At 69.9% G+C, this 47,172-nt stretch carries 41 protein-coding genes and 1 pseudogene; 26 read left to right on the forward strand and 16 right to left on the reverse strand.

The genetic code is table 11. From position 1 onward, the window contains the following. Positions 1-140: 140 nt before the first annotated feature. A complete protein-coding gene (locus IPJ78_19155) occupies positions 141-2,435 on the forward strand; it encodes a TonB-dependent receptor (protein ID MBK7908648.1) in 2,295 nt (764 codons plus the stop codon). Further along, on the forward strand, positions 2,435-3,685 hold the full coding sequence (locus tag IPJ78_19160; GenBank protein ID MBK7908649.1) for an exo-alpha-sialidase: 1,251 nt from the start codon (positions 2,435-2,437) through the stop codon (positions 3,683-3,685). Before IPJ78_19155 ends, IPJ78_19160 begins: the two co-directional genes overlap by 1 nt. Before the next feature lie 186 nt (positions 3,686-3,871). Here IPJ78_19160 and IPJ78_19165 read toward each other — a convergent pair whose 3' ends face one another. Next, complete coding sequence (locus tag IPJ78_19165; protein ID MBK7908650.1) at positions 3,872-6,532, reverse strand: serine/threonine-protein kinase; 2,661 nt, start codon at positions 6,530-6,532, stop codon at positions 3,872-3,874. Between the two features lie 239 nt (positions 6,533-6,771). Between IPJ78_19165 and IPJ78_19170 the strand changes: the two genes are divergently transcribed. Next, positions 6,772-7,359 (forward strand): hypothetical protein, encoded by a 588-nt coding sequence (locus IPJ78_19170; GenBank protein MBK7908651.1) that lies wholly within the window; start codon positions 6,772-6,774, stop codon positions 7,357-7,359. Between the two features lie 175 nt (positions 7,360-7,534). On the opposite strand, the gene IPJ78_19175 is transcribed toward IPJ78_19170, so the two are convergent. Further along, positions 7,535-7,939, reverse strand: a complete 405-nt coding sequence (locus IPJ78_19175) for a PD40 domain-containing protein (GenBank protein MBK7908652.1) — start codon at positions 7,937-7,939, stop codon at positions 7,535-7,537. Between IPJ78_19175 and IPJ78_19180 the strand changes: the two genes are divergently transcribed. Further along, positions 7,938-8,312 carry a hypothetical protein gene (locus tag IPJ78_19180; protein MBK7908653.1) on the forward strand — a complete coding sequence of 125 codons (375 nt, stop codon included), beginning with the start codon at positions 7,938-7,940 and terminating at the stop codon, positions 8,310-8,312. The genes IPJ78_19175 and IPJ78_19180 overlap by 2 nt on opposite strands. 119 nt (positions 8,313-8,431) lie before the next feature. Here the strand turns inward: IPJ78_19180 and IPJ78_19185 are convergent, their stop codons facing one another. Beyond that, complete coding sequence (locus tag IPJ78_19185; GenBank protein ID MBK7908654.1) at positions 8,432-8,920, reverse strand: hypothetical protein; 489 nt, start codon at positions 8,918-8,920, stop codon at positions 8,432-8,434. A 753-nt stretch (positions 8,921-9,673) separates the two neighbouring features. On the opposite strand from IPJ78_19185, the gene IPJ78_19190 reads away from it, so the two are divergent. From IPJ78_19190 to IPJ78_19200, 3 genes and pseudogenes are all read left to right on the forward strand, one after another. Continuing rightward, complete coding sequence (locus IPJ78_19190; GenBank protein MBK7908655.1) at positions 9,674-10,009, forward strand: hypothetical protein; 336 nt, start codon at positions 9,674-9,676, stop codon at positions 10,007-10,009. Continuing rightward, positions 10,006-11,293 (forward strand): annotated as a pseudogene (locus IPJ78_19195) (sigma-70 family RNA polymerase sigma factor). Before IPJ78_19190 ends, IPJ78_19195 begins: the two are co-directional and overlap by 4 nt. A 52-nt stretch (positions 11,294-11,345) precedes the next feature. After that, positions 11,346-12,503, forward strand: coding sequence for a VCBS repeat-containing protein (locus IPJ78_19200; GenBank protein MBK7908656.1), 1,158 nt, complete (start codon positions 11,346-11,348; stop codon positions 12,501-12,503). On the opposite strand, the gene IPJ78_19205 is transcribed toward IPJ78_19200, so the two are convergent. Continuing rightward, positions 12,500-13,846, reverse strand: a complete 1,347-nt coding sequence (locus IPJ78_19205; protein MBK7908657.1) for an MBL fold metallo-hydrolase — start codon at positions 13,844-13,846, stop codon at positions 12,500-12,502. The genes IPJ78_19200 and IPJ78_19205 overlap by 4 nt on opposite strands. Before the next feature lie 159 nt (positions 13,847-14,005). Here IPJ78_19205 and IPJ78_19210 point away from each other — a divergent pair, with 159 nt between their 5' ends. Both IPJ78_19210 and IPJ78_19215 read left to right on the forward strand, forming a co-directional pair. After that, positions 14,006-19,411: a hypothetical protein gene (locus IPJ78_19210; GenBank protein MBK7908658.1), complete on the forward strand. Its 5,406-nt coding sequence runs from the start codon at positions 14,006-14,008 to the stop codon at positions 19,409-19,411. Continuing rightward, complete coding sequence (locus IPJ78_19215) at positions 19,408-20,046, forward strand: porin family protein (GenBank protein MBK7908659.1); 639 nt, start codon at positions 19,408-19,410, stop codon at positions 20,044-20,046. The genes IPJ78_19210 and IPJ78_19215 overlap by 4 nt, the downstream gene beginning before the upstream one ends. Positions 20,047-20,055: 9 nt before the next feature. On the opposite strand, the gene IPJ78_19220 is transcribed toward IPJ78_19215, so the two are convergent. After that, positions 20,056-22,908 (reverse strand): protein kinase, encoded by a 2,853-nt coding sequence (locus IPJ78_19220; protein MBK7908660.1) that lies wholly within the window; start codon positions 22,906-22,908, stop codon positions 20,056-20,058. A 135-nt stretch (positions 22,909-23,043) separates the two neighbouring features. On the opposite strand from IPJ78_19220, the gene IPJ78_19225 reads away from it, so the two are divergent. The 3 genes from IPJ78_19225 to IPJ78_19235 all read left to right on the forward strand — a co-directional run bounded on the left by IPJ78_19225 (position 23,044) and on the right by IPJ78_19235 (position 24,724). Beyond that, the gene (locus tag IPJ78_19225) at positions 23,044-23,280 is read left to right on the forward strand and encodes a hypothetical protein (GenBank protein MBK7908661.1); all 237 of its coding nucleotides are present in this window, start codon (positions 23,044-23,046) and stop codon (positions 23,278-23,280) included. A gap of 38 nt (positions 23,281-23,318) precedes the next feature. Then, a complete protein-coding gene (locus IPJ78_19230; GenBank protein ID MBK7908662.1) occupies positions 23,319-23,621 on the forward strand; it encodes a type II toxin-antitoxin system PemK/MazF family toxin in 303 nt (100 codons plus the stop codon). Positions 23,622-23,719: 98 nt separating this feature from the next. Then, positions 23,720-24,724: a hypothetical protein gene (locus tag IPJ78_19235; GenBank protein ID MBK7908663.1), complete on the forward strand. Its 1,005-nt coding sequence runs from the start codon at positions 23,720-23,722 to the stop codon at positions 24,722-24,724. On the opposite strand, the gene IPJ78_19240 is transcribed toward IPJ78_19235, so the two are convergent. Next, entirely contained in the window at positions 24,710-25,249 is a 540-nt protein-coding gene (locus IPJ78_19240; GenBank protein MBK7908664.1) for a nuclear transport factor 2 family protein, read from the reverse strand. The two genes, IPJ78_19235 and IPJ78_19240, sit on opposite strands and share 15 nt — an antisense overlap. An 11-nt stretch (positions 25,250-25,260) precedes the next feature. Next, complete coding sequence (locus IPJ78_19245; GenBank protein ID MBK7908665.1) at positions 25,261-27,729, reverse strand: ABC transporter permease; 2,469 nt, start codon at positions 27,727-27,729, stop codon at positions 25,261-25,263. Between the two features lie 188 nt (positions 27,730-27,917). On the opposite strand from IPJ78_19245, the gene IPJ78_19250 reads away from it, so the two are divergent. Beyond that, on the forward strand, positions 27,918-29,258 hold the full coding sequence (locus tag IPJ78_19250; protein ID MBK7908666.1) for a hypothetical protein: 1,341 nt from the start codon (positions 27,918-27,920) through the stop codon (positions 29,256-29,258). Beyond that, positions 29,255-29,866, forward strand: a complete 612-nt coding sequence (locus IPJ78_19255) for a hypothetical protein (GenBank protein ID MBK7908667.1) — start codon at positions 29,255-29,257, stop codon at positions 29,864-29,866. The genes IPJ78_19250 and IPJ78_19255 overlap by 4 nt, the downstream gene beginning before the upstream one ends. Before the next feature lie 92 nt (positions 29,867-29,958). Here the strand turns inward: IPJ78_19255 and IPJ78_19260 are convergent, their stop codons facing one another. Both IPJ78_19260 and IPJ78_19265 read right to left on the reverse strand, forming a co-directional pair. After that, the gene (locus tag IPJ78_19260) at positions 29,959-30,336 is read right to left on the reverse strand and encodes a PIN domain-containing protein (protein MBK7908668.1); all 378 of its coding nucleotides are present in this window, start codon (positions 30,334-30,336) and stop codon (positions 29,959-29,961) included. After that, positions 30,333-30,620, reverse strand: a complete 288-nt coding sequence (locus IPJ78_19265) for a type II toxin-antitoxin system Phd/YefM family antitoxin (protein MBK7908669.1) — start codon at positions 30,618-30,620, stop codon at positions 30,333-30,335. Before IPJ78_19265 ends, IPJ78_19260 begins: the two co-directional genes overlap by 4 nt. A gap of 234 nt (positions 30,621-30,854) precedes the next feature. Between IPJ78_19265 and IPJ78_19270 the strand changes: the two genes are divergently transcribed. Next, entirely contained in the window at positions 30,855-33,197 is a 2,343-nt protein-coding gene (locus IPJ78_19270) for an Ig-like domain-containing protein (protein MBK7908670.1), read from the forward strand. A 125-nt stretch (positions 33,198-33,322) separates the two neighbouring features. On the opposite strand, the gene IPJ78_19275 is transcribed toward IPJ78_19270, so the two are convergent. From IPJ78_19275 to IPJ78_19285, 3 genes are read right to left on the reverse strand one after another with little or no spacing between them, the layout of a single operon-like run. Then, positions 33,323-34,186: a hypothetical protein gene (locus tag IPJ78_19275; protein ID MBK7908671.1), complete on the reverse strand. Its 864-nt coding sequence runs from the start codon at positions 34,184-34,186 to the stop codon at positions 33,323-33,325. Further along, entirely contained in the window at positions 34,183-34,770 is a 588-nt protein-coding gene (locus tag IPJ78_19280) for an OmpA family protein (GenBank protein ID MBK7908672.1), read from the reverse strand. The genes IPJ78_19275 and IPJ78_19280 overlap by 4 nt, the downstream gene beginning before the upstream one ends. Next, positions 34,751-35,986, reverse strand: a complete 1,236-nt coding sequence (locus IPJ78_19285) for a hypothetical protein (GenBank protein ID MBK7908673.1) — start codon at positions 35,984-35,986, stop codon at positions 34,751-34,753. The genes IPJ78_19280 and IPJ78_19285 overlap by 20 nt, the downstream gene beginning before the upstream one ends. 672 nt (positions 35,987-36,658) lie before the next feature. Between IPJ78_19285 and IPJ78_19290 the strand changes: the two genes are divergently transcribed. From IPJ78_19290 to IPJ78_19300, 3 genes are all read left to right on the forward strand, one after another. Next, complete coding sequence (locus IPJ78_19290) at positions 36,659-36,871, forward strand: hypothetical protein (protein MBK7908674.1); 213 nt, start codon at positions 36,659-36,661, stop codon at positions 36,869-36,871. Between the two features lie 98 nt (positions 36,872-36,969). Next, a complete protein-coding gene (locus tag IPJ78_19295) occupies positions 36,970-37,431 on the forward strand; it encodes a hypothetical protein (protein ID MBK7908675.1) in 462 nt (153 codons plus the stop codon). A gap of 134 nt (positions 37,432-37,565) precedes the next feature. Next, positions 37,566-38,015 (forward strand): hypothetical protein, encoded by a 450-nt coding sequence (locus IPJ78_19300; protein ID MBK7908676.1) that lies wholly within the window; start codon positions 37,566-37,568, stop codon positions 38,013-38,015. A gap of 42 nt (positions 38,016-38,057) precedes the next feature. Here the strand turns inward: IPJ78_19300 and IPJ78_19305 are convergent, their stop codons facing one another. Then, complete coding sequence (locus IPJ78_19305; protein MBK7908677.1) at positions 38,058-39,362, reverse strand: M20/M25/M40 family metallo-hydrolase; 1,305 nt, start codon at positions 39,360-39,362, stop codon at positions 38,058-38,060. Between the two features lie 295 nt (positions 39,363-39,657). Between IPJ78_19305 and IPJ78_19310 the strand changes: the two genes are divergently transcribed. Genes IPJ78_19310 through IPJ78_19320 form a run of 3 tightly spaced genes read left to right on the forward strand, consistent with a single transcriptional unit; the run spans position 39,658 to position 41,511 of the window. After that, complete coding sequence (locus IPJ78_19310; protein MBK7908678.1) at positions 39,658-40,485, forward strand: NYN domain-containing protein; 828 nt, start codon at positions 39,658-39,660, stop codon at positions 40,483-40,485. A gap of 55 nt (positions 40,486-40,540) precedes the next feature. Continuing rightward, entirely contained in the window at positions 40,541-40,966 is a 426-nt protein-coding gene (locus IPJ78_19315) for a protein kinase (protein ID MBK7908679.1), read from the forward strand. Continuing rightward, entirely contained in the window at positions 40,963-41,511 is a 549-nt protein-coding gene (locus tag IPJ78_19320) for a hypothetical protein (protein ID MBK7908680.1), read from the forward strand. Before IPJ78_19315 ends, IPJ78_19320 begins: the two co-directional genes overlap by 4 nt. Positions 41,512-41,520: 9 nt before the next feature. Here the strand turns inward: IPJ78_19320 and IPJ78_19325 are convergent, their stop codons facing one another. From IPJ78_19325 to IPJ78_19335, 3 genes are read right to left on the reverse strand one after another with little or no spacing between them, the layout of a single operon-like run. After that, positions 41,521-42,081 (reverse strand): hypothetical protein, encoded by a 561-nt coding sequence (locus tag IPJ78_19325; protein MBK7908681.1) that lies wholly within the window; start codon positions 42,079-42,081, stop codon positions 41,521-41,523. 12 nt (positions 42,082-42,093) lie between these two features. After that, positions 42,094-42,999: a hypothetical protein gene (locus IPJ78_19330; protein MBK7908682.1), complete on the reverse strand. Its 906-nt coding sequence runs from the start codon at positions 42,997-42,999 to the stop codon at positions 42,094-42,096. Beyond that, the gene (locus IPJ78_19335) at positions 42,992-43,594 is read right to left on the reverse strand and encodes a hypothetical protein (GenBank protein MBK7908683.1); all 603 of its coding nucleotides are present in this window, start codon (positions 43,592-43,594) and stop codon (positions 42,992-42,994) included. Before IPJ78_19335 ends, IPJ78_19330 begins: the two co-directional genes overlap by 8 nt. A gap of 1,056 nt (positions 43,595-44,650) precedes the next feature. On the opposite strand from IPJ78_19335, the gene IPJ78_19340 reads away from it, so the two are divergent. From IPJ78_19340 to IPJ78_19360, 5 genes are all read left to right on the forward strand, one after another. Continuing rightward, positions 44,651-45,394: a hypothetical protein gene (locus IPJ78_19340; GenBank protein ID MBK7908684.1), complete on the forward strand. Its 744-nt coding sequence runs from the start codon at positions 44,651-44,653 to the stop codon at positions 45,392-45,394. Then, positions 45,391-45,624, forward strand: a complete 234-nt coding sequence (locus tag IPJ78_19345; GenBank protein MBK7908685.1) for a DUF2188 domain-containing protein — start codon at positions 45,391-45,393, stop codon at positions 45,622-45,624. The genes IPJ78_19340 and IPJ78_19345 overlap by 4 nt, the downstream gene beginning before the upstream one ends. Positions 45,625-45,674: 50 nt before the next feature. Then, positions 45,675-45,908 (forward strand): hypothetical protein, encoded by a 234-nt coding sequence (locus tag IPJ78_19350; protein MBK7908686.1) that lies wholly within the window; start codon positions 45,675-45,677, stop codon positions 45,906-45,908. 336 nt (positions 45,909-46,244) lie between these two features. Then, positions 46,245-46,466 (forward strand): hypothetical protein, encoded by a 222-nt coding sequence (locus tag IPJ78_19355; protein ID MBK7908687.1) that lies wholly within the window; start codon positions 46,245-46,247, stop codon positions 46,464-46,466. A gap of 92 nt (positions 46,467-46,558) precedes the next feature. Next, the gene (locus tag IPJ78_19360; protein ID MBK7908688.1) at positions 46,559-47,038 is read left to right on the forward strand and encodes a hypothetical protein; all 480 of its coding nucleotides are present in this window, start codon (positions 46,559-46,561) and stop codon (positions 47,036-47,038) included. Positions 47,039-47,172: the final 134 nt, after the last annotated feature.

A 47,172-nucleotide genomic window follows, 5' to 3' on the forward strand; every position in this document is an offset into this window, starting at 1 on the left:
CGCGCGTCGCGCCCGTCACCGCTTGGGAGCATCGGCAGCCGCTGGCGAGCGGACCGCCCACGAACGCACAGGCCTGATCGCGCTGTCGTCGTTCCGGTCGTCCATTTGGGCGGCCGGGTCCTCCTCCCGCTTCCCAATCCATGTCTCTCCGACGCCCTCTCGGGCGCGCGTCCGCGCGCGCCCTGTCGCTGCTCGCGCTCCTCGTCCTCCTCCTCCCACTGCACCTCGCGGCCCAGACCACCGGTGGCGTTCGCGGTACGGTCACAGCCTCCGACGGCCGGCCGGTCGCCGGCGCCTGGATCGCGCTCGACGGCGCTGATCCGGTCGCGCAGACCGGCGTCGATGGTCGCTACGCCGTCAACGGGATCGCCGTCGGCGCCCATCGCCTCGAAGTGCGCCGCAGTGGCTTCGTCAGTCGCACGGCGTCCGTCACCGTGACCGCCGGCCAGGAGACCGTCGTCGATGTCGCGATGGACGCGGCGTCCCTCTCCGCCGTGACCGTCATCGGCACGTCGAGTGATCTCGACGAGACCCGTGAGGCGTTGCGGCTCACGCCGGGCGCGACCGCGCTCGTCACCGCGCAGGAACTCCGGCGCACGCGCCAGGCGAACCTGAAGGACGTGCTCGGCTTCGTGCCGGGCGTCTACGTGCAGCCGCGCTTCGGCGCGGCCGACGAGTCGCAGATCTCCATCCGCGGGTCCGGCCTGCGCAACAACTTCCATGCGCGCGGCGTGAACCTGCTCGTGAACGGCATGCCCTATCGCAATGCCGACGGATTCACCGACTTCGAGTCGCTCGAACTCCTCACCACCGACGCGATCGCGGTGCACAAGGGCGCGAACGCGCTGCGGTTCGGCGGCTCCACCCTCGGTGGCGCGATCGACCTGCAGACCAAGACCGGTCACACCGCGCCGCGCACGGCCGCGTTCGCCGAGGGCGGATCGTTCGGGTACCTGAAGACGCAGGTCGAGGGCGGCGGCGCGAGCGACGGCAAGGACTTCTACGCGAGCTACGCGCGCACCGCGATCGGCGGATTCCGCGACTGGTCGGGGCAGTCGCGGGACCGGATCAACCTGCACGCCGGCCTCACGCCCTCGGAGCGGTCGAGCCTGCGCGCCTTCTACTTCTTCGCCCGAGTGGACGAGGAACTGCCCGGCAGCCTCACCGCCGCCGAGCTCGCCGCGACGCCGGATGTGGCGACCGCGGCGAACCGCACCGACCGGTGGGGCCGCGCCTATGACCTCCACCACGTGGGCGTGCAGTACCGGGTGCAGCTCACCCCGACGCAGCGGCTCGACATCGCACCCTACATGCAGTACCGCGACATCGACCACCCGATCTTCGAGGTGATCAACCAGCAGAGTCAGGACTTCGGCGCCGAGTTCCGATACGAGAACACCGCCGCGATGGGCGCGCGGGCGAACCGCTTCACGCTCGGCTTCCAGCCGGCGACGGAGTCGATGCGGAACCGCCAGTATGTGAACGTCGTGGGCGAACACGGCGCGCTCACGCGCGACGAGCAGGACAAGGCGACCAACCTCGCGGTGTACGCGGAGAACGCGCTCTCGGTGACGCCGCGCCTGACGCTCGTCGCCGGCGTGCGCATGGAGCGCGCGACCCGCACGGTGGAGGACGACTTCGTCTCGAACGGCGACCAGTCCGACGAACGCACCTTCACCCCCGTCTCGCCGCGCATCGGGGCGATCTACCGGCGCGACTCGGGCACGCAGTGGTACGCGAACGCGAGCCGCACGGTCGAACCGCCGATCTTCGTCGAGCTCACGAGCTTCGGTGGTGTGGGCGGGTTCCTGCCGCTCGACGCGCAGTCGGCGTGGCAGTACGAGATCGGCGTGCGCGGCCGTCGCGGTGCGCTCACGTGGGACGTGGCGGCGTACGACGTGGAGCTCACCGATGAGTTGGTGAACATCAACGTCCCGCCGTTCGTCGGCGCGCCCTTCACGGTCCCGTCGTACCGCAACGTCGATGCGACGCGGCATCGCGGCGTGGAGGCGGCGGTGCAGTGGCAGGTGGCCGATCGCAGCACGCTCCGCCTCGGCTACACCTGGTCGGACTTCACCTACGTGACCGATTCGGCGTTCGCGGGCAATCGCCTGCCGGGCGCGCCGGAGCACCATCTCGTCGCCGACCTGCGGATCCGGTTCGGTGCCGCCTTCAGCGTGACGCCGGCCGTGGAGTGGGTGCCGTCGTCGTACTTCGTGAACAGCGCGAACACCGTCGAGAACGACGCGTGGATGACCGTCGGGCTGCGCGCCGAGTACCTGGTGCCGTCGCTCGGGCTCACCGTGTTCGTGTCGGGGCAGAACCTCACCGACGAGATCTACTCCGCCGCGGTCACGGTGGATGACGGCAATGGGCGGTTCTTCCAGCCGGCCGACCGTCGCGCGATCTACGCTGGCCTGCGCTGGACCCGCTGATGAGATGCCTCCGTTCGTTCCGCGCGGCCGCCCTCGTCGGCCTGCTCTGCTCGTGTGAGTCCGCCGCGGATGTCGCGTGGGAAGGGGCGGAGGCGCTCACGGCCACGGCGGACATCGGGGCAGCCCCGATGTTCGCCGTCGCCGCCGACGGTCGCGAGGCCGTCGCGTGGGTGGTGGACGATTCGACCTCGGGCCGCGGTGGCCTCTTCGTGCGCGTGGACAGCGCGCCCCCCACGCGGGTGGTGGACCCGCTCGGCCCGATCACGCCGCACGGCGAGGCGCCGCCCAAGCTCGCGTGGGCGACCGACGGCGCGCTGCACGTGCTCTATGTGCTGCAACGCGAGCTCCCCGGCGCCGAGTGGCCGGTGGCCGCGCTGCGCGAAGCCCGTTCCACCGATGGCGGCCGCACCTGGGACGCACCGGTGACGGTGACCGACGATACGCTCGTGTTCGGGTCGCACAACTTCCATGCGTTCCACGCGAGCGCCGACGGCGCGCTCATCGCCGCCTGGCTCGACGGCCGCAGCGGCACCTCGGCGGCGTATCTCGCGCGCTCGCTCGATGGCGGGACGCGCTGGCTGCGCAACCTCGCGCTCAGCCCGCGCGAAGCCTGTCCCTGCTGCCGCACGGCGATCGCCTCGCGTCCGTCGGGCCGGGTGTGGATCGCGTGGCGCGAGGTGCTGCCGGGGAACGTGCGCGACGTGGTCGTCGCGCGCTCGACCGACGGCGGCGCGACCTTCTCGCCGCCGGAGCGGGTGCACGCGGACGACTGGGTGTTCGACGCCTGTCCGCACGCCGGCCCGGCGCTGGTCGCCGATGCGGGTGATCGCGTGCATGTGGCGTGGTGGACCGGCAAGGAGGGCCGCGCTGGCGTGTGGTATGCGCGTTCGGACGACGGCGCGCGCTTCGGTCCCCCGGTGTCGCTCGACGACGAGGCGGGCACGCGCGCGTCGCACGTGCAGCTCGCGGTCGATGGCGAGATCGTGGTGGCGACGTGGGACCGGACGGAGGGCGGCGTGCCCGCCGTGCTGATGCGGGTTTCGCGCGATGGCGGGCGCCGGTTCGGCGCGGTGCAGCGCGTGAGCACGGCCGCGCGCTCGGCGGGATTCCCGACGGTCGCGCTGGCGAACGGGAGCGTGTCGGTCGCGTGGACCGAGAGCGCTGGAGCGGACGCGGCGCATGGGGAGCATGGGGCGCCGGCGGTGGCGGTGCCGTCGGTCGTGATGCTGAGGCGAGGACGGATCGACTGAGCGGGGGGTCGTGCGAAGGAGCGAGGAGCGAGGGGAAGGAGCGAGGACTCTAGGGGAAGGGGGAGGGCCGAGGGGAAGGGTCGAGCGGAAGGAGCCCTTCCGCTCGCACTTTCACTTGCGCCCTCCCCCTTTCCCTCGCCCCTCGATATTTCCCCTCGCTCCTCGCTCCTTCGCCCGGACCGACGGTCAGCGCACCCTGGCCCTGATCTCCGCCGTGAAGTGCTGCACGATCACGATCCGTTCCTGCGCCGCGACTCCAGCCCCCGACCCCACGAAGCGCGTGAACAGGAATCGCTGCCCGTCCGCGCTCACGTCGAAGAACGCGGTGGTGGTCGGAAAGTACGGTACGATCGAGAAGAGCTTCTTGGGTGTGCCGGTCGTGAAGGCGGTCCCGGGGACCACATCCACGGCCCAGAGCCACGGCAAGTCATTCTCGTCCCGTTGGAAATAGAACAGCTCACGCCCCGATCGCGACCAGCGCGGCGTATATGCCAGATTCGTCGACACCTGCCGCTTGGCCACCTTGGTGTCCGGGAACGGGCGCACGTACACCTGATACGTCCCGGTCTCGTCCGAGGCGTACGCCAGCCAACGACCGTCGGGGGAGAGCGCGTCGACCTGCTGCGTGCCGGGATCCTGCACGAGCGGCACCTCCGCGGTGTCGCCCGAGGTGCGCCGGCCGAAGATGTCGCCGTTCCGGCCGTAGATCACCCATTGGCCATCGGGCGAGAGCTGCGGCGACGCGCCTCGGCCCGGGATGCTCGACGGGAGCACGCTCCCATCGGCAGGGACCGTCTGCAGTGGCCCGCCGCCGGGCGTGCCGAACAGCAGGGATCTCCCATCGGGTGTCCATGACGGCGTGACACCGAGATTCGCCACTCGTGTCGCCGGGCCGCGGTCGAGCTGCTTCACCCAGATCTGCGCGCCCGACGCCCCACCGACGGTCACGGCCGCCGCGCGCTCGTCAGGCGAGAGCACGGGGCGTCCCGTCATCACACCAGACCACGAGGAGTCCACGGCGCGAGCGACGCCGTCGCGGCTGACCCATACCAGCTCCCGATTCGCGTTCTGCGCCGAGCCCGCGACGTAGGCCAGCGAACCATCGCGTGACGCGGAGATGGTGATCTTGTCGGAGCTGCCGACGGCGACGCCGTCGCCGACAAGCACGGCCTCGCCGGAGAGGCGAAGTCCGCGGAGGTCGAACGGCGCCGCCATCAGCATCCCCTCCTGCGTGACGTAGAGCAGGTGACCGCTCTCCATGTAGGTCGCACTCACGCCGGGGACGACGATGGTGTGGGTCCCCGTGCGGGTGTCCAGCACCGCGATCTCCCACAGGAGTCCCGTCGCGACCGCCTTCCGGCTGCGTATCAGCACACCACGGCCACCCGGAAGCGCACTCGGCATGTTGTGGAAGGTCTCGCCGCGGCTCGAGTCGGGTCGTGACGCGATCTCGGGTGATCCCCCGGTCTCCTTGATCCGCGCGATGCCGTCGCCCTCGAGGTGACCGTCGTAATAGATGTAGCCGTCGGTCCCCCATGAGACGCCGCCGTTGTCCACCAGGGAGTCCGTGAGGGTGAGGACCGGCCCTCCCGCGAGCGGCACGACCTTGAGGGCGCGCGGGCTCGACGCCGTGAGGAAGGCGATGCGTGTGCCGTCGGGCGACACCGACGGATTGACCGCACTCTCGGTGCCGGCCAGCGGCGTGGCGTCGAGCCGATCGAGCGGGCGCACCCAGAGGCGCCGCTCCGCGTTCTCGCCGGCGACGTAGACGAGCGTACGGCCATCCGGCGTCAGAGTGGCCAACGTGCCGTTCGCGCCCCTGGTCAGCGCTTGGCTTTCGGGCAGGAGCAGCGGGAAACGCGTCACGCGCGGCTCGGGTGCCGGACGCATCAGCGCCCAGCCCGCGATCGCGGTAGCCAGGACCGCGACGGCCCCCAGCGCGATGAGCGCGCGCGGGCTCGCACCACGCACCCCCGCCGCCGGCGCGCCCGCCTCGATCATCGCCGTGCTGGTGAACCCGCGCTGGGCCAGTGCGTCGGCGAACGCCTTGGCGCTCTCGAACCGGTCGGCCGGCAGCTTCTCGAGCGCCTGCGCGACGGCGGCCGCGACGTTGGGCGGCACGTTCTTGCGCACCTTCGTCACCGGCGCCGCGGGCTCGGTGATGATCCGCATGATGATCTGCTGCGCGGTGGAGCCGGTGTGCGGCGGATCGCCGGTGAGCATCTCGTAGAGCACCGACGCCAGCGAGTAGATGTCCGCGCGCCCGGTGATGTCCTTGTCGGCGGTGGCCTGCTCGGGGCTCATGTAGTGCGGCGTGCCGAGGCTCAATCCCGTCTCGGTCATCCGCCCGCCGGCCGCCGCGCTCACGGCGAGCGCGATGCCGAAGTCGGCCACCATGGGGCGGCCGTCGTGCATGAGGATGTTCTCGGGCTTGATGTCGCGATGGATCACGCCGTGGCGATGCGCATAGTCGAGCGCGTCGGCCACCTGCGTGGTGATCCGCACCGCCTCCTCCACGCCGAGCTGCTTCTCGCGGTCGAGCGTCGCGCGGAGCGTCTCGCCCTCGATGAAGGGCATCACGTAGTAGAGGAACCCGTCGGCGGTGCCGCTGTCGAAGAGCGGCAGGATGTGCGGGTGCTGCAGCGCGGCGGTGGTCTTGATCTCGACCACGAACCGGTCGGCGCCGAGGACGGCGGCGAGCTCGGGCTTGAGGACCTTGATCGCGACGCGGCGGTCGTGCTTGAGGTCGGCGGCGAGGTAGACGGTGGCCATGCCGCCCTGGCCGAGTTCGCGCTCGAGGCGATAGCGGTCGGCGAGGGCCGCGGCGAGGCGGGGCGGGAATGACATGGGCGGAAGTTGCCTCCGCAGCGCCGGGGATGCCGGCGAAGGAGCGAGGAGCGAGGGGAAGGAGCGAGGACTTGAGGGGAAGGGGGAGGGCCGAGGGGAAGGGTCGAGCGGAAGCGAACCTTTCCTCTCTCACTTTCGGTTCAGCCCTCCCCCTTTCCCTCGCCCCTCGATATTTCCCCTCGCTCCTCGCTCCTTCGCCCGGCCCGCCGCCGGCCGCGCGACGTGTATCTTAGAGCCGCATGTCACCCCCGATCCCCGCGCGGCGCGTACCCGCCATCTGGATGCCGATCCTCGGCGTGCTCGTTGGGCTCCTGCTCCTCGGCCGCGCCTGGTCGATCGACCGCGATCTCGGGCGGATGCCGATGCGCGTGTCGTCGTTGCCGCTGCTCGAGCGGCCCTTCGACACGAGCCTCGTGATGCCACGGAGCGGGCGCTTCCAGCTCGTGCACGACTTCGCGATCCCGCCGGGCAACGTGCGTGGGCCGTTGCGCGAGGGCGGGCCGTTCCTCGAGTTCGACGGCACGATCGGGGGACGCCGGTGGTCCACGACGGAGCCCGGATCCACGGGGGACTACGCCAGCAGCGGTGCGTCGGCGGGGTTCATCCTCGGCACGATGGAGGCGAAGCGTGGCGACACGCTGCGGTTGACCGTGCGCGCGTTGCCGACGCTCGCCGCGTGGGCGACGTACTCGCCGCGGCTCGAGCTGCGGCGCGACCATCTGGAGACGATGTACGCGCCGTTGTGGCGTGATCTCGGCGTGCTGGCGGGGCTGGTGTTGATCGCGCTGAGCGTATGGAGGGTGAGGCGGCGACCTGGAGTGGACTGACGAAGGAGCGAGGAGCGAGGGGAAGGAGCGAGGACTTGAGGGGAAGGGGGAGGGCCGAGGGGAAGGGTCGAGCGGAAGGAGCCCTTCCTCTCGCACTTTCACTTGAGCTCTCCCCCTTTGCCTCGCCCCTCGATATTTCCCCTCGCTCCTCGCTCCTTCGCACCGCCCCGGCGCGCTAGCGTGGCTCGGCCAGCCTCCGCCGCACTTCCCGCGCCCAGTTGCTCACCAGCACGCCCCGCGCATCGCCGCTCGTCGGCCGCAGGATCACGAACTGCTTCCCGTCCGGCGTCACGTCATACGACGGATGCGTGGGATCGGCGACCTGCAGGTCGGCCAAGGCCACGCGGCGCGAGGTGACGCGCACGTCGGGGTCGAAGGTGAGCGACGCGGCGACGATGCCGCCCGGGCCGCGATAGTAGAGCGTGCGGCCGCTGGCGTCGAAGAGCGGCTCGCTGCCGCCCGCGTCGCTCACCTGCACGCGCGGGCCGTCGCCGGGGAAGGGGCGGAGGTAGATCTCGGCGCGGCCGCTCACGTCGGACTGGTAGGCGAGCCACTTCCCGTCGCGCGAGAGGCGCGGCATGATCTCCGAGCTCGGGCCCACCGCCATGGGGCGAAAGGTGCGGTCGCCGGCAGACTTCCTCGCGCAGTTCGCGAATGCGCGCGCGGCGCTGCAGCAGGTGACGACGGAGCGGACGGTGCAGCGCGGGGCGCACAAGTCGGCGCGGGCGATCATGCCGGTGCAGCTGGTGCGCGGGCGTCGCGCGGTGGAGCGGATGGACGCGATCGTGCGGGCGAGCTACGCCCGCGAACCGGGGGTGCTGGCGGCCTGGCGCAGCGCGAAGCGGGTGCAGCGTGCGCCGGGGGGTGCGAGGCCTCGCGCGGAGCAGGGGGCGCCGGTGCCCGAGCCGCAGGTGCAGCAGGAGGCGCAGCCGGTGACGCGGGCGGCGGCGTAGGACCAAGCTGAGGAAGTAGGCTGAAGGTGGGAAGATGAAAAGGGGGCCACCGGCGGACGCGTCGGTGGCCCCTCTTCGTTCCACGTTGAGTTCTGCGTCCATCCCGATCCCGCCTCGCTCTACCGGCCCTGGCTCGCCTCGAGGCGCAGTCGGAGTGCCCGTACCTGCTCGAGCAGCGGCTGCACCCCCGCGATCGAAGCGCCGTAGTCGAACGCCACGGTCTTCGCGCGACCTGACCCCACCATCGTCAGCGTCTCCGCGCCGCCGTCCGCGCAATCCGGGCAGCCCATCCTCTCGGGCAGCGTGTCGAACGCCGCCGCGGCCGCGGCCGCCGCCGTAGCGATCTCCTGCCATTCCTGCGCTGAGAGCGGCGTCGTGACGCGTTGGAGCGGAAGCTCAGTCCCTGCGCCGCGCCCGTACGACTCACGGATCAGGACGGCTTCCGTCGCGGTGATCACGAGCGTCGTCTTGCAGTACCCGACGCACATCCCGAACGAGGTCGTCGACGTGACTTTCGTCAGCGCGGACGGCTCCGTCGAGAGGCTCTGGCACGCCGCCAATAGCGACATGGCCAGGACGGCCGAGACGAGACGCGGGAGTGAGTGCACGCTGCGAGCTCCGAAGTGCGTTCGATTGGTGGTCATCCGTTCCGTCATGCGACCTCTGCAACAACTACCCCGCCAAGGCCGGCCAGCGCACACTGCGCCACCGCACGACAGTCGCTCGTGGGGGGCAGTCATCATCCAGCGCGGAGGCATGCTGCAGGAACGAGGAACGAGCGCGGCCGCTCGTGGCGCCTCACCAAGTGTTGCCGCAGTTGGTGCTGGCATGACCACACATCATCACCGCGCGCGAGACGCTGACGGCGGCGCCGAGCGAGCCGCCGCGAATGCGTGGTAAGCGGACGGTCCCGACTCGGCTTGGCGGGCTCCGCTGGTCGGCCGGGGGTGGGGCGAAGCGGAACGTGCGTCGGGACTTGCGGGCACGCCGTCCGGAGGGGCTATTGTTGGGCTCCACTCAGGAGCTGGCGGCGAGCAAGGCGCTGTGCAGCCCTGTCGAAGACTCGGTGTGCCGAACTCATCCTCTCGCGGAATGACTGACTCACTTGTTGTGCGTTCGGCCTGGAGGGGGCGGGGGGTCGGTGGCGGTCGACCGTGACCGCTTCAGCGTGGCTGGATGCGGGGCGACCGTCTGCTGTTTCGGTGCGGGCCGGGTTGGTGTCCGACAGCCGCGCTGGGGTATCGGTTGGGCGGCCGAGGATAGTTCGACCGAGGGAGTGGCCGAGGAGTGTCCAATTGCCGTCTGTCCGTTCGTCATCGCGGGTCGCTCGGATCCACCGACGGCACTCACAAGGAGAAGTCATGCCGAAGTATCTGTGCTTGCAGCGCAAGGTCGAGGGTGGAAACGCCGAGCGTCCGTCGCCGGCGAAGATGCAGGAGATGTACGCGCAGTTCGGCGCCTGGCAGCAGAAGTTCAAGCAGAACCTGGTGGACATGGGCGGGAGGCTCGGCGAAGGGAGACTCACCACTGCGGACCCGGCGCCGGACGGACCGTTCGTCGAGATCAAGGAGCTGGTCGGCGGCTACATGATCGTCTCGGCGGAGAGCCTGGATCAGGCGATCGAAGTGGCGCGAGAGTGCCCGGGGCTCGTGGGTCCGGGCTCCGGCGTTGAAGTCATCGAGATACGCACGCCTTGAGCGAACCACGCCAGCTGGCCGATCACTTCTTTCGTCACGAGTACGGCCGGCTGGTCGCCATGCTGACGCGCCGGACAGGCGCGCAGCACATCGAGGCAGTCGAGGACGCCGTTCAGGCGGCCTTGATGTCCGCTCTTGAATCGTGGACGGTGGCGGGTGTGCCGGACAACCCGACAGCGTGGCTCTATCGTGTCGCGCGCAACGGCCTCTGGGACGATCTGCGCCAGCGAACGCGCCACCGTCGCCTCATGGAGGAGAACGCGACCGAAGTGGTCGCCGCGCTGGAACAGGGGCCGGAGCCCCTGCTCGCCGACGATGTGCAGGACGACTTGCTCCGCATGCTGTTCGTCTGTTGCGACGATGCGATCCCGGCGGAATCGCAGATCGTCCTGGCCCTGAAGGTCCTGTGCGGCTTTGAAGTGCGGGAGATCGCGGCTCGGTTGTTCACCAGCGAAGCCAATGTCTACAAACGCCTCGGTCGAGCGCGCGAGCGCTTGCGAGCGCGGCCGCCGTCCACGGACGAGTTCACGAGTGAGCAGTACGCGTCGCGTCTCGCTGGCGTGCGCACGATACTCTATCTCATCTTCACGGAGGGCTACCTTTCCTCGCACGCGGACACGGCCATCCGTCGTGAGCTCTGCGCTGAAGCGATACGGCTGACCGACATCCTCGCGAATCACCCGATCGGCCAGTCTCCCGAGACGTCGGCGCTGCTTGCGCTGCTGCATCTTCATGCGGCTCGGCTCACGGCTCGCCAGGACGGCGCTGGTGGCCTGCTCCTGCTCGAGGAACAGGACCGGGCCCTCTGGGATGCCGGGGAGATCGAGGTCGGCCTTTCGTGGCTGGCCAAGTCCGCGTCGGGCGATGTCTTCACGCGGTACCATGCCGAGGCGGCGATCGCGGCGGAGCATTGCCTGGCCCCTGCTTTCCACGAGACGCGTTGGGACAAAGTGGTCGAGTACTACGAGCTCCTGGAGCAGGTCGCGCCGTCCGCACTCCATCGACTGAACCGCGCTGTAGCGGTCGCGGAACTGCACGGACCGGCGCGAGGACTCGCCGTGCTCGATGGCTTTCACCCTCCGACCTGGCTGGCGGGTTCGTACATGTGGATGGCGGTCCTCGCCGACCTGCATCGACGCATCCGGAGACGCCGATGCGGCGAGCGGGTACCGGGAGATGGCGTGCCAGTTGGCTCCGACCGCGGCAGTGAAGCAGGTCCTGGAGCGTCGACTCCGGATCGATCGTGAGGTGGCAGGTCAGCGCCGACCAGCAGGAGCTCCGTGATGACGCGTGCGAAGAGGGGCGATGCGGCCGCGCTGCCGCTAACTTGAGTCCCATGCGCTCCCACACTCGCAGCGTCCTCGTCGTCCTCGCTTTCGTGCCGGCCTCGCTCGTTGCCCAAGAGGCGCCGCGAGCGTTCGAGCGCGTCACGCTCCTCGAGCCCGCTGGCGCGACCTCGGCCGGCGTCAGCGTCGGCGACATCGATCGCGACGGCGATCCCGACCTCGTCCTCGCGAAGGGCCGACACTGGCCGCTGCAGGATCTCGTGCTGCGCAACGACGGACGCGGGAACTTCTCGGCGGCGCCACTGCGTGAGGAGGCCGACCGCACCTACTCCGCCGCGCTCGCGGACCTCGACGGCGACGGCGACCTCGACATCGTGTCGAGCAACGACCGGCCCGATCGCAAACTCGTCTACCTGAACGACGGCACCGGGCACTTCACCGTGGCGAGCGAGTTCGGCGCGCCGGAGTGGTCGACGCGCTACGTGACCGTGGCCGATCTCAACGGGGATGCGCGTCCGGACCTCATCGTCGCGAATCGCGGCGGGGCGGCGCCGCCGGGGCGGCCGAGCTTCGTCTGCATGAACGACGGGAGCGGCGCCTTCCCGTCGTGCGCGCCGCTCCCCACGAGCTCGGCGACGATCATCGTCGCGGCCGACCTCGATCGCGATGGCGCGGTGGACCTCTTCGTGCCGCATCGCGACCGCGGCCGGAGTCTCGTGCTCTGGAACGATGGCCGCGGCGGTTTCGGTGCGCCCGTCGTGATGGGGCCGGAGCACTCGAGCATCCGAGCTGCGACGGTCGGTGACGTCGACGGCGATGGCGTGACCGATCTCGTCGTCGGCGACATGGAGACCGGCGTCTTCGTGCACTTCGGGCTCGGCGGGCGTCGCTTCGGCGAGGCGGTCGCGATCGACGCGGGGCGCGTGGTGCCCGGTGCGGTGGCGGTCGCGGACCTCGATCGCGACGGGCGGGCGGACATCGTCATCGGCAACGACGAGCTGCCAGGGGTGGTGCTGTTCGGTCGCGGCGAGGGGCGGTCGCTGCGGTTCGCGCGCGCGTCGTGGAACGACGGACTGGGTTCGGTCTACGCCGTCGCGGTCGCGGATCTCGACGGCGACGGCTGGCCGGACATCGCGGCGGCGCGCTCCGACGCGCCCAACGCGATCTGGTTCAGCGGTCCCGCTGCGGCGGCGCCTTCGCGTCGCTAGTCGGGGACCACCGCGCTGCACTTGATCTCGACGCGCGCCGCGGGGCGTGGGAGCGCGGTCACAGCGAGGGTCGCGCGGGCGGGTGCGGCAGTGGGGAAGAACGCGATGTATGCGGCGTTCATCGCGGCGTAGTCCTTCATGTCGACGAGGAAGACGGTGCACTCGGTGACCTGCGCCATCGTCGCGCCGGCGGCGTGCAGCAGGGTGCGGATGTTCTCGAGCGTCTGCCGCGTCTGCGGTCCCACGCCGCCGTCGATGATCTCCTGCGTGCCGGGCCTGATGCCGGTCATGCCCGACACGAACACCTGACCGCCCGCGCGGATCGCCTCGGAGTACGCGGGCACCAGCGGTGCGATGCCGGCGACCGAGACGACGGTGTGCGGTGCAGCGGTGGCGCGCGACGGGATGACGATCGGCTCGAACCAGGTGGGCGTGATGAACTTGGTCGCGGGTGATGCGGTGGCGACCTCCTGCTGGAAGAGCCGGCGATCGGCGAGCGCTGCGGGAGAAGGATCGGGGTCGCCGTAGGCGTCGGCGTGGCTCGGGAGGACGACCGCGGGATTCCCGAGCGCGCGCATGAGGCGGCCGGTGTAGTCGTGGATCTCGAGCCGCTGGCTGTTGGAGCCGATGAGGGCGATGTCGGGGCGGAGTCCCTGCATCTCGCGCTCGATGTAGTTCATCGAGCCCATTATGAGCACCTCATGGCCGGCCATCCGCAGGATGTAGGCGAGGTTGCCGCCCTCCTGGTAGTCCACGCGACGGAGCGGCGCGCGCAGCCCGCGCGGAGCCTTGCCGGCGATGCCGCGCCCGTTGTTGTAGTAGCGCTTGTCGTCGAGGGCGCTGTGGATGTTGGGGACCACGCGCAGCGAGAAGTCGCCGAAGTCGTAGTCCTCGCCGCCGATCACGGTGATGAGCGACGAATCGGGGACATCATAGGCGCGCGCGAGGTTCGCCGCGGTCTCGTGTCCGACGATGACCGCGCCGGTGCGCCGCGCGATGTAGCCGGCGTCGAGGGCATGGTCGGAGTGGCCGTGCGTGATGAGGATGTAGTCGGCGCGGCTGACATGCGCGTTGATGAAGGCGGTGTCCGGCACGTAGAGCGCGCCGGGCGCGACGTCCGCACCGCCGGGGCGCCAACGACGGAACTGGGTGAGGAACGGATCGACGAGCACCACGCGGCGACCATCGGTGATCTCCCACCCGGCGTTGCCGAGGTAGGTGAGGCGGATCTCGCCGGGGCGGAGCGGCGCGGGGGCGGACTGCGCGGGGGCGGCGCTGGCGGCGGCGAGGAAGGCGATACCCGCCAGGGACGATGCGAGGGCGAGGCGTGTGCGGCGTGACATCGGGGCTCCGTTCGGGGACAGGGGAACCTACGCGTCGCGGGCGAACCGGTCATCTCCTGGGGGCGCGTCACGCGCCCGCAGCTTGACGCCTCCGGTTTCCCCTGACAGCGTTGGGGGCGCCGGATTCCCTCGGCGCGCCCGCCCCGAGGTCGCCCCCGCATGACGCCAGCATCCATAAGAGGGCCGTGGCAGCGCCGCGCACGCGCGGTGGCCACGCTGGCGGCCGCGGGATTGGCCTTCTCGTTCCTCGCCTGCGGAGGCGACGGGCCGACCGCGGTCCCCGAACTCGACCTCGCGCAGTCGACGCTCTTCGTCGCCGCGGGTCCCTACGTGGCGGGCCAGACCTACACGGCGACGCTCACGGCGCGCAACGCCAAGGGCGAGCCCTTCACCGACCCGATCTCGGCGACGCTCAGCCTCGTGAACGGCACGAGCGGCGGCACCTTCTCGGCGATCACGTCCAGCGGCACCGGGACGTACTCCTCGACGCTCACCGCGGTCACGGCGGGGACGCCGTCGCAGGTGCGCGCGGTGGTCGCGGGCGAAGGCGAGCTGACTTCGGCGCAGTCGATCACGATCGTGCCGGGGCCCGCGTCGGCGGCGGCGTCGCTGGTCGTCGCCTCGCTCACGTCGGTGCCGGTGGGTGGCGCCGCGACGGTCACGGTGACGGCGCGCGATGCGAACAACAACGTGCGCACGAGCGGCGGTGACGCGGTGGTGATGGGGCTGGGCGCGACGGCGCCCGGCGGCGGGCAGCTCGGCGACGGCACGCTCTCGGCGGTGACGGACCAGGGCAACGGCACCTACACGGCGACCTTCACCGGCACGCGCTGGGGCGTGCGGGCGATCACCGCGTCGATCAACGGCGCGGCGCTCACGGGATCGCTGCCCGCGATCACCGTGCAGATGCCGCCGCCCGCGACGGCGCAGTCCACGATCGTGCTCGGCCGCACGTCGCTCGCGGCGGGCGATACCACGACGGCGCTCCTCGAACTGCGCGACCCGCAGGGGAACCGCGTCACGTGGACCGGCGTGACGGTGACCTTCACGAAGGGCACGGGCACGAGCGACGGGACCTTCGGCGCGGTCGTCGATCGCGGCGACGGGACCTACGCCTCGCTCTTCACGGCGACGACGCCGGGGAGCGCGCGGGCGATCGGCGCGACGATCAGCGGCGCGGCGGTGACGTCGCCCTCGCCGTCGGTGACGGTGAGCCCCGGCGCGCTCTCGCTGCTGCGATCGGCGGTGACGGTCGGGGCGGACACGCTCGCGGCCGGTGCGCAGACGACGCTCACGCTCACGGCGCGCGACGGGCTCGGCAACTCGCTCGGCGCGGGCGGGCTCGTGGTGGTGTTCACGAAGGGCGCGGGCACGAGCGACGGCACGATCGGCGCGGTGACGGACCACGGGAACGGGACCTACTCGGCGTCGTTCACGGCGACGACGAGCGGGACGGCGCGGAGCATCGGCGCGACAGTCGGGGGCGCGCCCGTCACCAGCGCGTCACCGACCATCACGGTGCGGGCGGGGGCGCTGTCACTGGCGACCACGACGCTGACGGCAGGGGCGACGGCGCTCGTGTCGGGGGCGCAGACCACGCTCACGGTGACGGCGCGCGACTCGCTGGGGAACGCGATCACGACGGGCGGCGCGACGGTCGCGCTGGTGAAGGGCACCGGAACGAGTGACGGCACGCTGGACGCGGTGGCGGACCAGGGCGACGGCACCTACGTCGCGACCTTCACGGGGACGACGGCCGGCACCGCCCGCGCGATCTCGGCGACGGTCGGCGGTGCGGCGCTCACGTCGCCGACCATCACGATTACGGTGACGCCCGGCGAAGCGGCGGTCGCGACCTCCACGCTCTCGCTCTCGCGGTCCACGCTCCTCATCGGCGACACGGCGACGCTCGAGCTCACCGCTCGCGACGCGGCAGGGAATCTCGTGGGCGCAGGCGGCGCGGCCGTGGCGTTCACCAAGGGGGCGGGGACCTCCGACGGCACGATCGGCGCGGTCGCCGACCTCGGTGACGGACGCTACCGCGCGACCTTCACCGCGGTGACGGCGGGGAGCGCGCGCACGATCGGCGCGACGATCGGTGGCGTGGCGCTCGCGACGCCCTCGGTGTCGGTGACGGTGAGCAGCGTTCCGCCGTCGCTCGCGCTCTCGTCGGTGACGGTGGGCGCCCCGACGGTGACGTCCGGAGCGACGACGACGCTCACGCTCACGGTGCGGGACAGCGCCGGCGCGGTGATCCCGTCGGGCGGACGCACGGTGGCGTTCACGCTCGGTGACGGGACGAGCACCGGGACCATCGGCCCGGTGACGGACCAGGGCGACGGGACCTATTCCGCCACCTTCACGGGGGTGCTCGCCGGCTCGCCGCGGGCGATCGGGGCGACGATCGATGACGCCGCGGTGACGGCCATCGCTCCGACGATCACGGTGACGCCGGGCGCGGCCTCGGTCGTGACGTCCACGCTCGCGGTGGGGGCGGTGACGCTCGCGTCCGGCGCGGTGACGGAGGTGACGCTCACCACGCGCGACGCGGCCGGCAACGCGCTCACGAGCGGCGGACTCGCGGTGACGTTCACGCTCGGCGGCGGTTCCGCGGGCGGGACCTTCTCCGCGGTGACGGACCAGGGCGACGGGACCTACCGCGCGACCTTCACCGCGACGGTCGCGGGCAGTGCGCGCACGATCGGCGCGACGATCGGCGGTGTGGCGCTGACCTCCGCGCTGCCGACGATCACCGTGACCGCGGGTGCGGCATCGCTGACGCGGTCGCGCGTGCAGGTCGGGACCGACACGCTCGCGTCGGGGGATTCGACGACGCTCTCGCTCGTGCTGCGGGATGCCGCCGGCAATGCCCTCGGCGCCGGTGGACTCACCGTCGCCTTCGTGAAGGGTGACGGCACGAGCGACGGCGTGATCGGGGCGGTGACGGACGTAGGGGACGGAACGTACACGGCCTTCTTCCGCGCGACGACGGCGGGCACGGCGCGGGCGATCGGCGCGACGATCGGTGGCGAGGCGATCGCGCCGGACACCGTCGCGGGCGTCACGGTGCGCGCGGGTGCGATCTCGCCGGAGACGTCCACGCTCACGATTGGTTCCGACACGGTGATCGCGGGCGATACGACGTCGCTCGTGCTCACGGCGCGGGATGCGGCGGGAAATCTGCTCGGCGCGGGCGGGGCGACGGTGGTGTTCACGAAGGGGAGCGGAACGGCGGACGGCACGATCTCGGCGGTGACCGATGTTGGGGATGGGACGTATCGGGCGGTGTTCACCGCGTTGACGACCGGGGCTCCGCGGGCGATCGGCGTCACGATCGGTGGTGTGGCGGGGACGATGGCAGCGCCCACGCTGGTGGTGCGGCCGGGCCGGTTCTCGTTCGCGCGGTCGGAGATGGTTCCATTGCGCGACACCCTCCTCGCGGGCGATTCGCTCGTGGTCTCCTACGTGACGCGCGACAGCTTGGGGAATCGGCTCGAAGCCGGTGGCCTCGAGATCCGGTGGAACTTCCTTACTTCGCCGCCGACCCCGGATTCGCGTCAGTGCCTGTACGCGTGGCCGCGCCAGATGCTGGATCGGGGCGACGGGACGTACGGGCAGAACACGTTCGTTCCGCTCACGCTCTACGAGGCCAGTACCTATCGGTTGTACGTGTGGGTGGCTGGCGAGCCAGGGTTCGACGCCGAGTGCACGGCGCTCGATGCGCAACGAGCTGTGGTCGTCCTGCCGGGGCCCGCCGCGGCCGCCCAGTCGGCGATCGAGGCCGCGCCTGTGGCGATCGGCGTGGGTGCGACGTCGACGGTGACCGTTCTCGCCCGCGATGCCTATGGCAACCGGACGCGATCTGGTGGGGACACCGTGACGATAGTCGCGGACACCGGCACGTCGGCGGGGGTATTGTCACCGGTCACCGACCGAGGCGACGGGACCTACACCGCCGCTTTCACGGGGACCGTTGCCGGCACGCCCCGCTTCTTCCGCGCGAGCATCAACGGGAGTCCGCTCGAGAACTTCGCGGTGGCAAGCGTCGTCGTGCTGTCGCCGGACCCGGACATGGCGATCGCGACTGACAGCGTCGGTCTCCTCGCGCAGCTTGGTGGCGCGAGCCCCCCGGTGCTGGTGGCGGTCGCGAATGCGGGAACCGGCGCGATCACTGGTCTGACCACCTCACAGACGCACGTCTCGGGGCCGAACAGCTGCGCGACGCGCGCGTGGCTGAACACGCCGACGTTCGACAAGGGCGGCGTGGCCGACCCGGTGTCCGTCATGACGCTCGTGGCGAACGCGACGGGACTGGAGCTCGGCGTGTGCGTGCGACGCCTCATCGTATCGTCGAACTTGCCCGCGGTGCAGCCCGAGACGCTCCTCGTCTCGCTCGACGTGGGTCGTAATCCGGTCGCAACCGGCCTCGTGAACGTCGTCATGATGGGCAACGCCTCGTCCAACACGGTGCAAACGATCACGCCGACGCCGGTCCTGCGGATCGACAACGGCGGGCGCGGGACCGTGGGCAACCTGACGGCGACCATCGTCTCGCAGACAGGGGTCGCGGAGTGCACAGACTCCCTGATCCCGGCCACCTGTGTCCCTTGGCTCGCGCCCGGCGACCTCGTCTTCAGCTCACCGACGCTCCCGTCGACGCTCTCCATCGTGTCGCAGGTGCGGCCGTTCACCGCGGGCGCGCGCGTACGTGTGGCCGGAACAGGGATGCCTGCGCGCGACTTCGATATCAATGTCGTGTTCAACGTGCTCCCAGAGCTCGTGACGAACCCGCGCGCGGCGATGTTTCGCGTTCGCCGCGAGGCGACCGAGGGAGCGAACGGTACCTACATCCGGAGCTTCTCGGACACACTGCTCGCATTCAACCAGAACATCGCGCATCCCGGCCTTACGAACTACCGGCTGGATCCATCGAGACCGCTTCCATACGACTGGACCGTGAGCGTGACACCGTTCGGGAACTCGGCCCGGATCGTGATCACGGCGGACGCATACTTCCTTTCGTTCCCGAACGATACGGTGGTCACGAGCGCAGACGAGTGGAGCTACCGATGGTCCGACTCGTTGGGGACCGGATGTTGCCGAACCGCCACAGGAGGGATCAGGCTCCTCGCCGACTGTACCGACCCTGATGACTGCTTCGACTTCGGCGCTGACTCAGTCGTGCCGAAGTCGTTCGAGATCCCGTGGACCGTCAGCGTGTCTCGTGGCCTCGCGCTGCCCTACCGGACGCTCGAAGTCGCGGCGCGAGACACGTCACCGATCACCGTCGACGTGCCGATAACGAACCTCGGTGCGGGGGCGATCACAGGGCTCAACGCCTCCGGACTCGACAACGCGTCGGATTGGGTCAGCGGCGAGTTCCTCGGAGGCACGACCGCTGCCCCTGCGGTGTTGCGACTCACGATCCGCCCGGCGCTCGCGCCGCCCATCCCGACGTCCAGTCGGGAACTGGAGATAGGGGGCGTCTCGACCGTGTTCACCGGCCGGAACTCGAACTTGGAGTCCGTCCGCTTGTTGCTCATCCTCCACCGCCGATTCCCATGACGATGCGCTCACGCAGCGGTCTACTTCGATCACACGCGGGACTCGCGCTCCTCGCAATACTTTGGTTCGCGCCCGCCCCGCTCGCCGCCCAGGTGAAGCTCGAGGTGACCCCGCAGTTCGCCTCGTACTACGCCACCAACTACCTCACCTACGAGAGCGACAGCGACCTCGAGCGACAGGAAGCCGGCCCGGGCATCGGCGCCGCGCTGACGTGGCGATTCACGAACATCTGGGCGCTCGAGGGCCAGGCGACCTACGTGAAGAGCGGCGTCGTGGTGAAGTGCACCGGCTGCATCAACTTCGAGCCGCCCACCGACGGGAGCCTGCTCATGGTGAACGCGCGCGTGCTCTTCCAGCCGCGCCGCACCAACCTCTTCTTCGCGCTCGGCGCCGGCACCGCGCGGCGCGGGGGCGAGGCGTTCGACGTGCCTGGCATCGACGACAAGGTCGATGTGGCGGGGATCGTCGGCGTCGGGATCCGCACGCGCGTCACGCCGGAGTGGGGCTTCCGGCTCGGCGTGGAGATGCACGTCTACACGACCGACCCTGACGAGGGGAACGCCTACTACCAGAAACGCCAGCAGCGCGACGTGCTCGTCACCATCGGCGTGCCGTTCGCGATCATCGGGCGCTGAGCAGGCCGCTCAGGGTCCGCTGCGCGGTCCCACCTTGATCGCCGTCGGCACGAGCGTCATCGCCCCCGCGGTGCCGGCGGCGCCGGTCCCCACCTGGCCGCGGCTGTTGGCGCCCCAGCACATCACGACGTCGGTGCGGGTGATGCCGCAGGTGTGCGCCGCGCCGGTGGAGACCTTCTTCCATTGCGTCCCGCGCGCGATGATCACCGGGATCTCGCGGCGCTGGCGGCTGCCGTCGCCGAGCTGACCGGAGCCGTTCTCGCCCCAGCAGGCGAGGAGGCGCGTGTTGGTGATGCCGCAGGTGTGCCGCGCGCCGGCGGCGAGCTGCGTGAAGACGAGGTCGGTCGCGACGGAGTCGGGGACGTCGCGGCTGTCGTGCGTCTCGTTGCCGAGCTGGCCGTTGCGGTTCTCGCCCCAGCACCAGGCGCGGCCGCTGGTGGTGAGGCCGCAAGTATGGAGCTCGCCGGTGACGACGGAGCGGAAGGGCAGGGCGGTGCGCACGGGGAACGGTTCGCGCTGGTTGTCCTGGATGGCGTTGCCGATCTGCCCGGAGAAGCCATCGCCCCAACAGTAGACCTTGCTGGCGCGGACGCCGCAGGTGTGCGAGCCGCCGGCGCTCAGTGACTGGAAGGCCTCGCGGCCGCGCACGAGCACGGGGCGATTGCGATTGGTGATGGAGTTGTCGCCGAGCTGGCCGGCCTTGTTGGTGCCCCAGCACCAGGCGCTGCCGTCGGCGCCGAGTGCGCAGGTGTGCGAGGCGCCGACGCTGATGTCGGTGAAGCGCACGGTGGAGCGGACGAGCGTGGGTGTGGCGCGAGTGGTGGTGGATCCGTCGCCGAGCTGTCCCTGGGAGTTGTCGCCCCAGCAGTAGGCGGCGCCTTCGGCGGTGAGGCCGCAGAGGTGTCCGCCGCCGACGGCGAGTTCGGTGAAGTAGACGTCGGCGAGGGTGGTGCCGGCGGGGGCGGTGCCGCCCCAGCAGAGGACGCGATCGCCGGAGGACATGGAGGCGCAGGTCTCGCTGCCGCCGGCGCTCACTTCGATGGCGGGGTTGCCGGCGGGGGCGGGGTCGGGGTCGGGGTCAGGGGTCCTCGTCGTGTTCTCGGGGGTCGTCGGCGTCGTGCCCGGCTGTGTCGCGGGCGCGGTCTTCGACTCGGCGGCGTCCTGCGCGCCGGACTGCGCGGGTCCGGTGCCGGGTCCGGCGGGGGCCGTCTGGGGACGTGGTCCGTTCGCGCCTGCGTCGGTCGCAGTCGCGGTCTTCGTGCCGCGCGGATCAGCCTGCGCCTTCGCTTGGGTGCCGTCGCCAGGCCCTGGTGGGGCGAGGTAGACCGGACCGGAAGGTCCTTGCTGTCGGGATGTGTCCACTCGGATCGCGTCGGTCGACCCCCCGAGCTGCGAGCCGTTGCCGAGTGTCGTGCCGGTATCCCCGCTCAGCGCGCCGGTGTCCAGCGGCGTGGCGACGCTCGGCTCGCGCGGGCCGAGCACGCCCTGCTGCCAGAGCCCGAAGATCGCGATGGCCGCGACGGTCCCGGCGATGGTGATGATCCGTCCACGGCCGCCTGACGTGGTGCCCGTGCCCGCGACGACGCCGGCGCTCGCGCCACTCGCCGCGCCGGTGGCCACCCCCGTGACCGTCACCGGCACCTCGACCTCGACGCCCTCGCAGGTCGCGACGAGCGTCGTCCGCCCGGCGCTGCGCGCCGTCACCACTCCATCCGCGTCGACCGTCGCGATGCGCTCGTCGCCCGATCGCCACGCGGTCGCGCGGCGGGCGAGCTGCTTGCCGGTGTCGTTGACGGGGGTCGCCGAGAGGCGCAGGGTCGAGCCCGCGACCATGCTCGTGGCGGCGGGGGAGACGGTGAGGCGCGCGACCTTGCCGGACGGCGTGACGCTGCGGCCCGCCGAGAGGACGCGTTCGCCCGAGGCGGCCTCGGTGACCTCGAGGCCGGCGCTGGAGACGGCGGCGAGCGTCATGAGCTGCGTGCGGACGGCGGCGGCCGCCTCGCCCACGGGGAGCGCCGCGAGGGCCGACACGACATCGTCGAGCGATCCGAAGCGCGCCGGCGGTTCCTTCTCGAGCATCCGCGCGACGATGCGCGCGATGGCCTCGGGGCAGTCGGGGCGCAGCTCGGTGATGGGCGGCGGCACCTCGTTGAGGTGCGACCAGAGCATCGCCGGGATCGTCTCGGCCGAGAACGGTGAGCGCCCGGTGAGGAGCTCATAGGCGACAACGCCGAGGGAGTACTGGTCGGACTGGCCGCTGACCTCCTGGCCCGCCCACTGCTCGGGGCTCATGTAGGCGGCGGTGCCGATGATGAGGCCGGTGCCGGTGAGCTTCTCCGCGCGCGCGACCTTGGCGATGCCGAAGTCGGCGACGACGGCCCACCCCTCCTCGTCGAGCATGATGTTCGCCGGCTTCACGTCGCGATGCACGACGCCGTTCCGGTGCGCGAAGGCGAGGGCGCTCCCCGCCTGCTGGAGGATGGTCTGCACGAGGGCGATCGGCAGGGGCCCCGCGGTCTCGAGGACGCGCTCGAGGGAGCGGCCCTTGATGAACTTCATGACGAAGTACTGCAGTCCGTCGGCGGCCTTCACGGCGTAGACGGGGACGATGTTGGGATGGTTGAGCTTGGCGACGGTGCGGGCTTCGCGGCGGAAACGCTCGATCTCGCCGGAGGTGGTGGCGTCGTCGCGGTCGGCCTGCGCGGTGAGGACCTTGATGGCGACGTCGCGGTCGAGCTCGACGTCGCGGGCGAGGAAGACGGCGGCGAAGCCGCCGCGGCCGAGTTCGCGGGTGATCTCGTAGGCGCCGGTGGTGGCGTCGCGGAGGCGTTGGAGGAGCGGGTCGGAAGCCGGGGCGGTCACGGGGGCGAAGTTATCGCCGGGGTGCGGGGGGCGGCAATGTGATGGGGGCTGCGAGAGTTCGCTTCGCTGAACCCGCGCGGGCCGGGTATGATTGCGCGTCCTTGCCGCGGAGATCCGATGGGTTATACTCAGGGTATGAAGACAGCCATCTCGCTGCCGGACGCCGTCTTTCGCGCGGCGGAGCGCCAGGCGAAGCGCGCGGGGAAGTCGCGGAGCCAGCTCTACGCGGAAGCGCTGGCCGAGTACCTGAGTCGCCATGCGCCGGACGAAGTGACGGCCGCGATGGATCGCGTGGTCGATCAGCTGGATGCCGCGCCCGATCCGTACGTGCAGGCCGCCGCGCACTCGGTGCTGCAGCGCGTCGAGTGGTAGAGGTCGCACAGGGCGAGCTGTGGTGGGCGGACCTGCCGATGCCGGCAGGTTCGGGGCCCGGCTTTCGTCGGCCGGTCGTGGTGGTGCAGGGCAATCCGCTCAACCGCAGCCGACTCGCGACGGTGGTGTGCGTGCCGCTCACGAGCAACCTCGCGTGGGCATCCGCCCCGGGGTGCACGCCGGTGTCCGCCAAGGCGGCGGGTCTCCCCAAGGACTCCGTCGCGAATGCGACCCAGCTGTTCGCCCTGGATCGCCGCTGCCTGCACACGCGCATCGGGCGGCTGGGGCCGCGTCTCCTCGATCAGATCCTCGCGAGCATCGATATCGTGCTCGGGCGGTAGGGCATCAGTCCTCACGCGGTTCCGGCCTCTCATCCCGGCGCGAACCACTGAGCCGACCGCATCCGGTATGATGGAAGGCCCGGCCTCCATCCCTCCGCATGACGCTCTCCGCCCTCCTGTTCCTCTTCGCCGGCCTGACCGGCCCCGATTCGACGCCGCCGGCGGCTGAGGACGCCATCCTCGCGGCCTTCGACTCCGCGTGGGTCGTCGCGCTGGGGGAGAATCACGGACACCGGGAGTTCCACGAGCTCCTCCTGCGCGTGCTGCGGCGCCCGCGCGCCCCGGAGGTGATCGACGACATCGCGGTGGAGTGGGGGAACGGACTGTACCAGGGCGTGATCGACCGCTACGTCGACGGGCGGGAGGTGCCGTGGGACTCGGTGACGATGTCGTGGCGCAACACGATCGTGTCGCCGAACACCGTCTGGGATGCGCCGGTGTACGAGCGGTTCTTCCGGGAGCTGCGGGCGATCAACGCCGGGCTCGCGCCGGAGCGTCGCTATCGCGTGATCCTCGCCGACGCGCCGGTCGACTGGTCGGCGGTGGACTCCGCGCCGCAGCTGCGCCCCTTCTTCGATCGCGCGCTGGCCATGGCCGAGTCGGTGCGGCGCGAGTCGCTGCTGCGCGGGCGTCGCGTGCTCTTCGTGGCCGGCGGCCTCCACGTCGCCCGTCGTCCGCGCGCGCAGCCGTCGCGCAGCGGCGTCCCGACCGGGGAGATCACGCCGGTGGCGTGGCTGGAGCTGCGTCACCCGGGCGCCACCTACGTGATCCAGTCGTTCGGCTCCCCGTCGGACCCGGGAGCCCGCGGCCTGGTCGGGGCGGGGGCTCCGCGCGTGGTCCCGCTCCGCGCGAGCCCGCTCGGCGACATCCCGGCGAACGCGACGTCGACGCTGCGCGATCGCGACGGCAAGCGTCCGGACGTGTACGGGCGCGCGACGCTGCGGCATATCGTCGATGCCGTCATTCTCTGGGACCCGTCGGCGCGCACGTTCGAGGACGCCGATCCGTCGACGTATCGCGTGGAGTGGTACTGGGCGGAGCTGGACCGGCGCAGCCTGATGCTGAGCGGCCGGCGGATGGACCCTGCGCTACGGCGACCCTAGCAGCGGGGATCCGGCTGCTTCCGCCAACGGCGGCGGATCCGGGAGCGCCGGCGCTCCCTCCACCGGACCACGGTACGTGGTGTGGAAGCTCGTGCTGTAGAAGAGCCACCGGCCGTCCTGCTTCTTGAGCACGCTCGCGAACTCGCCGACGAAGGCGCTCCGCTTCCCGTCGGGGGCCATGAACACCTCCTTCTGGAAGTGGCGCAGGTAGGCGAAGTCGCCGAAGAGCTCGAGGCTCACCGGGACGACCTCGCTCTCGGTCGCGTAGTTGCCGGCGTCGAACCACCGTTCGACGGCGGCGAGGAACTCCGCGCGAGTGAGCGGCTTGGTGCCGCTCATGCTCCAGTTGGTGTAGTCGGCGTGGAAGAGCGCGGCATACCGGTCGAAGCCCTCGGCCTTGAGCGCCAGCGGCACGTACTCGTTGAGCCTGATGATCTCGGCGCGGTCCTGCGCGGCCGACGAGGAGCAGCACAACGACACGGCGGCGAACGCGGTGAGGAGGCTGCGGTGGGCGTGGAGTCGCATCGATCCCCCCCTCAGCTCGACCGCAACGCTTCGGCCGGCTCGACCCTCGCCGCCCGCCGCGCGGGGATCCACCCCGCCACCGCGCTGACCGCCGCGAGCACGAGCATCGCTCCGGCGATCGTCACCGGATCGGTGGGCGCGAGGCCGAACAGGAGCGACGAGACGAACCGCGACGCCCACCAACTCGCGACTCCGCCGAGCAGGATCCCGCCGGCGACGAGCATCCCCGTGCGCGAGAGCACGCCGCGCACCACGCCGCCGGGCGTGGCGCCGAGGGCGAGGCGGATGCCGATCTCGGCGCGGCGGCGCACCACCGAGTAGGCGGTGATGCCGTAGAGGCCGATGGCCGCGAGCAGCAGCGCGAGCGCACCGAAGAAGCCCGAGAGCATGGCGATGAGCCGCTCCTGCGCGAGGGCGGCCTCCACGAACTCCTCGAGCGGGCGATAGGTCACCGAGAGGTCAGGGTGCACCGACGCGATGGCGGCGGTGAGGGCGCGCTGCAGCGCGGCGGGCTGGTCGCTCGTGGTGCGGATGGTCATCGTCGTGCCCGACGCCGCGGTGGCGTTCTGCTCGAGGGCGCGGTACATCGTCGGGCCGAACGGTTCGCGCGGGCTGCGATAGACCGCGTCGGCGACGACGCCGATGATCTCGATCGGCGCGCCGGGCGAGGTGGGGAGGCCGACGGGGCTGACCACCTCGCCGATGGGATCGACGCCGTCGAAGTACTTGCGCACGAACGACTCGTTCACGAGCGCGACGCGGGGCGTGCCGGGGCGGTCGCGCGCATCGAAGTCGCGGCCGCGCAGGATGCGCGTGCCATAGGTCGCGAACCAGCCGGGGGTGACGTAGTTGAAGTCGACGATGCGTTCCTCCTCCGTGAGGTCGGGCTTGCGGGGGAAGACGAGATCGCCGTTCCAGGTGCTGCCGCTCACGGGGGTGATCACCGAGAACGCCGCGTGCGTCACGCCGGGGACGGCGAGCGCGGCCTGGCGGACGTTCTCGTACATCTGGCCGCGCGCTTCCGGCGCCACGCCGGTGCGCTGCGCGCCGAGTTCCACCACGAGCGCGCGCGCGGGGACGAAGCCGAGGTCCACGTCGGCGAGGGCGACGAAGGTGCGCACGAAGAGGCCGGCCCCCACCACGAGGAGGAGCGAGAGGGTGACCTGCGCGACGACGAGCGCGTTGGCGACGGCGCGTTGGGTACCCGACGTGGTGCCGCGGCCCTGCTCCTTGAGCGCGTCCATGGGCGGCGTGCGCGCGGCGAGGACGGACGGTCCCACGCCGAAGAGCAGGGTGGTGAGGATGGCGACGCCGCCGGTGAAGGCGAGCATGCGCGCGTCGAGGCCGAGGTCGAGGGTGACCTGCGAGGCGGTGGTGGCGATCTGCGCGATGATGAGGCGGCTGAACCAGAGCGCGAGCAGGAGCCCCAGCGCGGCGCCGAGGAGCGAGAGGACGAGGTTCTCGGTGAGGAGCTGGCGCGCGATCCGCCAGCGCGAGGCGCCGAGGGCGGTGCGGACGGCGAAATCGTGCCGCCGCGCGGAGGCGCGCGCGAGCATGAGGTTGGCGATGTTGCCGCACGCGATGAGGAGCGTGAGGCCTACGACGGCAGCGAGGGCGAACAGGGGCCGCTGGTAGCGGGTGCGCAGCTGGGAGACGCCGGCCGAGGCGCGCTGCAGCTCGAAGGGATCTACGAGGTAGCGCTCGAGCATCTCGGCGCGCCAGTCCTGCGGGAGCGTCGCCTCGCGGATCTGCGTCTGCACGCCGCGGAGGATGGCGGTCGCGACCTCGGGGGTCTGGTCGGGGCGGAGGCGGACGAAGATGGCCATCCACCAGTGGGAGCGTCGGTCGAGCCCGCTGTCGGGGCCGCGCACGAGGGGTTCGGTGCCGATGGGGACGTACGCATCGACGTTGCGACCGACGTCGTGTCCGAGGAAGGAGGCGGGTGCGACCCCGATGATGGTGTAGCTCACGCGCGAGAGCGTGAAGGTGCGACCCACCACGTCGGGCGCGCCGCCGAAGCGTTGCTGCCAGAGGCGGTGGCTGATCACGACGACGGGTCCGTCGGCGCCGCCGCCGCGGCGGTCGTCGTCCGGCGTGAAGAAGCGGCCGAGTCGTGGCTGGACGCCGAGCACCTCGAAGTAGCCGCCGCTGACGAAGGCGCCATCCACCGGATCGGTCTGGCCGCCCTCCGCGGCATCGAAGCGCGCGGCACCCGCGGCGAAGGCGCCGTCCCAGAGGTGCTGGCGTTCGCGCACCTGTTCCCAGATGGGATTGGTCCAGGAGCGGCGGCTCTCGCCGGCGCGCACCACCGTCAGGCGCTCGGCGTGCTGGACGGGGAGGGCCTTGAGGATCAGGGCGTCGACGATGGAGAAGATCGCCGTGTTGGCGCCGATGCCGAGGGCGAGGGAGAGGACGGCGACGCCGGTGACGAGCGGGGTGGCGCGGAGGGAGCGGACGGCGGTGCGGAGGGCAGGGAGCATCGGCCACGCGGAAGGAGGAGAGCGGAGCTGTCCCTCGTTCGACATCGGGGTCACCGGATGCGTTGTGCGGGCGGGCGGTGGCCCGTCCCTCCGATCCGGGCCGCCGCCCCGCGATCGTGTGAACGGCCACGGCACGACACTAGGTATCGATCGTCCCGGCGCCGAGGCGCCACGACCTACGGAGTCGAATGACCATGCGCGTCGCGCTTCTCCTCTCGTGTCTCGTCGTCCCCGCCGGCAACACCTCGCGTGCCGCGGCACAGACGTTCGCACCTGATCCAGTTCCGCAGGACCTGGTCGCATTCTCCCAGACCGCACTTCAGCAGTACCCCCTCCTGGCGATCGGCGAGGTCCACAACTCCCGGTTGCAGTACGCTCTGCTGACCGACCTGATCCGCGCGCCGCGGATCCGGGCACTGATCGACGACGTGGTGGTCGAGTTCGGGAACGCCTTCTACCAGGACCGGCTGGATGGTTTTCTGCTGGACCTGGAGGACGTTCCGGCCGCGAAGCTCGCTCAGGTCTGGCGCGACCATTCAGAGTCTCCCACCGGGCCGTTCGAATCGCCGATCTATCGTGATTTCGTGTATTCGGTCCGCGCGGTGAATGAGGGGCTGGCGCGCTCGGAGCGCATTCGCATCGTCGCGGCCGACCCGCCGGTGAACTGGGACGTGATCAGGACGTCCGCCGACTTCCGGGCCCTTCCAGCGCGCTCCCAGTACATGGGTGAGCGAGTGGTCTCCGAAGTCCTGCAGAAGAACCGCCGCGCCATCCTGATCGTCGGCGGAGCTCACCTCAGCCGACGAGCGGTCTCACCGATCTCCGGCAGATCGATGGTCAACGTCACGTCGGTCGTCGAACAGGCCCGGCCCGGGTCCGTCTACGTGCTGAGTGGCGTGGCGGGCTTCGGACCGCGCGACGCCGAAGTCCTTCCCCGCATGGCGGACATCCCGCTGGGATCCGTGATCCCCTTGCGGGGGCACTTCCTGGGCGATCTTCCCGGCCCTTCGGTGGTGGGGCCGGCTTCGCCCACCGCGGCCCGTCGGCCCACCGCGCCGGCATCGAGCGTGACTCGCAAGGACCTGTTCGATGCCTATCTGTGGGTGGGAACGCCGGAGATGGTCCCTCTGGTCACCGCGTCCCCGCAGCAGTGGGCTGACGACGCACGTTGGGCCGAGTTGAACCGCCGAAGCGTGATCCGATTCGGTGTGCCATTGGATCCCGAGACTCGGAAGTCCGGCCAGCTGCGCCCAGCAGCGGACCAGGCGGATCACGACGAACTGGCTGCGATGTCGCTGCAGGAGCGCCTGGATCGGGAGCTGACGCTGCAGACCCGCTACCGCGAGGCCCAGGGTGATCCTGGACAAGGGCTTGCGCGAGTTGCTCGCGTTGTTGAACGCCGCCGGGGACGACCGGGTCATCCAGTTCGGTCGCGCCTCGACGATGCGGAGGTGTGGATGATCTCGCGCGAGGCTGATCCTGTCGCCGCCGCGCTCGCGGATCGGTCGGGAGGTTACGTTCAGGAATGATCCGGTGCAGCTTCACGACCCACCGACTTCTCGGCGCCTGCCTCCTTCTACCATGGGCCACCGCGCTCGCGGCGCAGTCCCGCGTGGTGGCCCCGCCCGCCGAGGGTGGGCAAGTGCTGCGCGGGTTCTTCGTGCCACCGGCGGGCGCGCGCGCCACGAGTTACGTGGCGGGCCATGCGCTCCTGCTGCGTGACCCCGGCGGCGCGGAGCGCGAACTCACGGCACTCTGCGACTCCATGGCGACCAGAGGCGACAGCGGGCGCGCCACGGTCGCTCGGCGCGTGTCGGCACTCGCGATGCGTCGGGTGCGGTCGGACCTGAGGCGCATCGAGTTCGGCACGGTGCCGGCCGGGCGCTACATCGCGATCGCGTGGCTCGAGCTGCAATGGTCCGCGGCGGGAGGGCGGGACACCGCGCGCACGCGCCGTTTCGTGTCGGTGACGAGCGAGGTCGTGTCCGACGTCCGCGACACGCTGCTCGTGCCGTTCACGCCGGAGCGACCGGGATTCAAGCGCGCGACCGCGCTGAGCAAGGCGCTGGGGTGCCTGGGGTTCCTGGTGGCGCCCACGGCGTCGGAACGCGTGGTGGTGCCGATCCCGCGCCGGTGAGGGCGGCGCGACGGGTGGTCGGCCGACGGACGCGACGCGAAGCTCGCCAACCTCCCGCAACCGATCCTCGGGCGTGAGCGGTCACGTGTCGATCAGACGTCGAACCCCAGTTCGGCCGCGACGGCGCGCTGCGCCTTGTCGAGACTGAGGAAGGTCAGGTCGCGCGCCGGCGCGTAGTTCAACGCCACCGCGACGTGCCAGCAGTCGGCACCGCGGAGGTATCCCGCGGCGAGGACCATCCGGATCTCGTCCGAGAGCGGATCGGGCGCGCCGATGAGCTGGACGCCGTTCAATGGCGAATCCGGCAGCACCATCGCCTCCCGCGCCAACGCACTCGCGAGCTCTGCTTCCGTGAGCACCGATGTCACGACGATGTCGAAGCCCGCGAGACGCTTGCGGATGCGCGCGGCCTCCGGCTCGCGAAAGGCGAGCGATGCGAAGACCGACGCATCGGCGTACGCGACGCTCAATCGCGCGCCTCGAGGAACCGCTTCAACGCACCGGGACGCCGGACGCCGAGCGGGAAGCGGGCGCGGCCCGGCGTGCCCTCGACGCGATGGATGAGCCCCGCGCGCTCGAGCTCGGCGTGCCGTTCCGCGACAGTCTTGATCGCGCGGTCGTCCGTCAACGCCCGCAGTTCGGCCACCGGCCGGCCGTGCACGGTGATGGTGACCGGCTGTCCGCCCTCGCGCACCTGTCGCACGAGTTCGGAGAGTTTGGACTTCGCCTCGTAGAGGGAGTATTTCCTGGGCATGCGCCCAAGGTAGGCGAATCTGACCAATCTGGTCAATGGTAGGCTCGGCGTGTGAGACGCGCGTGGACGGCGAGACAGTAGCGGTCACCGCGCCCGCCGCCGCTACCCGATTCGCGCGTAGGGTATCGATCCTCTGCGGCGGCCCGAGCCTGCGCGATGTGACTCCCGTCACCCACCCCTTCGTGCACGCGCACTAGCTTGGCCCCGGTACCGCCCACCTGCTGAGGAGAACCAATGCTCGCCACCGCGTACGGGATGCGAACGGCCGGGGCGCGCGCGCGCCGCTGGGTGCTGGTCAGTGCGGCGGTGGTCGCCGCGGCGAGTTGCGCGGGTGGGCGGGACGTGACGGGGCCGCCGGCGCCGCTGCCGGTGGCGTCGATCCAGGTCGCGCCGGGGGCGGACACGCTGCTCGCGATCGGGCGGACGCGAGGGTACACCGCCGTCGCGCGCGCGGCCGACGGGACGGCGCTGCCGGATGCGCCGATCCGGTGGCGGTCGAGCGATACGCTGGTGGCGCTGGTGGACAGCCTGAGCGGCGTCGTCACGGCGGTGCGCAACGGGCTGGCGACGATCTCGGCGCAGTCGGGGACGGCGACGGGGAGCGGGACGGTGTCGGTGATCCAGATCGTCGCGAGCGTGACGGTGACGCCGGCGGTGGTGGACCTCGAGACGATCGGGGGGACGCAGGTGTTCACGGCGCAGGCGCGGGACTCCGCCAACGTGCTCGTCGCGGGCACGCGGTTCCTCTGGACCTCGTCCAACCAGGCGGTCGCGACGGTCGACTCGACGGGCACGGCGACGGTGGTCGCCGGGGGCGAGACGGTGATCAGCGCGAGCGGGCGTGGTGTGCCGGCGTACGCGCAGCTCACGGTGAAGCAGGTCGCCGCGCACCTGGCGTTCACGATCGAACCGACGGACGTGGGCGCGGGTGACGCCTTCGCGACGGGGCTTGAGGTGGAAGTGCGCGACGCGAACGGGGCGCTGGTGCGCGACGCGCGGGTGCCGGTCACGCTGTCGATCGCGTCCGGGCCCCTGCCGAGCGCGACGCTGTTCGGGACGCGCACGGTGCAGTCGGTGGCGGGGATCGCGACGTTCGCGGGCAACTGGCTCGAGCGCGCGGCGACGGGCTATCGCCTGATGGTGACGTCGGCGGGGATGGTGCCGGACACGACGGTCGCGTTCGCGGTGCGCGCCGGGGCACCGACGGCGCTGGAGGTGTTCGGCGGGGTCGGGTCGCAGGTCGGGTTCCCGGGCGCACCGCAGTCGATGGCGATGGACGTCAAGGACCGCTACGGGAATCCGATCGACTCGACGTACTCCTTCTTCCTGTCGACGCTGAATCCTCCGGGCACGCTGGGCGGCGGCGTCCGACAGGGCGCCACGCGCCGCGTGGGTCCGGGGGCATTCGCGATCGACAGCGTGCGCTTCGCGCGCACGGGCACGTTCGCGCTTCGGGCGACCCTGGTGCGGCCCGGCGGCGGCCTTTCCTCGGTCACGGGGACGTCGGAGCCGCTGCGAGCCATCGCGACCTTCTCGTCGATCAGCCTCGGGCGGTCGCACGCGTGCGGCATCGCGGCCGGTGGCGCGCTCTGCTGGGGTCCGAACAGGTCAGGCGAGTTCGGGAGCGGCGTCGCTTCGAGCGGCGATTCGATCCCGGCCCTCATCGGCTCCGTGTGGGGCAACGAGCCGCTGCAGCAGATCGTCCCGCTCGACGGCGGCACCTGCGCGCTCGCGACCTCCGGCCGCGCGTACTGCTGGGGGAGCGCGTCGCGCTGGCCGGCCGGCCCGATCGCGGGCACGGGCCCGGGTGGCGTGGTGTTGACGTCGATCAGCGGCTATTTCGGCCACGTGTGCGGCGTCACGGCGCTGGGCACCGCGCACTGCTGGGGGGACGGCGGTCAGGGGCAGTTGGGGAATGGCAGCGTGACCGCGCGCACGCTGACGCCGGTGCAGGTGAGCGGGTCGGGGACAGGCGATCTGATCCTCACGAGCATCAGCGCGGGGGAACTCCATACGTGCGCCATCACGTCGGTGGGCCGCGCGTACTGCTGGGGGGCCAACTTCGACGGTGAGCTCGGGGACTCGTCCACGACGAGCCGTGTGTTGCCGACGCGGGTCGCTGGCAGCGGCACCGGTGCGCGCGTGTTCACGTCGGTCCGGACCGCCCCCTCGATGACGTGTGCGCTCAACACGTCGTCGCAGGTGCTGTGCTGGGGCTTCAACCTGCGCTCGGCGAGCGGACCGAACGACCTGGTGCCCGCCCTGACGATCGCCGGGCCCGCGAGCGACTTCGCGATCGGGAACGGGCATGCGTGCGCGATAACGAGCGGCACGCTCTCGTGCCTCGGTCGCAACGAGTTCGGGGCGGTGGGCCCGAACGCCGCCTTCATCCAGATCGCGCCGGTGGCCATCGGGTTGAACGGACGGACGGCGCAGCGCGTGTGGGCGGGCGGGACGGCGACGTGCGTGCAGACGGCGGATGGGGTCTATTGCTTCGGCCGCAACGTGTCCGGGATGCTGGGCATCGGGTCGACGGCGGTGGAGGTGGTGCGGGATCCGACGCGGATGGTCCACTGAGGGTGGTTATAGCTATGGAACGCCAGAAGAGCGTCGGACGCTTCGCGCCGAGAACGGTGGCGGCGGTCTCTGCGGTGTCGGCGCGCCTTGGGGCGGGGTGGTGCACGGCCTCAATGCGGTGGGACTCAGAGTCGGACGCCTTGATCCGTCCTCAACGCGAGAATCCTCTCACGGACCGCCGGAGCGACGTACATCGAGTGGTGCCCGGGCTGCTGCGCGTGACACACAGCGCATAGCACCTGAAGATTCACGCCGCGGTTGTTGGACTTGTCCTTGTCGCGATGATGTACGTGAAGACACTGGCGCGCTGATCGCAAATCGACGCGGCAACTTGCACATCTCCAGCCGGCCTTCTCGCGCGCCCGCAATGAGACAGCCTGCCAATCGGCAGTGTAGAGTGAGTCGGGCAGAGCAGAACACGACTCGCGCGGGACGATGGACAGCCTGGAAGCGTAGTGCTCGAAGAACTCCTGCAGTGTGAACTGGCGCCAGAGGCGCTCGCGCTGCGTTCCAGTGACCTGCCTGTAGTTCTTCCAGTCGAGGCTGCCGATGCAGTTCTTGCACACGCCGAGCTCCACTTCAATCTCATGGACGGTTCCGTCGAGCTCGTGAGCGAACACCGGGAACAAGCCGTCACGTCGGGCGATGGCCACATACCGCTGCCAACGATTCGCCTCCTTCATCTTCACAATCGTGCGGCAATCGGTGAGATGGAATCGCACGGCGGTCTCCTTGACCTTCAACACGTCGCTCGGCCTTCGCGTGTCCTTTATGTAGATGGATACTTGCTGGCCGTTGTACGTGTATACTTTCGCGTCAGCATCGATCTCGATCTCATCGATACTGACGTCCACTCCGGTAGTGCTGAGGCGGACGCGCCATTCAGGTTCGAGCGTCGCCAGGGACGGAGCGGAGCTCCACTCGATGGGCTTCGCGCCCACCAGGGCGAGGAGCTCTCTCCACGTAGCGGTCGTGGGCGTCAGCTTCACTCGCTCGGCCTCAGGATCTCGGCGAGTCGCACCTCAGCGTTGGTGCGAACGCGAAACTCCACACGGCGCGACGCAGGGCGGTCCTCCTGCCCATCGGGAAGCAATACGCGGCGCGACGAGGAGAGCCCGTTTGCTGTCAAGAGACCTCGCACCCACTCCCTGTCGGATGGCGTCAGCCCGGTGCTGTCGAGACAGAACTGGAGCACCGCTCGAGTACGCGCCTGCGACAACTCCATGTTGTAGAAGTAGGGATTGGAGTGGTTCGCTTCGCTGGAGGTATGCCCCTCGATCCGCACCTCCTCGAGGTCAGCGCCACCGCGTTCACGTATGACTTGCACGTACCGAGGGAAGAACGAGCGCAAGATGACCTTGAACGGCTCCTTCACTTCAGCGCTGCCGGGCTCAAATAGGACGTCCGGCTCACGAAAGCGGATCACGAGTGATACCGAGTCGATCACGGCGTTCCAGCTGGGCAAGTCGCGAGCGAACGTGCTGTCGAGCGCTTGGTAAATCGTCCCCTTCGTGCGATTGTACGCGACCGCTACCTGCTCGATCTTGGATTTCTCACGGTTCACCTCGATCATATACGTGACCGCGATGAACGAAGACCAGCATGAGCCCCGACATCTGGTCGCAACCGACGCGAACCGTCGCCGTCGGAATCGTTTCGACCTCGTCGGTGCGGCACTGGCGTCGTCGGACTCGCAACTTGCCGCTCGCCTCGAGAAGCGGTGCGTAGTCGCGACCAGCTTCTGGTGTAGTCGGCGGTGGCCTCCAGGGCTTGTCGCGCGTTGCAGTTCCGCGGAGGGCGGCGCCTTGACTTGCTCCTGACCTTGGGGCGGGAGTCTCGCAGGTCTTCTCCCAGTTCTGTGGGCGGCGGATGCTCCTTGGCGACCAAAGTCGAGCTCGCTTGATCGCCTGCGGCAGGGTGATCTGCTGCTGCGAATCCGTCACGGTCGCCCGAACGTCAGTGATGAGCTGGTTGTACGCGACGGTGAGCTTCTGCTGAGAATGGTGCTGCTCTGCGTGGGCCCGAGTCGACGCTTCCAGGGCAGCGTGCACTGAGTCAGTGATTCCGGTCGTGAGCCGAGCGATGTTCGCCTCTATCTGCGGAATGCCCGCTTGCGCGCGCGCCGCGACTTGCGCGAATGCCTCCAAATGCCGCTCGAGCACACTCGATTGCGCGCTCAGGCCCGCAACCCCTTGGTCCGTGAGCGCGACCAGTCGCGGAATCTCGCCGGACGCGGTCGCGATCCGGTCCATGGCATCTCGTGTCGCACTCATCCCTGCCGGGCAGCGGAACTGCTCTTCAAGAAGAGCCACTTGGCTGGCGTAGTTCTCCTGCCACTGCACGAGCTTCAGGACAGCCGCGTTGAGCTCCTTGAAGTTCTCCCCGAACTGCTCGGTCAACTTCGCGTTGAAGTCACGGATCACGGAGCTGAGCGCTTCGATGAGCGCCTTGGTGCCGAGTTCGCTCACCTTTTCGGAGAAGTCTGTCATGACGCGAGCGAGCTCAGACAACTTGTCTCGCATCTCCGTGCGCATCGCCTTCGTCTGTGACTGCAGAGAGGAGTCACCATCGCCCCCTACTGCCTGCTGCAACCGACCCAGCGCGACCAGCGACGCCTCGTGCATCGTGGCCTGCTGCGCCATCATCTGCTGCAGCGCATTGTACACGTCAGACGTGGTGTGGCCGGCTGAGGCGCGTACCGCCTGATAGCGATCGAATGTGCGAAAGGCCCATCGCAGAGTGAGCGCCATCGCAAGGCCGAGCACTGACGTGACGAACGCGGTCGTCATCCCAGCGAGGAGGCGCGGTACGCTCTGCTGGATGCTGCCAACGTCAAACTGCAGTAAGCCTGAGAGAATGCCGGCAAGGTGCCCAGAATCCGAGCCCTGTAAGGAACGCGGGGCGCTCGCCTGTTTCGAGAGGCTTCTTGCATCGGAGCGCCCGCTGGTTCGGAGTGCTCCCACGAAGATCGTCACCTGGAGTATCGTGATCGCGATCGTGATCGGGCTGAGTAGCCGGTTCCCATGTATTCGGGTGGAAAGGGGGCCGTGTGCTGAAACCTGCAGTATCGTCGGAGGCGTTCGCGTGCCGAGAGTATAGGGCTTGGTGCGCGCTGTCGCGAGACCATCCCGAGCGACCGTGGTTTGCCGCTCGGTGTCGGACTTTCGCCGACGTCAGCTCATAGACACGTTGCAACCGCTTTCGTTTGGCCGTAGGCCTCAACCCCGAACTCGTCTGACCGGCGGTATGCAATCCGGTTTGCTGCCGCCGAGGTATCGTTTCGCTCAGCCGTCGCCATTGGGGCAAGGGGGGAAGGGCGAGTTATCCACACTCAGGATGATTGCACCCCTAGAAGTTGTCATAGCTAGCGCTGTCAGACCCCTGGGATATGCTTTTCGGTGGCGAATGCCGTCCTTGTCCGCATCGCCCCATAGACCACCATACGCATCGATGGAGTACGCATGAATCCGGAACTGCTCAAGCAGACGATCTCCGCATTGGCGAGCCAGATGAAGGCGAATCCGGCGCAGCTCAAGGAGCAGATCGCGCAACTCAAGGCCGTCCTCCCGAATGTCACCGAGGACCAAATCAAGGCGCTTGTCTCGAAGGCCTCGACGCCAGGCTTCGATGCGCGTGCAATCGGGGCCGACATCGAGGCGATGCTCAAGCGGTGACGCCGCGGTCAGCGGAACCCGCGAGGGCCGAAGGTGCGAGGAATCCGCATGTCGGGCGCTTCCAGCAGTTCTACGAGCGTCACGTGGAGACTCCGGTTATGCCGCTCATCACCGCGGCGGGAATCGGAACGAGCGGCAAATCGGCGGCGAAGACCGTGCTGCAGCAGGCGAGGCGCCTCGTCGAGCTTGCTGACGAGATGCTGGCGCTGAAGCCAGGGCGTGACGCGTTCGCGGTATTCTGGTATGTCACCTGCGCAGAGTCGATCTCGAAGCTCGAGCAGTCCCACGCGTCGGAAGACGGGTCCAAGAAGCATGTTCTGCGATTCTTCAATACTCTCGTCCCCGCCGCGAGTCGCGACGAGCTGGCGGAGAGCTTCACCAACGGCGAGGGGGAGCCGCTTTCGCTCCATGCGGGTGTCACGGCACTCTATCGAGTGCGCTGCGCACTCGCGCACGATGGGGAGTACTGGGAGTTCAGGTTCCAAGGGGTCACCCCTACCTCCATCGCAACCGATGGGTCGGTGCGGACAGCGTCTCGCGCGACCGATTCAGCGCGATGATCGTGGAAGGCGCTGTCGAGGCGGCGGCTGCTCCTCGCGGCGAACAAGCGGTCCACCGGCAGGAGCGGTACCGTCGGATGAGATCCCCGAGGGATCGTTCAGTGAGTCGAGGACGACCGCGCCGATTCACCCTGATGTGCACGCTGTTGTGCTGCGCCCCCGTGTCCATGGTGGCCGCGCAGTCGCTTCCCGCCGAGTTGAGGATCGAAGTACTCATGACGGCGCAACAGTTCCAGCGCGCCGGGTTGTCGAAGCTGTCGGCAGAGGAGCTCGAACAGCTGAACGCATGGATGGCGCGCTACACGCTCGCAGTCATGCAGGCCTCGACTCCCGGTGCCGGAAAGGCGGGGGTGTCAGGCGGCGCGAGCGCGGTCATCGAGTCCCGGATCGACGGCGAGTTCAGCGGATGGGACGGTGAGACGGTATTCAAGCTGGCGAACGGACAGATCTGGCAGCAGGCGTCCTACGCGTACAAGTACCACTATGCCTTTTCACCGAAGGTGTTGATCTACCGGTCCGGCGCTGGCTTTCGCATGAAGGTGGACGGCGTCGACGGCGAGATCGCAGTGCGGCAACTGCGGTAGCGCACGCGCGCTACCGCAGTTCCGACGTCTCCATGCCGTGACTCACGGCACGAACCTCGCCGCCGGCATCACCCTGATCCCATCCGCGAACGTCGCCGTGAGCAGATACAGCAGCTTGGTGCTGGGCAGCGCACTGGACGCGAGGGCGTACTCGGTGAGCTGATGCGCGCCGCTGGCCTTGGCGCCGCCGATCGCGATGCTTGGGATGCCGCGGACGACGCCGGGGTTCGCGTCGGTGGCACCGGTGGCGACGGCTTCGGCCGCGCCCGGCATGCCGGGCGTCATGCCCAGCGCGCGGTTGATGTCGACGGCCGTCTGCACCAGCGGATGCGCGCGGGCGCCGGCGAGCTGCTGCTCGGTGCCGCCGGCCTGGTTCTTCTGCTCGACCTCCACCCGCAAGCCCACCTTGAACGAGTCGGCGACGGCCTGGGTGATGCGGGTGATGGTGCGGTCGAGGGAGTCGAGGAGGGCGGGATCGCTGCTGCGGAGGTCGACGGTGAAGTAGAGCTCCTGCGGGACGGCGTTGTAGATGTTGCCGCCGTGCACCTGTCCGATGTTCATCACCGCGCCGTTGGGGAGGGCGGGGAACTGGAGCGCGTAGAGGCGGTCGATGGCTTCGGCGAGCGCCTTGACCGGCGTGGGGCGTCCACGCGAGGCGAGGGTGTGGGCGCCGGGGCTCGTGAAGACGTACTTGGTCCAATAGATGCCGAGCGCACCGTAGGCGACGCTGCCGTATGCGCCGTCGGGCACGATGAGGAGGTCAGGGCGGGGATTGGTGCGGAGCCAGTACTCGGCGCCCTTGAGTCCGACCTCCTCCTGCGTGGTGCCGATGAAGATGATGTCGCCCTTGCTGCGGAAGCCGGTGGCGTTCATGGTGCGCAGCGTCGCGAGCATGTTGGCGACGGAGGCGGTGTTGTCGCCCACGCCGGGCGCGTAGAGGGTGTCGCCGGCGCGACGGACCTGCTTGGGCGTCTCGTTGGGGAAGACGACGTCCATGTGGGCCATGATGACGATCGTGGGGCCGCCGCCGGTGCCCTTGCGGACGGCGATGACGTTGCCGATCGAGTCCACCGTTGGCGTGAGGCCCTGCTTCTCGAACTCGGCCTTGAGGTACGCGCCGCGGGCCTGTTCCATGCCGGACTTGGCGGGCATCTCGGTGAGGCGGACCCACTCTTCGACCTGCTGGGGGAAGTTGCGGTCGATCATGGACATCGCGGCGCGGATGTCGGGGCGGTCGAGGAGCTTGGGGTCCCAGGCGGTGGGGTGCTGCGGGGCGGATTGAGCGGGCAGGGCGGTGGCCGCGATCAGCGAGAAGGCAGCGACAGCGAGGAGTCGTGAGGTGCGCATGATCGGGAGCGGGTGGCGGGAGCGAAGGGTGTCGGTCGGAAGCTAGCGAGGAGCGAAGATCCGGGAGCGGGGATGGTCACGGGCGCGGCATCTCGCACCCGCGTGGAATGAATCGATTCGGCCGCAGGGAGAGAGGTCCCTACATTCGCTCCGTCATCGCGATGGACGACCGCCTCTTGACGAACGCCGGAAGTGAACCTATGCTCCCACTGCCGCCCCGAGTACATATGAATGGTGCGGTCTATCTAGGGAGCCCCCGCGGGGGCTCCTTTATCGTTTCGGACCCGGAGGGCGCGTGAATCGCGTCGCCGTGTTCGTGGACGCCGGATACCTGTTCGCGCAGGGCTCCACGCTTCTCACCGGCGCGAAGAAGCCGCGCGGGGACATGCGACTGGACATCACGGCCACGCTCGGCGCGCTCTCCGAACTCGCCGAACGAGTATCCGGCGTGCCACTCCTTCGCGTCTACTGGTACGACGGCACGTCGATTGGGCCGACCGCGCAGCACAGCGCCATCGCGCACATGCCGAGCGTCAAGGTTCGGCTCGGCTTCGTGAACCGGGCGGGCGAGCAGAAGGGAGTGGACTCCCTCATCATCACCGACATGATCAGCCTCGCGCGAAACGGCGCGATGGCTGACGCCGTACTGCTGTCCGGCGACGAGGACCTTCGTGTTGGCGTGCAGCAAGCCCAGGAGTTCGGTGTCCGAGTGCATCTGCTCGGTATCAAGCCGAGCCGAGGGAGCCAGTCGCTGTTCCTGTTGCAGGAGGCCGATTCGACGCACGAGTGGGGTGACTCCGTCGTGCGCAGGTTCCTCACGTTCGTACCGAGAGGGGCCGAATCGATGGCACTGCTGACGGATGCGCCTGCTTCAAGCATGTTCGGGGAGGCCCCCAGTGACACGGAAACCGTGGCCAGCGAGCTGGCATCGAGCGTCGCGGTCGCCTCACTCGAGGCGGTGATCGCCGGTTTTCGCTCAACGGCGCACATTCCTCGGGAGATCGATTCGGTCCTCCTCGCCCGTGCCCGCACGGTGATCGGGCGCGATCTCGAACCCAAGGAGAAGAAGGCGCTTCGGATGCGCTTCATCGCGCATTGCGAAACGCGGTTGCCGCGCGGCTGAACGGCGACCCCTCGTTGCTTGCGCCCGAAGGGCGCGGGAGCGAGAATCCTCCGCAGTGACCACCCCCGACCGCCTCCGCACCGCCCTGGCCGACCACTACCGCCTGGACCGCGAGATCGGCGCCGGCGGGATGGCGACGGTCCACCTCGCGCACGACCTGAAGCACGATCGCGATGTGGCGATCAAGGTGCTCCATCCCGACCTGGGGGCCGCGCTCGGCGGCGAGCGGTTCCTCTCGGAGATCCGGACCACCGCGCGGTTGCAGCATCCGCACATCCTCCCGCTGCTCGACAGCGGCGCGGCCGATGGGCTCCTCTACTACGTGATGCCGCTGGTGACGGGCGAGACGCTGCGCGCGCGGCTCGACCGCGAGCGGCAGCTGCCGGTGGCCGAGGCGGTGCGGATCGCGCGGGAGATGGAGAAGGGGCGGGCGCCGGTGATGCTGTATTCGAATTGGATTGGGGGAGAGGGAGCACGATGAGCCGTCGCCGCGCAGTGCCCAGGACCGATGACAAACGTCCGCCGGTCGCCCGCCTACGCTCGCTCCTCGAGGAGCCGGAGCGCGAGCGCCAGGGGCGGATGATGAACCACATCCGGAGGGAGCTGGACGAGTCGCGTGAGCCGGGGCCGTGGATCGCGGCGGCGCGGACGCTGGCGGCGGAGGGCGTCACCACGGAGAACGCGGTCTACTACTTCGTGGAGATCTTCCTCGAGTGCATCACGCTGGCCTCGATGGGGCGTGACCCCGAGATGGTGCTGATCGAGCAGGCGATGGACGAGCTACGGCAGGAGCACGGGCTGGAAGAAGACGAGGACTGGCGCTTGGGCGAGGGGCCGCCGGAGTGGGATACGCTCAACGATGCGTGGAATGCGCGGGATGATGCGATCCGGGTGGAGACGTTGCGTGCGCTCGGGCACCAGGACCTCGCGGATGCGTTGGAGCGCGATCGGGAGGGATGCGAGGAGCGGGAGTCGGCGGGGTACTTCGATGTGTGGGGCATGAAGGAAGGGGAAGACTGGCGGTGACTCACCACCTCAAGCCGCCACCACCCGCCTCGTCCACTCGGCCCACCGAATGAACGCATGCCCGTCCGCCGCGCGGAACGTGCGATGCTTCCGCAGCGTCGTGTACCCGTTCGCCGACCCATCGTCGTTGGTGTTGCCTTCGATGGTGACGCACACGTGGAAGTCGCGTTCGTGCGCGCGCGCCTCGCCGAACACGTCGACGATGATGCCGGTGTGGAAGAAGCGGCGGCGGACGCGACTGTAGAGGAGGAAGACGTCGCCGACGTTGGGCTCGCTGCGGAGCAGGCCGGCGGCGCGGGCGGCGCGGGCGAGCGCCTCGCAGCTCCCGGTGGCGGGGAGCGGCCAGCTCGAACGGCGGCTGGCGTGATCGTAGTGCGACCAGTGGCCGACGTGGTGCACGAAGGCGGCGCACCAGGGCTGGCCGGGCGGGAGGTTCACGCCGCGGAGGAAGTGCTCGACCATGGGGCCGCGGTTGTCGCCGCCCTGTTCGCTCACGCCGATGAACGCGTTGGCGGCGGCGACCAGCAGGGCAGGAGTCAGCGGAACGACGGGTGACCAGTTCGTCTGCATGGTGCCCTCGGCTCAGTGCGATGAAGGGAGACGGACGGGATCGCTGCCGCGCACGAGGCGCGCGCTCCCTGGTTCCGACAGGGTCAGGATCCGCTCGCGGTCCGCGGGTTCGATCACGGACGCGAGCGTGAGCGGCGACGGCGGGAGGGGCGAACGACCCGGGAGTACGTGCAGCTGCACCTCGGTGGTGTCGGCGCCTGCGGCGACGGTGAACTCCGACTCGCTGGCGGTCACGAACCCGACGGGGGTCTCCACGACGAGCGCTTGGGTCCGCGTGGGCGTGCCGGGCGGGTCGAGCTCCGGCACCCGGAATCGCGCGGTGCCGGTGAGGATCAGGTGCCGCATGCCGCGGAGGCGGCGCGGCGAGACGCGCAGCTCCGCCCCGGGCGTGAGCTGCACGTCGATGCCGTTCTCGAGCGTGATCCAGCCGCTCCGGTACGGCACCGGCTCGGCCTCGGTCGTGGCCGGGACGGCGGGCGCGACGTAGCCGTCGGTGGGCTCGGGGAAGTACTCGGGCTTGATGACGTCGTACCAGATGGTGGCGCCCATGGGGACGATGAGCATGAACGCGACGACGAACCACATGATGCGTTCCCAGGTCCGCCTGCGGCTCCAGAGCACGCGGCCCGAGGGCCGTGGGGCCGACGAAGTGGCTGGTTGCGCGATGCCCGCCTGCTCGGCGAACTCGGTCCATGCGGCCTCGAGCTCGCCGACCGGGCGCGGGTGGCGTTCGAGATAGCTCGGCACGCTCCAGGTGAGGAGCATGGGGGCGGCCAGGTCGCGGAAGGCGGGGTCCTCCTCGAGACGGCGGGTGACCTCGGCGACGCGTTCGGGGCTCAGGTGGCCGTTGAGGGCATTGATGATGAGTTCGAGATCGGCGGCCATCTCGTCGGTCTCGGGCAGGTGCTCTTCAGTCATTGCTGGTACCTCCGGTCGACGAAGGGAGTCGGGGGATCTGGTTGGCGCCGGGGAGCGGGACGTTGGCGCGGACGCATGCGGCGCGGATGTCGGCGTAGGCCTTCACGATCTGGCTGTTGACGGTGGCTTGGCTGAGTCCCAGCTGCGCCGCCGCATCCTCATAGGTGAAGCCCTGGTCCTTCACGAGGATCCACACCTCGCGGCGCGCGAGGGGCATCCTCGCCACCGTCCGCTCGATGATCTCGGCGACCTTGTCATTGCCCCGTGGCTGCGAGTATTCGCTCACGACCTTGCTGTCGAGTTCCGACTCGGCGTCCTCCAGCGAGACGTACCGGTCGTCCGCGGCCCGCATGTCCGCGGCGGTCTTGGACACGGCGCCGAAGAAGTACGCGTCCGAGCGCTGCTTCTCGGTCAGCAGTGACCAGCGCGGCCAGATCTCCAGGAAGGTCTGGTTCACGGCGTCCTTCGCGCGGTGGTGATCGAGGAGCCGTTCGGCGTGGATGACCAGCGGCGTGAAGAGCCGCCGATAGATGTCGTTGACCTGGCGGACGTTCTCGCCGTCGGTCGGTGGCGCCGGTGGAGGCACGACGGCCACCAGTGCGGTGCCTCCTCCGGGTGCGGTCCTCTCGCGTGACGTTCGCATGCGGGCGGGGGTTGAGGTCGTGGAATGGTCTGGCGGAGGCGTGTTGTGGAGTGCCTCTACTCCTACATCCGTTCTGGAGGCCGAAAACAATTACGGCCAATTCGGCGGAGTGGGGCGGTCAATCCGGCGTAATTGTTTTCGCCCCTCAAAACGGATACAGAGATAGGGGCAATCAGGACGATCGGCGTGAGTCACCGCCGACGGAGCCCAAGCCGCGGGCGGAGAAGGTGGTGCAGGTCTCCGCGGGTCGCGAGGGGAGGGCAGGCTGCGGGGAGGCGCGTGAGGACAACCGCGTCTCGAAATCAGCGAATTGAGACTCGCGCGCTCCGTATCGGAACTCGCACGCCGCGCGACGAGTCTCGCACCCGAAGGATCGACCGCCGCACCTGATGCGCTGAGTCACGCGCACTGCGACGCGAGTCGAGCAGGGAATGCATCGCGTGTCGCAGGCGAAGCCGCGAGTGCCGCGCAGTCAGGGGTGATCGTTGCGCGCGCTGCACGGAGTCTCGCGGAGGACGGATCGAATGCCGCACGTCGTGCGGCGACTCGTGCGGACGCCGAGGCGAGTGCCGCGTCGGCCGAGGTGAGTGCAGCAACCCATGCGGTGCGTGCAGCAAGGAGGTGAACGCAGCAGGCGTGAGATCGAATGCAGCAGGCGCGATGGCGAATGCAGCAAGCACGGCGGCGAATGCAGCAAGCACGAGGGCGAATGCAGCAAGCACGGCGGCGAACGCCGCAAGCGCGGCGGCGAATGCAGCAGGCACGGCGGCGAATGCAGCAGGCTCGGCGGCGAATGCAGCAGGCTCGGCGGCGGATGCAGCAGGCTCGGCATCGACTGCAGCAGGTCCGGCATCGATCGCCGCAAGGTCAGGACCGAGTGCAGCAGTGGTTCCAGTGAATCGCGCAGTGCAGTGGCTCGAAAGTGTACGGCCGCCCGTGACGGACGCGCACGGGCAGGAACCCCGGGGCCGGATCGCGTCCAACCACATCCATAGGAGGGAGGGCTGTATGAACCAGGTGCACAAGAAGCTGATGGACACGCTCGTGCGAGTGCGATCGTTCACGGACGCGAATCCGGTGCAGGGCTCGCCGTCGTTCGCGAGCGCGCGGGCGATGCTCGACGACGTGGTGCAGCGGCTCCGCGACCACGCGCAAGCGCAGGTGACGGGGCAGGAGTTGCGCCGAGCGGAGGTGCAGCGGCAGAAGGATCAGAGCTCGGTGCTGATCGACCATCACATCCGGCCGATCGTGGCGATCGCGCGGTCGCAGATCGCGCCGCAGTCGGACGTGGGGCTCCCGGCGGCGTTGCGGATGCCGCGGCTCCCGCTGAGTCCGACGAAGATGCTGGCGGTGTGCGACGGCATGGTGGAGGCCGCGCGGCCGTTCGAGGCGGTGTTCGTCGCGAACGGGTTGGCGGCCGACTTCCTCGCCCGGTTCACGGCGGCGCGCGACACGCTGGAGCGGGTGATGGGGGGGAAGGCGACGCAGGTGAGCACGCACATGGCGGCGAGTGCGGGCGTGAAGGCGGAGATCGTGCGTGGGCGTCGGGCGCTGGAGCGGCTCGACGCGGAGGTGCGCGGGGCGTTCCGTGGCAACGTCGGGTTGCTGCGCGCGTGGCGCGGGGCCAAGCGGTTGCACTACAAGCCCGGCACGTCGGGTCCGCGCGCGGCGGCGAGCGAGGTGACGCTGGTGGCTCCGGCGACGCCGGTGGCCGCGCCGGTGGCCGCGTCCGTGATCGCGGAGGCGGCATGAATCGCGGCGGCGGAGTTCACACGACGCCAGTGGAGGGCGGCGCTGGGTGGGTGAACCAGTGCGACGGCTGCGTGGTGTCGCGGCACCGGCTCAAGCGGGTGGCGGTCGCGGCGGGTCGCGCGGCGGCGAAGGTGCGGAAGGTGGAGCACACGATCCATCGGCAGGATGGGCGGATCGAGGAGAAGAACTCGTACGGGCGGGATCCGTATCCGCCGCGGGATGGGCGCTGAGGGGCGCCTGGGAGCTCTCGCTACTTCAAACTCTTCTATCAGGAGGTCGGATGCCGGAGGCGATGCGTGATGCGAAGGAGCGGAAGGGGAAGCCCAAGGGTGGTCGGGCGCTGATGGGGGTGGCGCTGGCGATCCTCGGGGCGCTGGCGGGGGTGCAGCCGGCGAACACGCTGCTGACGGCGCTGAGCGAGGTGGTGCCGCAGTTGGCGGGGGTGGTGCCGCCGCTGTTGACGGCGTGCGGGGCGATCCTGGCGGCGGTGAGTGAGCCGCCGGCGATGAAGTAGGGTGAAGGGGGAAGGATGAAGGAGGGGCCACCGGCGGACGCGCGGGTGGCCCCTTTTCGTGGTGGTCGCCGTGGGGATTGCGCGGGTTCGTGACGACGTGAAGATTCGGAGCGCGGGTCGGGGGCCGGTGCGGCGCGGACGCGTTCCATCGGTCGAGCGAATACACCTTTGGCCGACGCGGAGCCATCAAGGACTTCGCGAGGAGTTCGTACCTGCATGACCGATAGACGGGATGACGATCTCAAGCGTCGTGCGGCGGCGTACGCGAGAGATGTGGCGCGCGTTGTCCGAGAGAGTGGTGTTCCTCGTCATCGAGAGAAGGCTCTCGCGGACCTGATGAACGCCGAAGCCACCGTAGGGTTCGAATCAGCCATGCGGAAGCTTGCGGACAAGATCCTGGCGGATCCCGACCGCTACAGTGTGCAGGATCGCAAGAAGATGGCGCGCGCCGCACTGGCCGCTGCAGGGGAGCGCATCCGGGCGACCATTCGCGAACAGATCGCGGCGTGGAAGGCCGAGGAGCGCGAGGGTTCTCAGCGCGAGCGCGACTCGGCGTAGGGCGCAGGGCAGGGTGGCGGGTTCGTATCGTCGGTCCGACGACATCGTATTGCGACTTGCGGTGCGAGGCGCCACTGTTGGCGGTGCGGAAGATGCCGAGACCAGCCCTCCCCCCGATCATCGTCCCCCGGCGGGACGTCGAGCGCGCCGATCACGCTCCGCTCGTGCGTCGCCTCCGAAAGGAGATCAGCACGTCGTCGCGCATGCGGGCGGCGTTCGGGCGCGTCGGCGTACTCTTTGACGGCTACGACAGCGATGCGCGTGCGCTCTGGGAGGTGCCCGAGGTCCGGGCGTTCGTCGCGGCCGTCGATGCCGAGTTCCCGCATTGGTTCTTCGTCGCGGACCTGCAGTCTCCCACGCTGCACGTGGTCGCGGCGTGTCTCCATACCATCAGCACTCCGCTCGAGGGGTACGTCGCGCTCGATGCGCTGCGGCTCAAGACGTTCCTCGAGCGCGAGGCGCACGATCTGATCCTGCTGTGTCGAGAGTGCGGAATCGGGGAGTCGGTGGCCGCCACGCGGCTGGAGGCCGTCATGGACTACTACGAGAATCGTCGAACGTTCCTCTCGTGATACCGCGACGCGACGCGGCGGGGGCGCAGCAGACGCCGTAGTCATGGCCACACGCAAGCGCCGGCGCGAGAGAGCGCGGTCACCCTGTTCGGTCCGCGGTAGTTCGGAGGATGTGGGGGAGACGCAGCGATGCG

It is taken from the genome of Gemmatimonadota bacterium (genome assembly GCA_016714015.1).
Lineage (GTDB): Bacteria > Gemmatimonadota > Gemmatimonadetes > Gemmatimonadales > Gemmatimonadaceae > Pseudogemmatithrix.

What these genes read in the sequence shown, in the direction of transcription:
- IPJ78_19155 (MBK7908648.1), top strand. Translation starts at nt 141, where the DNA reads ATGTCTCTCCGACGCCCTCTCGGGCGCGCGTCCGCGCGCGCCCTGTCG.
- IPJ78_19160 (MBK7908649.1), top strand. Translation starts at nt 2,435, where the DNA reads ATGAGATGCCTCCGTTCGTTCCGCGCGGCCGCCCTCGTCGGCCTGCTC.
- IPJ78_19165 (MBK7908650.1), bottom strand. Translation starts at nt 6,532, where the DNA reads ATGTCATTCCCGCCCCGCCTCGCCGCGGCCCTCGCCGACCGCTATCGC.
- IPJ78_19170 (MBK7908651.1), top strand. Translation starts at nt 6,772, where the DNA reads ATGTCACCCCCGATCCCCGCGCGGCGCGTACCCGCCATCTGGATGCCG.
- IPJ78_19180 (MBK7908653.1), top strand. Translation starts at nt 7,938, where the DNA reads ATGATCTCCGAGCTCGGGCCCACCGCCATGGGGCGAAAGGTGCGGTCG.
- IPJ78_19175 (MBK7908652.1), bottom strand. Translation starts at nt 7,939, where the DNA reads ATGCCGCGCCTCTCGCGCGACGGGAAGTGGCTCGCCTACCAGTCCGAC.
- IPJ78_19190 (MBK7908655.1), top strand. Translation starts at nt 9,674, where the DNA reads ATGCCGAAGTATCTGTGCTTGCAGCGCAAGGTCGAGGGTGGAAACGCC.
- IPJ78_19200 (MBK7908656.1), top strand. Translation starts at nt 11,346, where the DNA reads ATGCGCTCCCACACTCGCAGCGTCCTCGTCGTCCTCGCTTTCGTGCCG.
- IPJ78_19205 (MBK7908657.1), bottom strand. Translation starts at nt 13,846, where the DNA reads ATGTCACGCCGCACACGCCTCGCCCTCGCATCGTCCCTGGCGGGTATC.
- IPJ78_19210 (MBK7908658.1), top strand. Translation starts at nt 14,006, where the DNA reads ATGACGCCAGCATCCATAAGAGGGCCGTGGCAGCGCCGCGCACGCGCG.
- IPJ78_19215 (MBK7908659.1), top strand. Translation starts at nt 19,408, where the DNA reads ATGACGATGCGCTCACGCAGCGGTCTACTTCGATCACACGCGGGACTC.
- IPJ78_19225 (MBK7908661.1), top strand. Translation starts at nt 23,044, where the DNA reads ATGAAGACAGCCATCTCGCTGCCGGACGCCGTCTTTCGCGCGGCGGAG.
- IPJ78_19230 (MBK7908662.1), top strand. Translation starts at nt 23,319, where the DNA reads ATGCCGGCAGGTTCGGGGCCCGGCTTTCGTCGGCCGGTCGTGGTGGTG.
- IPJ78_19235 (MBK7908663.1), top strand. Translation starts at nt 23,720, where the DNA reads ATGACGCTCTCCGCCCTCCTGTTCCTCTTCGCCGGCCTGACCGGCCCC.
- IPJ78_19240 (MBK7908664.1), bottom strand. Translation starts at nt 25,249, where the DNA reads ATGCGACTCCACGCCCACCGCAGCCTCCTCACCGCGTTCGCCGCCGTG.
- IPJ78_19245 (MBK7908665.1), bottom strand. Translation starts at nt 27,729, where the DNA reads ATGCTCCCTGCCCTCCGCACCGCCGTCCGCTCCCTCCGCGCCACCCCG.
- IPJ78_19250 (MBK7908666.1), top strand. Translation starts at nt 27,918, where the DNA reads ATGACCATGCGCGTCGCGCTTCTCCTCTCGTGTCTCGTCGTCCCCGCC.
- IPJ78_19255 (MBK7908667.1), top strand. Translation starts at nt 29,255, where the DNA reads ATGATCCGGTGCAGCTTCACGACCCACCGACTTCTCGGCGCCTGCCTC.
- IPJ78_19265 (MBK7908669.1), bottom strand. Translation starts at nt 30,620, where the DNA reads ATGCCCAGGAAATACTCCCTCTACGAGGCGAAGTCCAAACTCTCCGAA.
- IPJ78_19270 (MBK7908670.1), top strand. Translation starts at nt 30,855, where the DNA reads ATGCTCGCCACCGCGTACGGGATGCGAACGGCCGGGGCGCGCGCGCGC.
- IPJ78_19280 (MBK7908672.1), bottom strand. Translation starts at nt 34,770, where the DNA reads ATGATCGAGGTGAACCGTGAGAAATCCAAGATCGAGCAGGTAGCGGTC.
- IPJ78_19285 (MBK7908673.1), bottom strand. Translation starts at nt 35,986, where the DNA reads ATGACGACCGCGTTCGTCACGTCAGTGCTCGGCCTTGCGATGGCGCTC.
- IPJ78_19290 (MBK7908674.1), top strand. Translation starts at nt 36,659, where the DNA reads ATGAATCCGGAACTGCTCAAGCAGACGATCTCCGCATTGGCGAGCCAG.
- IPJ78_19295 (MBK7908675.1), top strand. Translation starts at nt 36,970, where the DNA reads ATGCCGCTCATCACCGCGGCGGGAATCGGAACGAGCGGCAAATCGGCG.
- IPJ78_19300 (MBK7908676.1), top strand. Translation starts at nt 37,566, where the DNA reads ATGTGCACGCTGTTGTGCTGCGCCCCCGTGTCCATGGTGGCCGCGCAG.
- IPJ78_19305 (MBK7908677.1), bottom strand. Translation starts at nt 39,362, where the DNA reads ATGCGCACCTCACGACTCCTCGCTGTCGCTGCCTTCTCGCTGATCGCG.
- IPJ78_19320 (MBK7908680.1), top strand. Translation starts at nt 40,963, where the DNA reads ATGAGCCGTCGCCGCGCAGTGCCCAGGACCGATGACAAACGTCCGCCG.
- IPJ78_19325 (MBK7908681.1), bottom strand. Translation starts at nt 42,081, where the DNA reads ATGCAGACGAACTGGTCACCCGTCGTTCCGCTGACTCCTGCCCTGCTG.
- IPJ78_19330 (MBK7908682.1), bottom strand. Translation starts at nt 42,999, where the DNA reads ATGACTGAAGAGCACCTGCCCGAGACCGACGAGATGGCCGCCGATCTC.
- IPJ78_19340 (MBK7908684.1), top strand. Translation starts at nt 44,651, where the DNA reads ATGAACCAGGTGCACAAGAAGCTGATGGACACGCTCGTGCGAGTGCGA.
- IPJ78_19345 (MBK7908685.1), top strand. Translation starts at nt 45,391, where the DNA reads ATGAATCGCGGCGGCGGAGTTCACACGACGCCAGTGGAGGGCGGCGCT.
- IPJ78_19350 (MBK7908686.1), top strand. Translation starts at nt 45,675, where the DNA reads ATGCCGGAGGCGATGCGTGATGCGAAGGAGCGGAAGGGGAAGCCCAAG.
- IPJ78_19355 (MBK7908687.1), top strand. Translation starts at nt 46,245, where the DNA reads ATGAACGCCGAAGCCACCGTAGGGTTCGAATCAGCCATGCGGAAGCTT.
- IPJ78_19360 (MBK7908688.1), top strand. Translation starts at nt 46,559, where the DNA reads ATGCCGAGACCAGCCCTCCCCCCGATCATCGTCCCCCGGCGGGACGTC.